A 57,671-nucleotide genomic window follows, 5' to 3' on the forward strand; every position below is an offset into this window, starting at 1 on the left:
TCCTATCATGGCGCTCCGTTCTTCGTTCGGACTTTTAATTCAAGTTCCCTTTTTTATCGCAGCATATTCGTATCTTTCGCATCTCGAATTGTTGCAAGGTACATCATTCCTGTTCATAAAAGATATGGGTACGCCCGATGCCCTGCTCAAACTCGGGGATACGAGTATAAACCTGCTTCCTATAGCGATGACTCTCATAAATTGCATCGCCGGTGCAGTTTATACCAAGGGATTTCCGTTTAAGGAAAAACTGCAGCTGTACGGTATGGCATTTTTATTTCTCATTTTGCTGTATAATTCTCCCTCCGGTCTCGTACTCTACTGGACTTTAAATAACATATTTTCGCTTTTAAAAAATATTTATTATAAAATAAAAAGCCCATATAAGATGCACATATTTTTATACCTATTGGCATTTTTTCTACTGTGTATTGCAGGCTTTATCAATTACAACCATAGAGGCTCTCTAAATCTGCGCATAGCGGTTTCGGCTGTTCTCTTAATCTGTGCCGCAGCCCTTTGCGCTTACACATTTTTTGCAAAACGCATAAAAATCGATTTGAGCGGTTTTATTTCAAAAAAAGAAGCTTTCGCGTTGTTTATCTCGTCGGCCGTTCTTTTAACCGTCGTTGCGGGTTTGCTATTACCGACAAATTTAATCGTATCTTCTCCTCAAGAATTTTCGTACATAGACCAATATTCGTCTCCGCTGTTTTTTATCGGCAATACGTTGACGCAAGTCATCGGCTTTTGTCTGTTTTGGCCGATCTGTTTGTATTTTTTATTCTCGGATAAAATAAAACGCGTATTCGCATGTATTTTCGTATGCGCTGCAGTAAGCGCGCTCATAAATGCGTTTATTTTTCCCGGCTCATACGGCTTCATTTCAACGGCGTTTATATTTGCCCAAGACGTCAAACACACAATTGTTCATTCTGCCGTAAACATATCCGTTTCGGCGCTTGCAGTCGCCGCAGCGTTCATCCTGTTGAAATTCCACAAATCGAAAATCGTTACGACACTTGCCGCTCTCGCTTCCATTTCGATATGTACTTTGTCTTTCATCAATACGACACGTATCGTTTCGGAATTCAAAACGCTTGCTTCATATAGAGATAAAGATCAAGCGGGAGGAGCAACAACGGTCGAGCCAATCTTTTCTCTCTCTCAAAAAGGAAAAAACGTCGTCGTGCTTATGCTTGACAGAGCTGTCAGCGTTCTTGTCCCGTATATTTTTGAAGATCATCCGGAATTGAAAACACAGTATTCGGGTTTTACGTTTTATCCCAATACGGTAACGTTCAACGGCTATACATCGCTCGGCTCTCCCCCCATTTTTGGCGGTTATGAAGCGACGCCTACCGCAATCAACGCTCGAAAGGAAATTACGCTGCTGCAAAAACGCAATGAAGCGCTTATGATGCTGCCGTGTATTTTTGATGCACACAGCTTTCATGTTACGGCGTCCGATTTGCCCTATGCGAACGGTAATTGGATTCCCGACATGAGTATCTTCGATCCATATCCCAACATCAAAACCTATGTTACCGACGGACACTACACCGATCTGTGGTGCAAAGAACACGACCTGCATCTGCCTGATGCAAGCGATGTGATAAAACGAAATATGCTGTGGTATTCGCTTTTAAAAACATCCCCGCTTTTTTTACGTGAAGCGATCTATAACAACGGTTCTTGGTGTGCGCTTACCAATACAAAATCGCTGAGAAAAACACTCGACGGTTATGCCGTTCTCGATTATCTGCCGCGTCTCGTTTCAATTGTCGGCGACGCAAGCGATAATGCGCTCATCATGGACAACAATACGACACATGAAGGTTCAATGCTGCAGGCACCTGATTACCGTCCTGTTCTCACTGTTACGAAATTCGGCAATGGAAAATATGCACGTAAAGTTGTGTATTCCATAAATATCGCCACGATAATGCGACTGGCGGATTGGTTTCAATACATGAAAGACAACGGTGTCTATGACAACACGCGCATCATCCTCATCTCCGATCACGGACCGGAAACAAACGTCGTAACGCATAATAATTTGCCGTTTCAGCAAGATCAGTTCAACGCGTTTCTCATGGTTAAAGATTTTAATGCGTCGGGCGAAATAAAAACCGACAATACTTTTATGTCAACCGCCGATGTCCCGTTTCTTGCGCTGGATAACCTCATCGCTAATCCCGTCAACCCGTTTACCGGCAATCCGATTACGACAGATGCAAAAAAAGAACCGCTGTATATCGCTATGTCGGGGATGCAGATTTCGGGAACTAACGCATATGAATTTTTGCTCGATCCGAAAAAAGATTACTATATCCATGACAACCTTTTCGAGCCGAAAAATTGGGTTCGCGCGGCGGAATGATAACCTGAATTATCCAAGTCTCGCACACAGTAACGTTCGGATGGATGAATTATACGATATGTACCGCTTATCATACGACAGCACGGCGTTTACCGCTTTTAAAAACGGCGATATTTTTTTGTTCGAATCGATCGCAATCGTTACAGCATCGTATAGGTACATGAAAAGGAAAGCTCGACGCCGTGTGCAAAAGAGGCGCTTATGTTTTTATTGTTAAAAATAAACATATATGAAGTCCTCCCTCCGAATTGAAAATGCTCATTGAGCGTATAACTTCCTTTCAGGGTAATGCAGTTCGTATACTGCACGATTCCCGTGAGGCTTTTTTTCCGTGCGATTTCTGCAGCTTCCGCCGCCGTAATTTCTCCGAACCGGAAGCGCATCAACGGATAATAATTGTAATACTTTTTTTCACTATATTCGATCTCGTTTCCGAAAAGGCCGAACGAGTTCGTGCCGTGCGCGACAAAGAGATATTCGAAATCCGCCGACCACTTGCCCGGCTGCACGTAACCCGCTCTCATCTGCGCTCCGATGCAGTCCGGACCGAAGGGAGTGCCTATCCATGAACAGATCGGTATCCTCGTATTGCTCTGCATATCGAGGCGGGAGCGGTACAGCGACCATTCGGCGCCCTGTTTGATATAGCAAAACGGCGTCGTATAGACGGCTTCCGTCGTCGCAATCCAATAGCCGCCCCCGCTTTCCGGGAAAGTCAACTCCACGCCGAGCTGCGCACCGAAACTGTCAGGCATCGCTCTTCCCGTATCATCGTTGAGTTCAAGCGGCGACTGTATTTCGTTTTGCGCATACAATCCGTATATGCGGACATTTTTACACGGTACGATATCGAAATCGATTCCCATATATGCACAGACATGCGCCTCACCGTAATAAAGCTCTTCTTCCGGGCTGATATATTCTCTCCATGCGCCGAACGAGTGCATAATCATAAGCGGATTTAGAAAACGGAATTCGAAAGGACGGGCGACGAGAGTTCCTTCGAGCACTCCCAGCCGTATCCATTTAAAAGGCACAGCTTCAATCCTGTGAATATACATGAATTTGTCTTTTGAAATTTCGGCGACATACATGCCGTACCTTATATGCGGCGAATAAAGATTAAGCTGAACATAAGCGTCGGTTTCAAACGTCGAATTGTAAATAACGCTGCCCGTCTGCGTTTTTCCGACGCGCATTCCTGCCCGCGCGATATTGACATTGACACCCCAGTTGTTAAAACACATGCCGATACTTCCGTATGCGCTGCGCGGCCAAAAGAACTCCACATCGCTTGAGCTGTACGGAAAATTGATAAAGTTTTCAGCTTTCGACATACCCCAAAAACTTTTGCCAACAAACGGATCGGCCGACAAAACGATATAATCGCCGAAAGAAAGCGCAAGCGGCAGCGTAATGAACGGATCGGCCCCATCGCTTCCGATAAACGACGATGCCGCTCCGTAGGGTTTCGGTCCCGAGTGTCCCGTATAATCGCTTGCAAATGTCCAGTCGATGTCTTTATTGCTTTTGTACATGAGAGCGGGTTTCGCAATGACATTGAAGTCGAAAGAGACTTCTCCCCATTTCAAAAGAAAAGCATCGCGCTTTAGAAAATCCCGCGCTTTTGCATAGAGTTTTTTTCCCGATGCCGAAAGAGCGTCTTCATCGACGGCATCCAAATACATTTTGATTTCCGCAGCCGAAAGGGGCGCGTTATCCGCGAGAGAGGTTTTTGCCGATTCGGCGTTCAGCATATACAGCGCGTCGTATATCCAATGATCCGACGGAAGGAGCTGTTGAGAACCGTGAATTTGTGCAAAACAAAAATGTGAAATCGACAGAAAAACACACAGTGTGCAGAATCTTTTCGCACGTATCATATCGTTATGATAATGATATTCGATCGGAATGTCGAGCTTTTATCCGAGCAAAGGGTTCATGCGTTCAGCACAAAACGGGGCATATTTTTCTGCACGATCCGTATACACGATTTTAAAAATAACGCTTTACGTACAGTTTCCAATCGCTTGCCGTTTGAAAGACGTCGGATCCTTTTTTGTAAAACCCGAATTTTTGATACAAAAAGAACGACAGGCCCGCATAATAATTTTTATACACGCAATGTTCGTAGGCTGCGTTTCCGTACCAAATGAGGTTGTATCCCGAAGAACCTTCGTGCGGCTCGGAACCGGGTATCGTGTAAAACGCGCTGAACGATCCTTCGAGAAAAAAAGTTCCCGCCCAAAGATTCGCCGCTTTAAATCCCGCCTTTGCGTTTCCGCCGATTCCCAAATCGTAGAGACGCTGTTCGCTTCCGTCGTATTTCGATTTTCGCTTGTTCGCTTTGAGATTAAAATAATAATCCGACGCGCCCAAGTACGTAGCTCCGATGCCGCTTTTCCACTCGATCGTCCACTTACGCGGCAAAGCGTATCTCTGACGAACCGAAAAACCGAGCGAATTGTTTTGATAATTCAAATCCGTCGCCATGATAAAATCGTATGAGAGGTCGAGGGCGAGCGACGTCGCAAGGGCATCGTTCGCTTCAAAAACCCACGAACGCAAAAAGCCGTCGGCAAATATTTTTATGCAGTAATAGCTTCCGTCAAAACTCGCATCGGTTGAAAGCGCAAACCGTTCGAAAGGCTTTTTTACGTCGCGCACATAAGGATTTCCGTACCGGATGTCAAAACCGATAGCGCCGGAGACGGCATTGCGGTAGCCTTTGTCTTTATGTGCGTTGTCGGAAAAGCCGAACGCGCTGTCGATGTGATCAGCCGACAAGCGAAGCGAAAACTCTTCGATCGTACCGACCTCTCTCGGCGCTTTTTCTCCGGTAAGGAGTCTGTTTAAAGCCGCCTGAGGACTTGCAATCCACGAAAGGTAGGGATACTTGTCATCGAGCGAAAGATAGATGCGGTGGAACATTTCGCCCAAAAAGCTTCCGCCGATCGGAGTATGGATGACGTCGTTGAACGAAGGCGGCTCGTTTTCCATCGTATATTCCCACATGAGCGAGCCGAATGCCGCAAAGGCAAGCGATTGCCAAAAATTAAAACCGTTCGCCCTGCCCGCCGCAAAATAAATCGATCCCTGATACGGATGCCCGATTTGATTTATTTCGAATTCGTCCTGATCCCACACCCACGGATGCACTATATTGCGGCCCATCGTTTCAAGAGAAATATCTGCAAACGGCGATTGCGTGATAATTCGATTGAACGTCGTTATGAAAATATTGAACGAAAAGACTTCGCCTGCGGCGATCGCGCCGTGCCGGAAATCAGCTTTGGTAAATTCCGCTTTCCCGAAATTGCGCTCGCTCTTTTTGCCGACATCGCCCTCATCCGCTTCTGTAAAAGAGGGTGCATCCTTTTCGGTAACATCGATCGCTTGGGTTTCAGCGGCTTCGCTCCCGTCCGCTTGCGCGTAAAGAGCCGTAGAAACGCATAATAAAATTACACAAGCCGACAATCGTATCGTTTTTTTCATAGAACCGCCTTTCCGTACAGCCGTACATTGTTTGAAATAAATTCGATATGCGGAGCATCTCCGTAGAGATTCCATTTATGATATATAAAATCCTGAGCGCCGATCGAAAAATTTTTCCAAAGCGAATGTTCGTAGCGTATGTCGGCGTACTGCACAAAGAGCGCTCCTCCGTATCCGCTTTTTCCGTCCGGCAATTTAAATAAAAAATCGCCGTTTACCGACGCTTGGAACCTACCGAATCTCCTGTTCTCAATCGCTATTCCGAAAGCGGCATAGGCACCGCTATAATAATCATAAGTCCGCTTCGAATCTTTTTTATAATTTGTCAATTTTTTCATATAATAATTATTTTCTGTCGCATTTATGATATCCCATCCGGCAAAGGCTTCCCATTTGAAAATCCACTTTTCATCTGCCGACGCTATGTATTGCCTGATCCCCGCGCCGCCTGCAGCGGTCGCATAGTGTATATCGGATGCAAAAATGACATTGTAGACCGCTTCAACGCCGAAAGTCGACTTCGCACGTCCTTCGGTCGGTATCGGAACGGAATACAAAAGCCCGTTCGCAAAAACCTTCAGACAGTATGAGTCGATAAATCCTGCAATCGAAAGATCGAGCGTAAACTGATCGAGGGGAGCTTCGGTTTTGTGAGCGTAAGGATCACCGTAGACGGCTTTTACGCCCGTCGCAAAAACGGGAATATCGATGCCGTCGGCATTGTTATACGTATCGGAAAATTTAATAAAATTCGAAAAAAGATCGACGCCGAAAAAAAGTTCGATCGATTCCACTCCGCCCGATACTTCGGGAGCTTTCATTCCCGTTACAAAGCGGTTGAACGCATCTTGGGGACTTATGAGCCACGTGAGCGGCTTGAGCCGTCCCTTAGTCGACAAAAAAAGACGGTGCAGCATCTCTCCGTAGAGCGCTCCCGCAAAGGGCGTTACGATCATATCGTTGATCGAAGGCAGGCTCGTTTCCATAAACAGTTCCCAAAAAAGAGAACCGGCTGCGGAAAACAAAAAACTTTGATAAAAATTAAAACCGTTCGCCCTGCCCGCATTGAAATAGAGAGAACCGGCATAAGGGTGCGCGAATTGATTGACGGCGAAAGTATTTTGATCGAACTCCCACTTGCCGCTTGAAAGATGCTTCCACATAAACGACGGATTCGTCTTTGCAAAATCCGCTTTGAGTACGATGCTGTCGAACGCGTTTACGGCGAAGTTTACGCCGAGCACTTCAGCAGATGCGATAAAAAAGCTGCGGATACCGGGTTTTGCAGCGGCAAGAGACTTTTCGGTTTCGATGTGTTCTTTGCCGTCTTCCGCACGGCACGGTAAAACGGCGATGCAAAAAAGCAGCAAAAGGATACGAGATAATTTTCCAAACACGGCAATAATTTAACATAAAAAATGCCGACTGTAAATGAACACGTATTTTATTGATTGAAACGGTAATCCGTGATAAAATAAGCTTTATACGCATAAAAAAGTTTTTTATGGGAGTAATTATGCAGACGGCTTTATTTTTATACATAGATCCGGGCACGGGTAGTATGCTCTTTTCGATCCTCATAGGAGCGGCTGCAACACTTTTTTTTCTCGGTAAAGCGGCTCTTTTAAAACTGAAATTGTTTTTTTCGGGAAACCGAGGCAAAGGAGCGCAATCCTCCGACGCATCGTATAAACAGTACGTCGTCTACTGCGAAGGAAAGCAATATTGGAATGTCTTTAAACCAGTCGCCGACGAATTCGAAAGACGACGGCTTCCCCTCGTCTACTATACATCGGCCGAAGATGATCCTGTTTTCGAACAGCAGTATCAATTTGTTAAAGCGGAATATATCGGCGATGGAAACGCAGCGTTCGCGCGGCTCAACCTTTTAAGCGCGGGCGTCGTTTTAATGACGACACCCGGTCTCAACGTGTATCAGCTCAAGCGCAGCAAAAACGTAGGTCACTATTCGCACGTCCTCCACATGCCGAACGACGCGACAACGTACCGCCTCTTCGGTCTCGACTACTTCGATTCCGTGCTGCTCACCGGCGATTATCAAAAAGCGGATATCCGTGCGCTCGAAGCTCAGCGCGGCATCGCAAAAAAAGAGCTCGTCACCGTAGGCTGTACCTATCTCGACGTGCTTGCGCAAAAAATCAAAGCGATTCCCGAAGAAAACAATCACGTCTTTACGGTGCTTGTCTCTCCGTCATGGGGAGATGTCGGCGTTTTGAAAAAATACGGCGAACGCCTCCTCGATCCGCTCGCCGCGACGGGTTGGCGTATTATCGTGCGTCCGCACCCGCAATCAAAAAAGTCTGAAGCCGATATGCTCGACCGCCTCGAAAAGCGATACAAAAACAGCAAAAACGTCGAATGGGATTACAACCGCGACAATATTTACGCGATGAAAAAATCGGATATAATGATTTCCGATTTTTCCGGAATCATATTCGATTATGCGTTTTTATGCGATAAACCGATTATGTACGTCAACGCCGATATCGATCTGCGCCCCTACGACGCGTACGATCTGCAAAAAGAACTGTGGCAGTTTGCGATGTTGAAAAAGATCGGCATCAAACTTGAAGAAGCGGATTTTCAGGGCATCAAAGCCGTCATTCAAAATGTGAGCGACAGCCCTTCTCTCGCTGCAGCACGCAGAGAAGCGAAAGAAGAGGCTTGGATGTACGAAGGCAAAGCCGGCGCGAATATCGCCGACTTTATGATCGAAACCGTAAACGCGTTCAAAGCCGCCGTATAAGTCGTCAGGTTGCGGCAATATTTCGTTACCGGTATACTTTTCACATTTGAATTTCAGTGCCGGTAATCTTTGGGAAGTTGTAATTTGATAAAAGAAAATATACAGCTGACAGAAGTTTTCAGAGGAGCGATATATTTATGAGTAAAACGGTATACCTCGGCATAACGGGCGATATCATCCATCCCGGTATCATCAATATCATCAATGAAGGGGCAAAGCGCGGAGAGCTTACTGTCGGATTGCTCACCGATTCGGCTATCGTCTCGCACAAGCGACTGCCTTATTTAACGTACGAGCAGCGCAAAGCGGTCGTCGAAAGCATCAAAGGCGTTTCGCGCGTCGTGCCGCAGGAAGCGTGGAGCTATGTACCGAATTTAATAAAATACAAACCGGACTATATAATTCACGGCGATGATTGGAAATCGAATTACTTAAGCAAAATACGAGACGAAGTGTTCGAAGCGATGAAAGCGTGGGGCGGCGAAGTGATCGAAATACCGTATACGCAAGGAATCAATTCGACCGCCCTCGTCGAAGGCGCAAAGACAATCGGAACGACGCCCGATATCCGCTTAAAAAGCCTCCGCCGCCTCATCGCCGCAAAGCCCGTCGTGCGCATCATGGAAGCGCATTCGGGTTTGAGCGGTCTCATCGTCGAAAACGCCGAAGTGACAAAAGACGACGGTATCCACCGCTTCGACGGCATGTGGTCGTCGAGCCTTACCGATTCGACGGATAAAGGCAAACCCGACATTGAAGCGGTCGATTTGACGACGCGGCTGCAGAGTCTCACCGACATACTCGAATGCACGACAAAGCCCATCATCTACGACGGAGACACGGGCGGCATCACGGAGCACTTCGTGTTTACGGTGCGCACACTCGAACGGAACGGCGTTTCGGCGGTCATCATCGAAGACAAAGTCGGTCTCAAAAAAAATTCGCTGTTCGGGACGGACGTAAAGCAAGAGCTCGCGACGGAAGAAGAGTTCTGCCATAAAATCAGCGAAGGAAAAAAAGCGCAGGTGACAAAAGATTTTATGATCATCGCGCGTATCGAAGAAATCATCGCAGGCCGCTCGGTCGACGAAGCGCTTGCAAAAGCCTTTGCAAGCGTTGCAGCCGGAGCCGACGGGATCATGATCCACAGCAAAGATAAATCGGGAGAAGACATTCGAACGTTTTGCGAAAAGTTTCGAAAAGAATACAAGAGCATTCCGCTCGTGCTCGTTCCGACAACGTACAATCAGTTTACCGAAACCGAACTCGTCTCATGGGGTGCAAATATCGTCATCTATGCGAACCACATGCTGCGGGCGGCTTACCCCGCGATGAAAAAATGCGCGGAGACGATTTTGCTTTCAGAGCGTTCCCTCGAAGCGAACGAACTGTGCATGCCGATCAAGCAGATACTCGAGCTCATCCCCGGAACAAAATAAGCTAAGGCGGTACCTATGATTCGACCGGAATATTTTTACGACCTTTTGCAAAAGCGCGGATCCGATTTTTTTACCGGAGTACCCGATTCGCTTTTAAAAAATTTTTGCGCCTATGTGACGGACACGGCTCCCGAAGACAAACACATCATTGCGGCAAACGAAGGCTGTGCGCTTGCGCTCGCGTCGGGCTATCACTTGGCGACGGGAAAGACGCCCGTCGTCTATATGCAGAACTCGGGACTCGGCAATGCGGTGAACCCGCTTTTATCCCTCGCGGACAGCGACGTCTATTCCGTACCGCTCGTCCTCCTCATCGGATGGAGGGGTATGCCGTCCGTCCACGACGAACCCCAACATATAAAACAGGGAAAAGTGACGCTCGCCCTGCTCGATGCCATGCGCATCCCCTACGTCGTCACGGCGGAAAGCGAAGATGAACTTAATAAGCAAATCGATTACTGTTACGCATGTACGGAAAAAGCGTCGGCGCCCTTTGCCTTTGTCGTAAAAAAAGATACGTTTGCGCCTTACGCGCTTAAAAATAAAACTTCTTCCGATGCGGAGATGACGCGGGAAGATACAATAGAGTGCATCGTGCTGCATTCTCCGAAAGATGCGGTCTTCGTTTCTACGACGGGCATGGCATCGCGCGAACTCTTCGAGCTCCGCATTAAACACGGTATGAGCGGCGCGAACGATTTTCTCACCGTCGGCAGCATGGGGCACGCGTCGCAAATCGCGCTTTCGATCGCCATGCAAAAAAAGGATAGGCTCGTCATCTGTCTCGACGGCGACGGAGCGGCTATCATGCAGATGGGCGGACTTGCGACGATCGGCGTGCGAAAGCCTGATAATATGATACACGTCGTCCTCAACAACGGCGCCCACGATTCGGTCGGAGGTCAACCGACGGTCGGTTTAAAGATCGATCTTCCCGGAATAGCAAAAGCCTGCGGCTACGCGCATACGTATTCGGTAAAGGATGCCGCTTCGCTCGAAGCCGCCCTCAAAAACGCGCTCTCCGAAAAAAAGACGGCGTTTATCGAAGTAAAGATACGAAAAGGTGCGAGAGCGGATTTGGGACGGCCGACAACATCGCCTCGGGAAAACAAAAAAGCGTTTATGGAAGTGCTGAGGAGGAATGTATGATCAAAGAAGCGGTTATCGTTGCGGGAGGATTGGGCTCGCGCTTCGGCGGACGGACGGAAGCGATGCCGAAAGGGTTTATAGAAATCGAAGGAGAGGCGATCGTCGAGCGTTCGGTGCGGAAACTCATCGCAAACGGCGTTGAACGCATCATCATCGGTACGGGACACTGCAGCGAATGGTACGACCGGCTCGCAAAAAAATACCCGTGCATCGTGACGGTACGGAACGACGATTACGCGAAGACGAGCAGTATGGGAACGCTTGAAGTGTGCGCGCCGCTCGTCACCGGAGATTTTTTTCTGCTCGAAAGCGATCTCATCTACGACGCCGTCGGATTAAAAGTGCTTGCAAACGATGCGCGTGAAAACGTCATTCTCGCATCAGGCCCGACGAACAGCAAAGATGAAGTTTACCTCGAAACCGACGAAAACGGCGTGCTCAAAAACGTGAGCAAAAACCGAAGCGAAATTTCCGTCGTCGCAGGCGAACTCGTCGGTATCACAAAACTCGGCAAAAAAACGCTCGATGAAATGACGGCGTACTACCGAAAAGATTTTCCGGCACATATAAAAATCGATTACGAACAGGTGCTTAAAGCCGTCGCACAGCAAACGCCGGTCTATGTGCGCACCGTGCAGTATTATGCGTGGACGGAGATCGACGACGAAGCGATGTTCACCCGCGCAATCGAAACGATATGGCCGCGCATCGCCGAAAACGAAGAGCTGCAAAATATCCGGCGCGAAGTGCTCTTGAACCCGGGGCCTTCGACGACGACCGACAGCGTAAAATACGCGCAAGTCGTAAGCGATATCTGCCCGCGCGAGAGCGAATTCGGAGAACTTATGGAGTGGTGCTCGAAAGAGCTCACGAGATTTGTCGCAAAAGAAGACTCGTACGCGACCGTCATGTTCGGCTGTTCCGGCACCGGAGCCGACGAAGCGATGATCTCTTCATGCGTGCCGCCGGAGGGCAAACTGCTCGTCGTCGACAACGGCTCTTACGGAGAGCGCCTTGCGAAGATAGCAAAGATATACGATATCGATATGACGGTGTTTAAAAGTTCGACGTATGAAGCCCTCGATGTGCAAAAACTCGAAAGCGCTTTTAAGTCGGAAAAATACGCAGCGCTCGCAATCGTCTATCACGAAACAACGACGGGATTGTTAAACCGACTCGATATCCTGTGCCCGCTCGCAAAAAAGTACGGTATGATCACCCTCGTCGATGCGGTAAGCGCATACGGCGGCATGCCGATGGATCTCGAAAAGCTCGGAATCGATTTTATGACGTGCACGTCGAACAAACACATTCAGGGTATGGCGGGCATCGGTTTTGTCGTCGCAAAAAAATCGGAACTCGAAAAGCAAAAAGACTGGCCGATGCGGAATTATTATTTAAACCTCTACGATCAATATCGCTATTTTCTCGAAACGAAGCAGACGCGCTTTACGCCTCCGGTACAGACTTTTTACGCACTGCGCCAAGCGATTATAGAAACAAAACAGGAAACGATCGAAAAGCGCTTCGAGCGCTATACTGCGTGCTGGAACATACTGACGAAAGCGCTCGAGGAAATCGGTTTAAAGATGCTCGTAAAGGCGGAATTGCAGTCGCATTTTATCACTGCGATCCTCATTCCCGAAACGAGCGAGTACAGTTTTACCGCCCTGCACGATCACGCAAAAAAATCAGGTTTTACGATCTATCCCGGAAAACTCGGAAACATCGATACGTTCCGTATCGCAAATATGGGCGACATACGGTCCGAAGAGATGGAGCGATTTACCGTCCTGCTGCGTGAATACATGCATTCCATAGGAGTTTGCTGACCGATGAAAATCGCCGTCGATGCGCGCATGCTCGGTTCGGGCGGAATCGGCACTTATATCGCATCTCTTTTGCCGTACTTTTTGGAAAAAAACGAATGCTTTATTTTCGGAGATGAAAGCGCGATCTCTCCGTTCGGAAACTACGCAAACGCGGAACTTGCCGAATGCCGCGTCAAAACCTTTTCGCTTACCGAGCGCTTTGCCTTTCCGCGCTCATTGTGCAAAAAAATCAATTCGTGCGACGCGTACTATACGCCCTACTGCAATATTCCGTCGGGCATTACAATTCCCGTTTTTTCGACAATCCACGACGTCGTCTTTCTCGACGTTCCCGGCCTTGCATCGAAAGCGGGGACAGCTGTGCGGAAATACTTTTATCAGCGCGCAGTCGACGCATCGCGCGCGGTCTTTACCGTTTCGGAATTTTCGGCAAGCCGCATCCGAGCGGCACTCGACTGTAAAAACCTGTCAATCGTCGTCACATACAGTGCGCTTCCCGCATGGCTCACTTCAAAACCCTCTCAGGTTGTACACAAAATCAGACAGTTACTCTTTGTCGGCAATATAAAAAAACACAAGGGGCTTTCCGTCTTGCTTGATGCACTGAAAAAAGCGCGGAAAAAAGGTTTCGATATGCCGCTCATCATCGCCGGAAATGCCGATAATTTTCGAACGCGCGACACGACTGTTGCCCGCGAAATCGCCTCGCTTCCCGAAGGTGCCGTCCGCTTTACGGGACGCATTTCGGATGCAGAACTTTCGGAACTGTATCGAACGTCGACACTGCTCGTTCAGCCTTCGCTCTACGAAGGCTTCGGACTCCCGCCGCTTGAAGCTCTGTCGCTCGGCACGAAAGCACTCATATCGGACATTCCGGTATTCAAAGAGATATACGAAGGTTTTCCCGTCGTCTTTTTTAAATCAGGCGATTCGGATGATTTGGCCGAAAAACTCATCGCGTGTGCAAACGATACCGCCCCGCTTCCGCCTTTTTCCGACCGCTATTCTTATAAAAAATCCGCCGACATCATATTGACCGCACTCGATTTTTACCGCACGTAGAGCGCACCGATGCGCATAACGCGGCGATTGTTTTTCCGTGCGCTATGCGATACAATCGAATCGTATGATTGATTATATTTCCGTTTTACTGTCACGATACCCTTCTCTTTCGGTATGCGAAAAAGATATTCGCCTCGCCTGCGAACTCATCAAAACCTGCTATGAAAACGGCGGAAAGCTCATCGTCGCCGGAAACGGCGGAAGCGCCGCCGACAGCGATCACATCTGCGGAGAATTATTAAAAAGTTTTGTAAAAAAACGCCGGTGCGAAAAATCGTTTATCGACGCGCTTAGCGCAATCGACGCCGAAACGGGAACATATCTTTCGGATAAACTCGAAGGCTCGCTTCCCGCAATTTCGCTCGCAAACCAAAGCGCCGCTATGACGGCAAGCTTAAACGACGTCGACGGCAACGCGCTCTTTGCGCAGCAGCTTAACGGCTACGGCAAAGCGGGCGACGTTTTTTTAGGTATTTCGACGAGCGGTAATGCAAAAAACGTCTTCTATGCGGCGGTCGTCGCAAAGGCGAAAGGGATGAAAACGGTCGCGCTTTCCGGCAAAACCGGCGGAAAACTCGCGCCCCTCGCCGACGCCGCAATCATCGTGCCGGAAAACGAAACGTATAAAATTCAGGAACTGCACTTGCCCATATATCACGCACTCTGCCTGCAGATCGAAGAGTATTTTTTTGCCGACTAGTTTTTTCATCGTTGCAGGAGATTTTTATGCATATAAAAAAAATTACCGCCGTGCTCGCCGCGGCAATTTGTGCCGCTTTGCTTTACGCCGCTTCCTCCGAACCGTACAATTACTACGAATCCGCCCCCGGCTATGCCGAGCCTTTCAATTCGAATGACGATGCATCTACTTTCCACCGAAATACTCCCATCGAAAGAGAATATCAAGGAAGCGATCCCGTCGAAGGTTATTGGATTGCGACAAACCAGCGCACGGGAGAAGCGCTGTGCGGCTGGCACATATTCGTAAAGGACGGCATATTGTACGGGGTCATACTCTCGGCAAAGGATGCGACGAATGAAAGCATCGCATTCCGCGCAAAAGGCCCCTACCCCGATTTTCCCGAAAAAGGCAAACTCGACAAAAAACCTATATTCGGTCCGACGTGGATTTACGGACTTAAAAACGCGGGAACGGGTCGATGGAAGAAAGGCTATATCATAAACCCCGACGACGGAAACTGTTTCCGCTGCAAAATCACATTTTGTAAAGCGGACGGCAAACGGTATAAGCGCGATTATATTAAAATGCGCGGATCGCTTCGAGGCGTCGGTATCGGCATAACACAGCTGTGGCCGGCGGCGACAAAGGCTGAAGCGTCGGGTATACGTTAGGAGAAAAAATATGAAAGTTGCGATCGTACATGACTGGCTTGTCGCTTACGGAGGCGCGGAATCTTTTGTCGAATTGCTTTTGAAAATATATCCCGATGCCGATATCTTTACGCTCGTATACGACAAACGCAAAATCGGAAATCATTTTCAAAATAATACAATTTTCACAAGCCCGCTTCAAAAGCTTCCGTTCGCGACGAAGCTGTACACCAAGCTTTTAAAGTTTATGCCGAAAGCTTTCGAGTCTTTCAATCTTTCGCCTTACGACCTCGTCATCTGCTCTTCTTCATCGTGCGCAAAAGGCGTCATCACTCCGCCGGACGTTCCTCATATCGCATATGTACACACACCGATGCGCTACGCGTGGGATCTCTTTTTCGATTATCGAAAGCGAAGCGGCCGCCTTACCCGCTTTTTTATGGACAAGTGGATGACCGAAATTCGAGAGTGGGATTATATTTCAAGTCAGCGTATCGATAAAATAATCGCCAATTCGAAATACATCTCGCGGCGAATCAAAAAATTTTGGAATTTGGATGCCGAAGTAATCTATTCGCCGGTAAATCTGAAAAGATTTACGCCGATAAAAAATCCTTCTCTCGATTATTACGTCGCCTTTTCGCGCCTCGTTCCGTATAAGCGAATCGATATCGCCGTAGACGCCTGCAAAGCGCTCGGAAAAAATCTTGTCGTTATCGGTTCGGGCTCGGAAGAAAAAAGTTTAAAAAATCGCGCAGCGAATGCAAAAAACATCACGTTCACCGGCAGGATAAGTGATGAAAAACTGTGCTCATACCTGCAAAACTGTAAAGCGCTCATCTTTTGCGCGGAAGAAGATTTCGGACTTGTACCGCTTGAAGCTCAGGCGTGCGGGAGACCGGTCATCGCCTACGGAAAAGGCGGCGCATGCGAAACGGTCGAAGACGGAAAAACCGGCGTCTTTTTTTCCGAACAGACGGCAAGCTCCGCACAAGAAGCGATCGAACGCTTTGAAGCGCTCGATAAAAAGGGTGTATTTAAAACCGAAAAAATTGTACAACACGCCGCATCCTTTTCAGAAGAACGCTTTATCCGCGAGTTCAAAGCGGCAGTTGAAAGCGTGCAAAAAACGCTGAAACAGCAAACGGTTCACAAATAACAGCGCACATGGGCGTATGTACAACGGGAATACTCATTGCGCAGCCCTTATTTCTATGTTACTATGATTCGCCATGAAATTATACAAATATATTTGTGCGGGACTTTTAGCTTCGATATCGGTATTTTCGATTTTTTCTCAGGAAGCGTTAAAGTCGACGGAAGAAGAGTACTATGATTTTTTAGCCTTGCAAGGTATTACAAAACGCCCGTATTTGAACTACAGAACATTGAGCGATTCGGATTGGACGTTTATTGATGACGGTACCGACACGGAAGAAAATGCAGTCGCGGATAAAAATGTCGATACGGCACATGTCTGGCAAAATAACTATCTCGGAAAACGGCGTTTTATAAACGGCAATAAAAAGCTCGCATGGAAAATCTACGGACCCGAATGGTACAACAGCTTTAACACCGCCGCCCCTTACGGACAAAACGACGGCGCCCTGTGGCAGGGCCGCGGCTATAACACGAGCTTGACCGGAGGAGCGCGCTTTGAAGCGTACGGAGTTGAGCTGACGCTGAAGCCGCAGCTCAGCTTTTCGCAAAACATGGCGTTTGATATGCTGCCTTCCGCTTATGTCAATGAATACGGGTATTTTTGGGGATATAATTATTTACATAATAACAGCGGTATTGATTGGCCGCAGCGTTTCGGCGATAAATCTTTTTTTACATTCGACTGGGGCGATACCGAAATCCGCTATACGTGGAAAAATTTGACGATAGGATTCGGAACACAAAACGTATGGCTCGGCCCGGCGTATTTAAATCCGGTTTTACATTCAAACAATGCTGCAAGCTATCCGAAACTGGATTTCGGTTTGCGCAGGACATCTATCTATATTCCGAAACGCGGCTGGTATTTGGGCGATGTCGAACTACGGATTTGGACGGGGTACTTAAGCGAATCGGAATATTTTGATAATAATTCCGCAAATGATCATAATATGATTCACGGATTTACTTTTGCCTATACCGTGCCGTATATCGGATTGACCTTATTTGCAAATCGTATTTGTCTGGCAAAATGGAAGCTTGAAAACATGCAATATGTTATCCCTCTTATAAGGAATACACATATTGCCGAACTTGACGCGGGTGAAGATCAAAAAATGTCTTTCGGTTTTGACTGGGTTTATCAGAAAGCGGGGATGGAGCTGTATGCGGAAATCGGCATCGATGATTTTCTCCAAGGCGGATTTATAAAAGGACTTTCGCGTTATCCCTTCGATTCGATGGTATCTACATTCGGCATCAAAAAAACCGTTAATTTACCTTTCGCTCCTCAATTCAAAGGCGAAATCATATTTGAATATTCCGATTTTGAAGAACCGAGAAATAAAATATCGGGTAAAGCTAAGTATGCGTTCAATATGCACCATCAAATCGAACAGGGTTTAACGAATAAAGGTCAACCGTTGGCATCACCTTTAGGTACCGGAGGAAATTCTCAAACATTAAAACTTATACTTTATTATCCGAAAGGTGTAAGTTCTTTGAAAATTTCCAGAAGCAACCCCGACGATACTTTTATGTACTGGCGTGTTGAAAATGAAAATCAATGGTATAAAGCAGATATCGAAATTGTGGGTTCCTCGACATATTTTATTACACCTGCATTGTCGGTTTTCGGAGCAGTGGGCTGGAATTGGAAAATCAATCCGTATTATAATACAAAAACAAATTCAAAAGATATTCATAATTTTATTTTACAAACAGGTTTGAAATTCAATATCTAAAGGATAGTACGTATGCAGCCGGAACAAAATAAAATCGTTTTCCTTTTACCGTGGCGTGACGAAGTTCCCGTCGGCGGCTATAAAGTGGCCTATGAATATGCAAACCGGTTTTACCGCGATGGCTGGAATGTAACGATTTGTTATCCTCACGTAAGAGGCAGTTTTAAGCAAGACATTAAAAATCCTTTTCTGCGGCTCAAAATGCGAGTCGGATTTTTTTACAGATTTTTTAAAAATCACTATAAGGCCGGGGAATGGTTTCCGCTGGAGAGCGGCATAAAAAAATTTTTTATTTTTGCGATTTCAGATTCTGCTTTGCGGGATTATAAAGACGCGAAAATTATTGCAACCGCCGTCGAGACGGCTATAGAATTGAATGCTGTGCGTTCCGTCCCGAATGCAAATAAATTCTACTTTATTCAAGATTTTGAAGCATGGAATGTTTCCGAAAATGCCGTCTATGTCTCTTACCGTTTTCCGATGAAAAAACTGACGATTGCACCGTGGCTTCGGGAGCGCGTCGAATCTGCCGGTGAAAAAGCGGAGCTCATTCCCAACGGTTTCGATTTTGATTATTTTACTTTATCAAAAACAGTAGAAAACCGCAGTCCTTATGAAATTGCAATGTTGTACCACAAAGATGAGCGGAAGCGCTGCGAAGACGCGATGAAGGCTTTGGAACTCATAAAGCGGCAAATACCGGAACTGCACGTTACGATGTTCGGTGTCCCCGAACCTCCTTCTGATTTACCCGATTGGTATACCTATCACCGACAGCCATCCAAAACGCTTCATAATGCCATTTATAACAATGCAGCAATTTTTGTTGCAGCAAGCAAGATGGAAGGATTCGGTTTGACTCTCGGAGAAGCAATGATATCCGGCTGTGCAATTGCGTGTACGAATAACGGTGGTTTTTCTTGTATGGCGATTCACAATAAAACCGCTCTCCTTTCACCCGTTTTTGATACGGAAGCGTTGGCAAAGAATATTTTACGCCTTATCAACGACAATGAGTTTCGCATAAAACTTGCCCGCGCGGGGAACGAATACATCAGGCAGTTCACATGGGAAAAAGCGTTTGAAAGTTTTAAGACTGCAGTTAATCGCTAGCTAAAAAAATAATTTTATTACAGGACCGGCAAGGATGGACGTTTCCATTATCATCGTAAATTACAATACCCGTGAAATCACAAAAAACTGTCTCAAGTCAGTATATGAAAAGACACGAGAGATAAACTTCGAACTAATTGTCTCAGACAACGGTTCCAAAGACGGCTCTCAGGATATGATCCGCACGGAATTCCCGCAAGCAATTTTAATAGAAAATAATGCAAATCTCGGCTTCGGAACGGCAAATAACCGCGCCCTTGCCGTCGCCAAAGGAAAATATGTTTTTTATTTGAACAGCGATACAATTTTATTAAACAATGCGGCAAAAATATTTTTCGATTATTGGGAAAATGCAGTTGACAAGGATACGATCGGCGCGCTCGGAGCAAACTTGCTCGATACACAGGGGCATATCATTCATTCCCACGGAGACTTTCCCGATATCGATTCCGTTATGAAAGACACGATAAAAGCCCTGTATGGGACGTCTAAGCTCACAGTACTCAATGTTTTATTTCGAAAGCAGATATCCTCGCATAATCAGAATTCTCCGGAAGAAAAAATACTTGGTGAAGTAGACAGTATAATCGGTGCGGATCTTTTCTTAAAAAACAATGAACATGCATATTTTGACGAGCGTTATTTTATGTACTGTGAAGAAACGGATCTTCAATACCGGCTTGCGCGGCAAGGAAAAAAGCGGCTTTTAATCGATGGCCCAAAAATCATTCATCTGAACGGCGCGTCATCAAAAAAAGAGATGCCGGATACTGTTCGTATATTTTCAACTTTTTCTTTTATCAATTATAATTTATCGCGGATATATTTTTTCAAAAAAAACAATATAAACCGTTTTAAAATTTTTATTATAAAAACGGCATTATTTTTCATCTGGTTGAATCCGCTCCTGTTCCCAAAAACAAAGCATTATATACCGAGACTCCTTAAGACATAGTTCTGACAAAATCCTAATTTTAGGATATACTTCCATATCAGCTAGGAAAGGAATCGGATGCGGTAAAAACGACCGGCAACTGACAGCGGATTAATCGATGAAGGCTTTTTTGAAAATATTTACAATCCTTACTCCCAAGCAGATGCGTATGTGCTTTATACTCATCTGCTTTATGTTTATAGGTGCGGCATTCGAAGCGGTCGGTATCGGCGCGCTCTATCCGCTTATAAACATCATCGGCCGGCCGGACTGGCTTGAAAATCACAAAAAAATATTCGATATCGTTTCGATCGTCGGAATAAGATCTCATCGGAACTTTATCATCTTTTGTGCAGGTGCGCTTATTATTTTCTATTGTGCAAAAAGCCTTGCGCTCATTATTCAGACAAAACTGCATCTTCGCTTTTCGCTTGAAAATCAAAAAGACTACACGGAGCGGCTCTACGCATATTATTTACGTAAACCCTACCTTTACCATGTAAACATCAATTCCGCCGTTTTGCAAAGAAACATAACGACCGGCGGACGGATCGTTTTCGCCGATATCCTCGTCTCCGCACTTTCGGTTATAACGGAATTGATAACGGTTTTTATCATTTGGATCATGCTGCTCGTAATGGATTGGGTCATCGCGATCTCTTCGCTGTGCGTTATTGCGCCGCTTATCGTTTTGATTTTAAAATATTTCAGAAAGCGCATTACCAAACAGGGCGAGATTCAAAATGCCTGTATAGCCGACTATACAAAATGGCTTTTACAGGGCTTGGGTTCCGTCAAAGAAACCAAAGTGATGCAAAACGAAAACTACTTTTGTAAAATGTTTTCCGCCGCCTATACGAAATATTCCGATACGGCGCGGGAATTTATGTTTATCGATAAGCTGCCGCGCATCATTGTCGAACTCACGGGTGTGTGCGGCATACTCCTGCTCGTTATCGTAAAAATCATGACGGGTGTCGAACCTCAGTCGATCGTACCCTCGCTCGGTGTTTTGGGACTCGCGGCGGTGCGTCTTATGCCGAGCGTCAACAGGATCATCAGTTTGTTCAACACGATCAAATTCAATATGCCGCTGTTCAACGAAATGTACGACGATTTGCTCGCGATCAAAAACGAAAAAGATAAAGACGAACAAAAGCGCTTGCATGCGGACGTAGAAAAAATGTCCTTTGATAAGGAAATCACCGTACGGGATCTGACGTTTTCCTATCCGAATACGAAAAAGACCGTCTTTAAAAATATTTCGTTTTCGATTCCCAAGGGAAGCTTCGTCGGAATCATCGGCGCGTCGGGCGCAGGGAAAACTACTTTTGTCGACATACTGCTCGGACTTCTGCCGCCTGAAAGCGGAGCGATCCTCGTCGACGGAAAAAATATTTACGACGATATTTCGTCATGGCTTTGCAATATCGCATACGTACCTCAGTCGATCTATTTGATCGACGGTTCGATACGCGAAAATATCGCGCTCGGTATTCCGGCGGACAAAGTTTCCGAAGAACGCATACGCAAGGTATTGAAAATGGCGGAACTTTCCGATTTTATCGAAACGCTGAGCGAAAAAGAAAACACGCGGGTCGGAGAACGCGGCGCGCTGCTGTCGGGCGGACAAAAGCAGCGCATCGGGATCGCACGGGCATTGTATGCAAATCCGTCGGTACTCGTTTTGGATGAAGCGACAAGCGCTCTCGACAACGAAACGGAAAAGAGCATAACGTCGACGATACTGAAATTGAAAGGCGAAATAACTATTATTTCCATAGCGCACAGACTTTCGACGCTTGAAAACTGCGATTTTAAAATCAAAATCGAAAGCGGTAAGGCTTTTCGCATGTGATTTTTATTCTATCCGAATGCACTTGATTCCGTCGTCGAAATATTTTTATAATATCGCACGGCTTACAATATAACCGATATTCGGAGCAACAACTATGGCAAAGATTGTAATCAACGGACTTTTCTACAGCGACAGACTGACCGGCATAGAACGGTTTGCGCATGAAATCACAAAACGCTTGGACGCGCTTTCCTCTCCGAACGAATTCACGCTCGTCCTCCCGCCTGCGGCATCGACGGATGTTCCCCGATTTAATAATCTGCGTACGGTTAGTCTTTTTAAAATCCCATTTTTTTCAATAAATAAAATCAAACTCTATCTCTATCTGCTTGCAAATCCTTCGGTTTGCCTCGACTACGGAAACAGAACACCGTTTTTGGGACACAATATCGTTTTTTTACATGACATCTACTGCCGTGTTTTTCCGGAAGATTTTCGTACGGCAAAAGACAAATATATCATGAAAAAGACATGTAAAATGTATGAGCGTATCGCAAAAAAAGCGCGCCTCATCTGTACCGTGTCGCACTTCAGCAAAAAGCAGATTATGGATTACTACGGCGTACCCGAAGAAAAAATTCGCGTCATCTACTCGGGATCGAATCACATGGATACGATACAAGCGGATGAAAGCGTCTTTAAAAGGATCGGAGGATTGAAAAACAAAGAATTTTATTTTACACTCGGAAGCCTTTCATTGAGAAAAAATCTGCAATGGATTATGAAACATGCGGAGCTTTATCCGAACGAACTTTTCGTCATATCGGGGACAATGCTCAAAAATGTCATTCCGCCCGAACTTGAAAAAATAAAATTATTAAAAAATATCATTCTCGCAGGCTATCTTTCAGACGGAGAAGTGAAAGCACTCATGAAAAAATGTAAAGCTTTCGTGTTCCCGTCCTATTTTGAAGGCTTCGGATTGCCGCCGCTCGAAGCGCTCGCATGCGGCGCGCCCGTCATCATTTCGAATGCCGCAAGCTTGCCTGAAATATACGGAAGCTGCGCGCACTATATCGATCCCTTTAAACCGGATGTTGATTTGGACGCGCTCCTTGCAGAACCCGTTTCATCCCCCGCTCCTCTTTTCGAAAAATATTCGCTCGACAATTCGGCAAAAAAATTATACGAGATTTTAAAAGAGATAGAGATGGAAAGGTAAATGCCCCTGACACAAATCCGCTTTATATGCAGTCCTGCGCGGACTTCAAAGCTTGCGTTTTACCGCCGCTGCGTTTGTCTCTCCCTCGCTTTTATCCGCAGCGGTTTTATCCGCACCGCTTTCGTCGGCAGCTCCGCTTTTATCCGCAGGAGCCGAGGTCTTATCCGCTGCGTTTCCTTCCGAAGCTTCGTCTTTTGTATCCGCAGAGCCGCCTTTCGAAGCTTTTTCATCGGCCGCCTTTTTCGAGTCGGTCAAGCGCTTTTCGTAATCGGCAAGGGATGCGCTTTCGGGAAATCGTTCTTTTAAGAGCGCGATCGCTTCTTCCGCACCGGCCGTATCTTTTTGAGAGAGCAAAACGGCAATGAAATTTACGAGTACCGTTTCATTTTTCGGATTTTCTTCGACGAGCGTTTTATATGCCGTCTTTGCGCCTGCGAGATCGCCCGACATCGCTTGTATGTACGCAAGCGACATCCGTATGCTCACGTTTTGTGCGTCCCGTTCAAGCAGCCGCTTGTAGATTTTTTCGGCTTCCTTCCAATTTTTCGACAGAGCGTACATCCTGCCCAATTTGTATACCGCAGTCCAATAGAGGCTTTCGTCCTGCATTGCACGCTTATAGTAAGGAGCGGCTTTATCGTATTTTTCGAGTTCGGCGTATGCGTCGGCGATTGCCATGTATTCGGCGGCAAGGGATGAGCGGGTGACGGTACCTTCTCCGGGGATCGGAAAATGCGCGCCCGTTTTACACGAAACGATCAACAACGCCGCTAAAAAAACAGCCGCTTTTCGCATCATCAACCCAACACTGTCTGTTCGATTTTGTACAGCTGCGAGCGGTACAAACCTGCGATATTGCTTCCGTAATCGGCGATGAGCTGCATGATATTGCGCGGCGAATCTTTTGCGTCCGTGCCGTTCAAGCGGTCGCCCGCATCTCCCAAGCCCGGCATAATGTATGCGGACGTATTGAGCGCGGGATCGAGCCACAGCGTATAGCACGTGCAGTTTTCGAGAGCGCGCGTAACGCGGATGCTGCCTTTGAGCGCGGAGATCGTGTTAAAAAAATGAATCGATTTCGGACGGACGCCCTGCCCCTGCAGATATTTTACGACGGTGACGAGAGAGCCGCCGGTCGCATTCATCGGGTCTGCGAAAATCAAATCCTTTCCGTCGAGCTCTTCGAGATTGAAAAAGGATTTTTTCAAATTCAAAACGTATTCCATATCCGCTTCCGATTTTTGATCGTTGCGGCTGATTTTAAAAAGCGCAAAGGGCGTTACGTAATCGTGCGACGAATACTCTTCGATCTCTTTCGATATGATCATGCTCGGAAGGAGCGCACCGCGGAGCATGACGCACATTACGGCGTTTTCGATTTTCGAATCGATATCGGGTATTTTGTGAACGGCGTAATTCTGCACCGGATAAGTTACGGGCGTTTTGACGATCATATAATTTTTTTTCGACGAATGAGCATCGGTATATGCCATACGAAACAGCATTTCATACGCGCGCTGGCTGTAATAGATAAATTCCTGATGGCTCGTATTTATATCGCGCAGTTTGGAAATGACGCGGGACGCTTCGGCATGCGCGCCCTCTTCGGTGACGAAAGAATAGACGCGTATATGCGGGTGGCCGGCGCAGATTTCCTGCATTTTGTGTCCCATCGCGTTGAATGCATCGATGATCTTTTGTTTGTTTACGGGATCGAACGACTTCATCGTTTCTTGGTACATTTTATCGAGATCATCCAAATCGATTTGATCCTGCCGCGTCAAGTATCCGTCGAGGTCTTCCGCTTTTAAGATAACTTCATCGCCTGCCATAGTTCCTCCGCGATTATTTAATATTTTTTTTACTGCCGCTCCGATTTTTCATTCGGCCGGTGCGGCGTATTTTTACAATACGAACAATTTATACAGCTGCCGCTTATTGATCCGAATACCCGATACCGTAATATTCGTCGGCGAATTTCTCGTAACTTGCGCATTTGTCAAACCGAATGCGAGAGCGAGCATCGCCTCTCCCGCGCGCACGACATTTTTATTATTAAAATCGAATTCGATCGACATGAGATACTGATCTTCATGCGCGCTGTCGCTTATCATAGCGCCTTTGACGTAATTGAGCTGCAGATTTAAATTCGTGCCCGTGAGGATAGTCAAAAAGGAAAGCGGATTCGGCGCGTAAAAACGTATTTCGCTTCCCGCCGCATCGAGCCAGTCGAAGACGGCGTCGCTCACATTGTGTGAAAGGCTCCCTCCGTATGCGTGAGCATCGAAAGAGGAAAGCATGGGCCTCACGTCGTTTGCAGCACATACGATAGACGGCGACGGAAAGGCAAGAGAAACGTCGGTCGACGCATAATAAATATACGGACGTATGCTTCCTACTGGTATGTGGGTTTCGATTTTCCACTGTGCGCTTTTCAGCAATAAGGCTCCTGCCGTCCGCCTCGGAATATTTCCGGAAACGGCGGCTTCGACCGAAAAATTCGTTTTCGTCCTCGTGAGCGCGGCGTAAATCGTGTCGATTCTTCCCGCAATGAGTTTTGCATCGCTTTCGGAAATATGCTCCGCGCTCGAACGTAAAATCCGCTCGACGAGTTCTCCATCCGTTTTTTTCGGGATCCGCATATAAAAAGCCGCGCCCCCCGAAAGCAAGTCCAGAGGATTGACTTCCGCTCCTTTCGGAAGCGACGCACAAGATCCCAAAATAACAAGAGTGAGAGAAGCAAAAACGACCGCACATACGGACGGCAATTTACGCCTTTTCAATTTGTACCTTCCACAGTTTATCTTCGGCTTCGACATCCTTTCCCGAAAGGGAGGCGAGCCAAGAGGATGAAACGGCGAGCGTTTCATTTTCGATAAAGGGGGCAAAGAGTTCGTACGCGGATTTGAGTTCCGCATCGCCTGAAAGCGAAAGACGGATCCGATCGATAACGGCAAAACCGCTTTCCTTTCTGAGATTTTGTATGCCGCGCACTAAATCACGCACCCAGCCTTCTTTTTTAAGTTCGTCGGTGATCTTCGTGTCCAAGCCCACCGTCAGCGTGCCGTCGTTGAGCACTTTCAAATCGTCTTTTTCGATGCGCTCGACGTTCACTTTCGTGCCGTCGAGATCGATGCTCTTCCCTTCGACTTCGATCGTCAATTTCGAACCGTCGAGGATCGTTTGAATGGCTTCGTGGTCGAGCGAAGCGATCTTTGCCGATGCCTCTTTCATGAGCGGACCGATTTCTTTTCCGAGCACGCGGAAATTCGCTTTCGCCCTGTATTCGACCAGTTCGTCTTCCCTTTCGTGAAAGATGATGCGCTTGACGTTGAGTTCTTCGCGGATCGAATCTTCCATTTCGGCGAGCACTTTTTTTTCTTCGGGATCCCGCGTTACGAGAGCCGCGCTTTCAAGCGGCTGGCGGTTTTTTATATTGAATTGATTTCTGAGCGCGTGTCCCATCGAAACGGCTTTTTGCACCGCTTCCATTTTAAACTCGAACGCTTCGTTCCGCAGCTTTTCGCTGTATGCCGGATAGTCTTCGAGGTGTACCGATTCTTTATCGCTTTTCGTGCGGAGATTTTGCCAAATCGTTTCGGTGATAAAGGGGATAAAGGGACACGCGGCGAGCGCAAAAGTTTTGAGCGCAATGTACAGAGCCGCGTACGCTTCCTTTTTGTCGCTGTCGTTTTCGCTTTTCCAAAAACGTCGGCGGCTTCTTCGGATATACCAATTGTTCAGTTCGTCGATAAAGTGCACGATGGGATCGATCGCGCCGGAAAGATCGTAGGAGTCGAGCGAAGCGCTTACGCTTTTGACGAGCTTTTGCGTGATCGAAAGGAGCCACGCATCGAGCGGATTTTGCGGAAGCGCTTCATCGAATTCACGGCCGTCGGGGGAAATGCCGTCGATATTCGCATACTGCACAAAAAAGCTGTAACTATTCCACAGCGGGATGACGATGCCTTTTAAAATATCGCGCACGCCGTCGTCCGAATAGCGAAGGTCGTCCGCTTTGACGACCGGAGAGTGCATGAGAAAGAGACGTATCGCGTCGGCGCCGAATTTTGAAATCGCTTCTTCGGGATCCGTGTAATTGCGGAGGCTCTTCGACATTTTTCGTCCGTCCGAAGCGAGCACGAGACCGCTTACGATACAGTTTTTAAATGCGGGTCGATCGAAGAGTTCGGCGGCGAGTACGGTGAGCGTATAAAACCAACCGCGCGTTTGATCGAGACCTTCCGAAATAAAATCCGCCGGAAAATGCTTTTCGAAATACTCTTTATTTTCAAACGGATAATGATTTTGCGCATAAGGCATGGAACCCGATTCGAACCAGCAGTCGAGCACTTCGGGAATGCGCTTCATTGTACCGCCGCAGCTTTTGCACGGGATCGTAATCTTGTCGACGAACTGTTTGTGCAAATCTTCGGGATAGACGCCCGAAAGCGCTTTGAGCTCTTCCCTGCTTCCGACGCAAATCGATTCTTTGCACGAATCGCATTTCCAAATCGGGATCGGATTGCCCCAAAAGCGGTTTCGGCTGATCGCCCAATCGCGCGCGCCCGAAAGCCATTTTCCGAACCGCCCGTCTTTGATATGCGCCGGCCGCCAATTGATTGCGGCATTCGCTTTGAGCAATACGTCGTGCTCTTCGGAAACTTTTACGAACCAGCTTCCGATGCTGCGGTAGATGAGCGGAGAAGCGCACCTCCAGCAATGCGGATAGGAGTGCACGATCGTATCCCGTTTGACGAGTTTTCCTTCGGCTTTCAAACGCGACATGATATCTTTGTCGCAGTCTTTTACGAAGCGGCCTTCGTAATCGGACACTTCATGCGTAAAGCGGCATTCGGCGTCGATCGGTTCGGCACAGGGAATACCCGTCCCCTGAAAAAGCTTGCTGTCATCTTCGCCGAAAGCCGGCGCCGTATGGACGATGCCCGTACCGTCTTCGGTCGAAACGAAATCTCCGTTGAATATCCTGAACGCGCCGGCCGATCCGTCGTCCATTACCGCGAAATGTTTAAAATACGGAAAAAGCGGTTCGTAGGTCGCACCTAAAAAATCGCTTCCCTTTCGGGTATAAACGATCGAATATTCTTTTTCGTCTTTATAATATGCGGAAAGCCTTGCCGCCGCGAGGATATAATAATCGCCTGAAGCCGTATCGCGCACTTTAACGTAATCGATATCCGGCCCCATCGCAAGACCTTCGTTCGAGGGAAGCGTCCACGGAGTCGTCGTCCACGCAAGAAAATACGTGTTTCCGCTTGCAAAATCCGCATCGTTTATGGCATCGGGAGCTTTCGTCGCCTTAAACCGCACCGTGATCGCAGGATCCTGCACGTCCTTATAGCCGAGGGCGAGTTCGTGATTCGAAAGAACCGTCGCGCAGCGCGGACAATACGGCAGGATATAGCTTCCTTCGTAGATGAGGTTTTTATCCCACAGCGCTTTGACGACCCACCAAATCGATTCCATATAGTCGGGCATCATCGTTTTATAATCGTTATCGAAATCGACCCAGCGTCCCATGCGCGTGATGATCCTCCGCCACTCGTCCGTATAACGCAGCACGCTCGCACGGCACGCATCGTTGAATTTTTCGACGCCGTAAGCTTCGATTTCGTGCTTGGAATTGATGCCGAGTTCTTTTTCAATTAAATTTTCGACGGGAAGCCCGTGACAGTCCCAGCCGAAGCGGCGTTCGACTTTTTTACCCTTCATCGTTTGATAGCGCGGAATAATATCTTTGATCGTCGAAGGAATAAAATGCCCGAAATGCGGCAAACCCGTCGCAAACGGAGGTCCGTCGTAAAATACGTATTCTTCGGCGCCTTCGCGCTGAGCAAGGGACTTTTTAAACGTATCGTTGTCCCGCCAAAACTTCAAAACCTCTTCTTCCTGCTTGGGAAAGTCCGCTTTCGGATTTACCGGTGTATACACAAACTGCCTCTATCAATATGAAATGAAAATTATTATATCGGGAAAAGGGAAAAATTGCTAGAGTTCGCATTGCATCACGTTAAATCTAACCGAAAAAAAAGCCGTTCCTCACGTAAAAATCTAACCCAAATCTGAGTCACAATAGAAGCCCGAAGGAAGGGCACCATGGGGTTAGATATGAAAACGAAAAAGAAATTGACCGAAGAAACGGCAAAACGCTACTGTACGGCAAACAAGAAGCGCAAGACGAAAATCATCGACGAGTTCACCGCAACCACCGGCTACAACCGAAAATACGCCATCCACATCCTCAAAAACAGCGCACGCATAAAAATAACACACTTCAACAACGTCGAAAGAAAGAGTGTACAGATCATCAAAAAGCCTCGTAAAAAGCGGCACTATGAAAAATACTACGGTCAAGATGTGCAGCGTGAAGTTATTCGACTGTGGCTATTTTCGATGTACCTGTGTGCAAAACGGCTCGTACCCTTTATCCGCGACAATATCGATTACCTTGCCCTCAAGTTCGGCTATACTGAACAACTGAAAACAAAACTTGCTCACATATCAAGCGCAACGGTCTCAAGGATACTCAAGCCGGAAATCCCCAAGCATTCCATCCGCGGTATTGCAACGACACGACCGGCAAAGAATCTCAATAAACTCATTCCGATCCGCACCTTCTTCGATTGGGACGAACGAAAACCGGGCTTTTTCGAAGCCGATACGGTCGCTCATTGCGGTACAACTACGGAAGGACAGTATATTTGTACCCTGACACTCACCGACGTTCATTCAGGATGGACGGAAAATCGTGCGCTTTTGAATAAAGCTCATCGGTGGGTCAAAGAAGCGACAGAGGACGTGAAAATACACTTACCCTTTGCTATGAAAGGCATTGACAGCGATAACGGACGTGAGTTCAAAAATATACAGCTTTTGCAGTGGTGTGAACTAAATCATATTACGTTCACCCGAAGCCGGTCGTACAAAAAAAATGACAACTGTTTTGTTGAACAGAAAAACGACAGCGTGGTAAGGCGTATTGTCGGCTACTATCGATTTGAGGGAGAAGCTGCCTGTGTTGTCTTAGCAGAACTGTATGAAAGTTATAATAAGCTCGTTAATTTCTTTTTTCCCTCGATGAAGATTATTGCAAAGCAACGAATAGACGCAAAGGTCATAAAGAAATATGATGCGGCTAAGACTCCCTACCGAAGGCTTATGGAAAGTAAGGAGGTAAGCAAGGCGGTAAAAGCTGAGCTTTTCAGGAGAAAGAACAGATTGGATTTACAACAGCTGCTTGACAAGACACAACTCTTGCAGCGTAAGCTTATCGCTATGGCGGTGCAACGGTCATAGCTACGGTTAGATTTTTACTTGAGGAACCGAAATCGTTTCGGTTAGATTTTTACGTGAGGAAATACGGAGTTCGTTCGCAGCTTTCCAAAAACTTCAGTTTTTGGAAAGTTTCCTTAATTTTGACTCTATGCGATGTTTAAAATTAAGTCATTACAATATAGGGACTTAATTTTAAAATCGATAGGCTGTCGAAAAAGTAACCGACTTTTGAGACAGCCCGCTCACTACCGCATTTTTGCTTTGCAAAAATGCGCACCCCTTTTGTAAAGATACGACACGGCATCCGTGCCGTGCATTGAAAGACGTTTCCCGCGCAACCACGAAGTGCGAAGTTCCCCGCGCAGGATTTTATGTGCGTCTCCTATGAGAGAAAAACGGCTCGGCCGTTTTTTAACTCTCGACTTTAGCGTCGCGATATTTCGGACAGCGCTTTTTATCCTCCCCCTATATACCGCAATCGTTTCTTTATACATCGCCCGAATCGATTATATTGTACGTCGGTTATCTGCGTAAACACAAATACCGCTCGGTTTTTCGACGGATCATCTTTGTCTGCAGTTTTTCATACCTGCCGATTGAAAATTAATATTTTTATGATATAATGGGAAAAAATTGGTAAAGTAAATACACTGATAAATATTACGGTTTAAAATGCAAGTTATATACACGTACGTCCCCGACGGCATACAGGATTAAGATATGAAAAAAATTTTTTTTATTTTTGCGGTTTTGATTTTTGCAAGCATATCTTCTTTTGCGGGAGAAAAAATAAAATGCGTAAAAGAAACGTATACCTATCCCGAATATAACGGCGGAGTTTATACAAATGAATTTTATTTTATAGAAAACTTTGTCATTCATCCTCTTAATTTTGCAGGCAGAAAATATATTTTGTTTTATAAAGATGAAGACGATGAGGATTATCATTCGTTCGGAGAATCTTACCCGAAATATCTCGGCGGCGGAATATTTTCGGGAGCAGTTTACGGAGTCGGAGATCCGCCTGAAAGGTTGAGTAAAAAAACCGAAGAAATTTTATATGACAAAAACGACTTTTATCGTATTTTGGCAAATGAGTTCTACAGATGGTATTTAAAGAAAGAAGCATTCAGCTCCGATTTTGATTGTTTGGAAGATTTTATCTGCGGTACCATGAAAGTATTTTCAAAAGAAGATTTACGTATTTTGCGGAATACGATCTACGCAAAATACGGCTACATTTTTAAATCGAAAGATTTAAATGATATTTTTTCAAAAACCGAATGGTATACGCCGAAAGAATATTTTAATGAAAGCTCCTTCAGCCGCTTGGATGATTGTTTTCTTGAAATCATTAAGCTTTTGGAAAAATGAATGTGATTTAGCAATATGCTTTTGATACGAACACAGAGGAGTTTTTATGCCCGTCATTCTCGTTTCACCGTTAATATTAATAATTGCGCTTTCAGCCGGAATTGTAGTCGTAACAAGACTTTTTAATCAACAACCCCGACGCGAGCGTCGGGGTATGTTGTTCTCATAAGGTGGTTGCAGTCGGCTTTAATACCCTTTCTTACGACGCAGAGCGTCGGGGTATTAAACCCTCCGTACGAATAAAAGAAGTGCATTTTCAAAGGATGAAAATGTAAATGAAACGGACGGAACGCTCATATCCGTTAATATACGTCGAATAAATTTTCTTGCATATATCAATGAATATGACTATACGTATACTGTCAACGGCAACCTTTATTCAGGTAACGATACGGAAGGTTTTTTCTTTGAACAAAAACGCAATTCGCTTCCGAACGAAAAGGTAAAAGTGGAATACATTAAAGCTCATCCTGAACGATCAAGGCTGAAATTTATTAATCATAAAAATGAAAGACTTCGCTTTATCCTCGCAGTTACGCTGTCCGTATTGCTCATAGTATTTCTTATACGATTTTAAAAAATATTTCTTCTTAGCTTAGTGTCGAAAAGCACAGCGCTATTTGATGAATATTTATCGACCTGCCGATGCGAAACGCCGCGCGCTGTATCCTCATAAGGAATCGCAGCCGGCTTTCATACCTTTCAATCGCATCCGCCGATGTACAAAACGCGCTATTCCGGTTATCATAGAACCATGCCGCGGAATTACGTTACGGAGGCAATCGTTTTTTCGGTAAAGCCCCTCGGAGAGCTTAACAGCTCGGTTTGTTTTTTGACAAAGGAGCGCGGCACGGTCTATGCGACGCTCTACGGAGGGGCAAAGAGCAAACTGCGCTCCCTGGTTTCCGTTTGGAACGCGGGTACGGCGTATTTTTACTGTAAAGAAGCGGACAATTTCGAACGCAACGTAAAGATATCGGATTTCGATGTAAAGCGCTATCATCTTTCGTTCCGCGAAAATCTCTACAAGTCCTACGCGGCCTCTCTCGCGGCGGAACTCATCATCAAAACGAAGTGTACCGGCAGTTTCGAATCGTGCTGGCATCTCGCTTCGGGATTTTTCGACGGACTTGAAATTGCGCAGGGAAGCCAGTGCGAACGGGGTCTCGTCCGCTTTTTATGGCGCTATATGGAACTGCTCGGTATTCAAAGCGACGCTTCCTCCTGTGCGTCGTGCGCTCGCAGTTTTGATGCTGGAAATTTGACGGGCGATGCGGTAGTATACAGTGCTGTTGAAAACGGTTTTTTCTGTCCTTCGTGCGCCGCACGGGAAGACAGCGCCAACCGTTTTATGCTTTCACTCGAAGCCGTACGCTACCTCGACGCGGTTTCGCGTTTAAGTCCGCACGAATCCCGCTCATTCGAAGTGTCGGACGGAGCGCTCGGTGAACTCAAACGGCTCGTCTTTTTTCTTTCGGAACAGGCGGCCGGTACAAAATTACAATCGCTTGCAACAGGGATGGGTATATTATGAAAGCAACGGATATCATTGTAAAAAAACGCGGTACCTTTGTCCGCGGCGAAAACGGAACGCAAAAGATCGCACAAAGCACCGCTCTCACACGCGAAGAGATCGAGTTTATGGTTTCAGGCTATGTCGCGGGGGCGATTCCCGATTATCAAATCGCTTCATGGCTTATGGCGATCTATTTTAACGGCATGACATTCGAAGAAACGGGTATGCTCACCGACGTCATGCTCCGCTCAGGCGATGTCATTGATTTGAAAGCGGCACGTCTTTCCGGTCCCTTTGTCGATAAACATTCGACCGGCGGCGTCGGAGACAAGATTTCGCTTCCGCTTGCGCCGATCGCGGCGTGCTGCGGCGTACAGGTTCCCATGATGAGCGGGCGCGCGCTCGGCTATACGGGCGGTACGCTCGACAAGCTCGAATCGATCGAAGGCTATCGTACCGACCTCACCCCGGAAACCTTTGCAAAACTCATCGAAAAGACCGGCTTTGCGATGACGGGGCAGACGAAAAAAATCGTCCCCGCCGACAGGCTTTTGTACGCGCTCCGAGATGTGACGGGAACCGTTGAATCGGTGTCTCTCATCACGTCGAGCATCTTATCGAAAAAGGTCGCCGAAGGAAGCGACACGCTCGTCTTCGACGTCAAGTGCGGTTCCGGCGCATTTATGAAATCGATGTACGATGCGGACTCTCTCGCTCTCTCGCTCGTAAAAACGGCGTCCGCCATGGGCAAAAAAGCGTCCGCTTTCATCACCGGCATGGACACGCCGCTCGGAAAAAAAGTCGGAAACTTTCTCGAAATCGAAGAGACGATCGAATGTCTCGAAGGGCGCGGGCCCGAAGACGTTATGGAAGAAACGTACACGCTTTGCAGTGAAATGCTTTTGCTTACAGGGAAAGCGAAAACGGAAGCGGACGCGCGTTCTCAATGCAAGCATGCAGTAGAATCGGGAGCTGCCCGCGAAAAGTTTTTACAAAACGTCGAAGACCAGGGCGGTAATCCTGCAAAGCTTCTTTCGGAAATCGGAAAGAGGCGGTCGCCTCATCACGCATCGCTCGAAGCTCAAGCAAGCGGCTTTCTCACGCTCGACGCTCTTTCAGTCGGTCTTGCGGGGATCGATTTGGGCGTCGGGCGGAACAAAACGAGCGATGCCGTATGCCCCGACGCGGGCTTTATCGTGCATGCGAAAACGGGAGACTTCGTGCACAAGGGGGATCGCATCCTCGACATATACGGAAAAGACGAAGCCTGTCTTCTAAGCGCTAAGCGCAAAATCGAAGAGGCTCTCGCCTACTCCGACACGGCTCCCGATAAAAAACCGCTTATCCTAAAAACGATACGGCAGTAAAAAAAAAGAAAGGATTGTAATTTTGAAAGAATGGCGTAAAAGAGAGATATCGAGGGAATCGGTAAAAGAATTGTGCGGCCTGTACGGAGTCGATGCGCTCACCGCTTCGATTATGGTGCGGCGCGGCATTACGCAGGCGAACGACATATTGTATTTTAAAGAAAGCGATCTGCGTTTTTTACACAACCCTTTTTTGTTTTCAAATATGGAAGATGCGGTCGACCGCATTACGAGTGCAAAAGAAGAAAGCGAAAAGATATTGATTTTCGGCGACCGCGATGTCGACGGCGTGAGCGCGACGGCCATCCTCTACACGTATTTGCAAAGGAGCGGCTATGACGTTTCGTGGCGGCTTCCCGTCGGAGACGACGCCTACGGTCTTTCGGTGCAGGCGGTCGACGACTTTGCAAAAGATTACGGCTCGCTCATCATAACGGTCGACTGCGGCATTTCAAACGCGGCCGAAATCGCGCACGCGAGAGAACTCGGCATCGACGTCATCGTCACCGATCACCACAATCCGCCCGAAACGCTTCCCGATGCCTGTGCGATTCTCGACCCGAAAGTAAAAGATTCGGGTTATCCCTTTGCCGATATTTCGGGAGCGGCGGTTTCGTACAAACTCGTCGAAGCGCTCCGCTTCAGCGAATCGGAATTGTATAAAGCGGAGATCGCCCTTTTGAACGTGAGACCCGCCGAAACGGAAGGCGTATACATCGACTGCGTAAAAGTGCGAAACCTCGTCCGCACGGCATCCCTTTCGGAGCACATAAGGGGCGAGAGCATATCGATAGCGCAAACGAAACTTCCCGAATTTCTGAAAGGCTCGCAGATTTTTACGTGGAACGAAGAAGCGGTAAAAAAGCAGCTTTCGGGCATATTCGGACGCGGCGTCGAATTCAATACGGCCGATCTCCGTCCCGAAGTTTCAAAACTCATCCCCTCTCTTTCGCGCATGAGCCTCCTTGCAGCGAAAGACGCTTCACGTATCGCAAAATACAGCTCGCAGCCGATAAGCGAAATCGACGGTTTTTACAATATATTCGTAAGCTTTGCCGAAAAAAAAATGGAAACGAAGCAAACGCTTGCCGACCGGCAAAACGATCTCGAACTCGTCGCCATCGCCGCGATCGCCGACATCATGCCGTTGAAAGACGAAAACAGGATACTCGTGCGGGCGGGACTGGATGCGATAAACGAAGGGAAGGTGCGGACGGGTCTTTCAGAATTGTTTTCGCGTCTTTCCATTGCGGGAAAAAAACTAAGCTCTTCCGACTTGTCGTGGACGGTCATCCCCGCTCTCAACGCAGCGGGCCGCATGGGGCAGTCGAACGCCGCCCTTGAAATGCTCATCTCGCCCGATGCCGACGTGCGTGAAAAGAGAGCCGAAGAGATCATCGAACTCAACGAAAAAAGAAAAGCCTTTGTCGGAGACGCGGCGAGTGTTACGGCGATCCAAGCGGAAGAAAGCTTTGAACGCTGCGGAAAAAAACTCTGCATCGTCATCGACGAACGGATAAATAAAGGCGTTACGGGCATACTCGCTTCGCGTCTCATGGCAAAATACAAAGTGCCTGCGATCGTCATCACCTTTATCGACGGAGATGTCGCGGTCGGTTCCATGCGAAGCTGCCGCGGCCTCAATGCGACGGACTTTCTCGCCTCGCTCGGCGACATCTTTATAAGCTACGGCGGGCACAACTGCGCGGCGGGCTTTTCGTTCCCGAGGGAAAAGCTTCCGCTTTTTACCGAAAAGCTTAAAAACGCGGTTTCGTGCATGGCTCTCGACTCCGAGTCGGATACGCTCGATGTGGATGCGGAACTTCCTGCAAATTACCTTTCGCCCGCAATCCTCTCGGTTGTCGACGCGTTCGAACCCTTCGGCGAAGGCAACCGCGAAATCGTTTTTTTATCGAAAGCGCTTCCCGTATTCGATGCAAGCCTCGTCGGCAAAAGCGAACGGCGTCATTTGAAAATTACGTTCGATTGCGGAAAATATAAATTTCCCGCGCTCTTTTGGGGCGAAGGAGAGCGGCTCGGACGCGACTTTAACAAGGGCGATGCGCTCGACGTTTTGTATTCGATGAACAGAAATACTTTCAACGGAGCGGTAACGCCGCAAATGATAATCACCGATTTCGTTCGGTCAGGAGAATACGGACATGCATAAACTTACTGCAGTTTTCAGAGGTTTCCTTAACAAATTTTTCTGTATCGCGATTTTTGCGTTTCTCTGCGCGTCGTATACATCAGCGGATACGGCTTCGTTTGAAGGAAGCGCGTGTACGCTCGGCGTGCAGTACAATTCCAAAGCCGAGCCGGGAGACGCAATCGTCGTCCGGATGACACTTCGGGGAAAAGATAGAAAGCGCGCAGTCAAAGACACGATCGCCCAAGCGGAACTCCATACCCAAACGAAAAAAATCGATTCGGCTCAATTTTTTTATATCAATCAAAAAGCGAAAAAACAAAACGTTCAGGAGCTTTTAGCCTGCGTACCGATTTCAATGTGGGTTTCAGAGGGGGCGTATACGATCAAAGTCATCTACAGCGCCTTCGGTGCCGAAGCGGAAGAATTCACTCTTCCGATCACCGTTATTAAAAAAGACTTTATCAGCGAAACGATAGCGCTCGATGCGAAAAACACGGGAATCAGAACGAATACGAGTCCCGAGCGCATTGCACAGATCGAAAAGCTGAACGCGCTTTTGGGGACGGTCATCCTTTCCGACGTCTACACGGTAAAGCCTTTCGTGCCCCCCGTCGCACCGGACACGAGGAGGACATCGCTCTTCGGCGACAGACGCATCTACCGCTATACGGACGGAAAATCTGCTACGTCCGCGCACTACGGCATCGACTACGGAGTTCCCGAAGGCACGAGTATCGCCGCCTGCGCTGACGGGAAAGTCGTCATGGCGGAAAACCGCATAACGACAGGCTTCTCTGTCGTCATCGCCCATGCGCCGGGCTTATACAGTCTCTATTACCACTTGAGCGCTTTAAACGTAAAAGAAGGACAGAACGTTAAGCAAGGAGAAGCGATCGGGCTTTCGGGCAAAACAGGGCTTGCGACCGGTCCTCATCTGCACTGGGAAGTGCGGCTCAATATGTGCGCCGTTTCTCCGGATTTTTTTACCGGCGATTACGCGTACACGAAACAGCAATAGTACCGTCAATACGCCGCTTCGATTTTCAGCGTTCCGTCCGTACCGACGATAATACTGTAATAGACGCCCGCCCTGCACTGCGCAAGATCCGCCGAATAGCTCTTCGAAAAACCCGCGGCAAAAACCGAAAAAGGTGTAAGAGCAAAACGGGCGAGCGTGTACAGATCATAACGGTCTTCGAAAGTTGAAGCCGAACCCAAAAGCATACACTGTGTATTTTCATTATAATAACGAAAAAGTTCGGTGCCGTGCCGACGGAAAAAAGGGGAAGAAGCGGATACGATTTCCCTGCCGTAGAGTTCACACGGAAAATAAAAACGCTTGCCCGAAAACTCCGCACTTTTAAAATCGACTGCAAGTGCGGAACCTCGCCATGAACGCTCAATCCTGGCGCATTCGTTACCGCTCGTGTCGAGAATCGAAACGGAAGCGCTCACGGTTTCCCCGTCGGATCCGACACTCGTTCCGTACAGTAAAATCCGCATGATTTCATAGCGCTCGATGCCGGGAAGTCTTTCGGCGGCGCCGAAACAGTTTGCAAAGCGGACGGCAAACACGATAAACAAAGCGAGGAGCGATGCAAAGACCGCATTGAAAATAAAATAGCCTGCCGTTCTTTCTCTCGCCATATCCGATTCGCCCTAGCCCTTCCTTAAAATGCGGCATTGCAGAAAATGTCAATTTTCGAAAATGCCGCAGTCGTGTGCGCTTGCGCACACGTATATCCGCGAGTTTTCAAAAGAAAACTCGAAGTTAAACGAAACGCGCTATTTCAGCGTTTCGTTTAACCGTTTACCATTTTAATAAATTCACTCTCATCGATAACGGGGATGCCGAATTTTGCGGCCTTTGCGTTTTTCGACGAACCGCTTTCTTTATCGTTTGTGACGAGATAAGATAAATCTTTTGTCACCGATGATTTGCAAATGCCGCCCCGCTCTTTGACAAGGCTCTCCGCATCGGCCCTCTTCATCGTCGAAAGCTCTCCGGTAAAACAAAAAGATTTTCCCGCAAAGACTCCGGCTTTTTGTTCGATGATCGCTATCGTCCCGGACGAAACGAGGGATCGCATTTCAAGCGCGTTTTCGGAAAGCCCTTCGACCGCAATTTTCGCCGTCTTTTCGGCAAAGCCGTATACGCCTGCTATGTTCGCTTCCGATGCCTGCAAAAGTTTTTCGAGCGTATCGAAGCCCGAGGCGACGAGTTTTTCCGCCATCGTCTCCCCTATCCCTTCGATATCGAATCCCGCGACAAAAGCCGAAAGGCTCATGCGCCTCCTGTTTTGGATCGACGCGACAACCTTCGCCGCTCCGAGCGATTCTTTTTCCGCAGCGATGCTTTCTTCGTTCAAAAAAAACGGTGTAAGCGCATCGACGGTAAGTGAATAGATATCGCTGATCGAAGAAAGCTTTCCCGCATTGAAAAGAGAAGTGACAAGCGTTTCTCCCAAATCGCGGATATCGACGATTTGTACCCATTTCAAAAGCTGATGCAGCACGCGCTTCGGACATGACTTGTTCGGACAAAAAAGGCGAGAGCCTTCATCGACGAGAGAAGTGCCGCAGGTTTCACAGGTTTTCGGAAAGACGACGGGAAAAGTCGCATTTTCGTTCGGAACGACGCTTTCGATTTTCGGGATGATTTCCCCCCGCTTTACGACGACGACCGATGAACCGACGGCAACGCCGAGCGCGCGCATCGTATCCGGGTTTGCAAGGCTTGCGCGCTGCACGGTCGTACCGGCGAGTTCCACGGGATCGAAAATCGCAACGGGAGTATAGGTTCCGCCGTTTTTACTCCATTCGATGCTGCGGACGACGGATACCGCTTCTTCGAGACTGAACTTGAACGCGATCTGCCGTTCGGGCCTCGCTCTCGCCGCATCGTCCCTGCGGATCGTCCGCTCTTTTACGACAAGACCGTCTATGTCGTAGTCGAGCGATTTTCTTTTTTCCATGACGCCCGCACGATATGCGACGACTTCATCGGCTGTTTTGCAGATTGCAAGAGGCACGACGGCAAAACCGCACGATGAAAGCCACTCGATTTTTTCCTCTTCATCCCGAAACGGAGCCTCGCTTTCGGCCGCCCACGCGTCGTATGCGATCATCTCCAAGTCTTCGCTTCCCGTACCGTCTTTCCGCTTCATGATGCCGTTCGCGGCATTCCGACAGTTCGCTTTATCGCCGTATTTCGCGCGATGAACGCCGTGCGTCATAATCACTTCGCCGCGCACGGCTCCGGTAAAATTTTCCGCGCCGCAAAGCTTCGGGAGAATGCCTTTCATCTTTTTTGCATTTGCCGTGATATCGTCTCCGATCGTACCGTCGCCCCGCGTTACGGCGCGTACGAGATTTCCTTTTTCGTATTGCAGTTCCAGAGAAGCGCCGTCGAGTTTGTATTCGACGAGGTATTCGCCGTAGTCGTGCTTTTGCGCCCAGCCTAAAAACTGTTCGGGATTTGCAACTTTTTCCTGACTTCCCATCGGCATGATGTGGCGGACTTTTTCGAAATTGCCCGAATCCTGCCCGATCTTTTTTAAGAGCGGATCGGACGGATTGAGAGATTTAAGCTCATCCCACAAGGCGTCGAACGCTTCATCGCTTATTTCGCCTTCGCCGTTATAATAGGATTTTTGATAGCGCCGTATCGATTTTCGGAGTTCCTCGATGCGCTTTTTTTGCTCCGTTTCCGCCGAGCGTTTTTGCGCTTCCGCCGTATCGGAAGCAAACAGTTCGTTCATACACCCTCATCGTCGTTTAAAAAAATAAAGTTCGCGAATTTCCCGAGCGGCGCGTATTCCGCGCACTTCGAATTTCGTTTCGGGCCGCCACGCCTGTTTTTCTGCAAAGCCCTCGTACGCATTCACCAAGCCCTCAGTTGCGGCAAGTTCGGAAAGCGCAAAATCCGCGTATTCGCTCCAATCCGTTGCCATATAAAAATAACCGCCTTCTATGAGCTTCGATGCGAAGAGATCGGTTCTCGGCCGCTGTACGAGACGCCTTTTGTGATGGCGCTTTTTCGGCCACGGATCGGGGAAAAATACGTGAAAAGCGGAAACCGAAGCGTCGGCAATCATATTCGAAAGCACGGCGGAGGCATCGCCTTCGATGATGCGGAGATTTTCCAAACCAAGCGATCGGATTTCGCCGAGCAGCTTTCCGATTCCGGGCTTATGCACTTCGATGCCGATATAATTTTTATCGGGATTGTTCGAAGCGATTTCCGCCGTCGCGCTTCCCATACCGAAGCCGATTTCGATCGTGACGGGGTTATCGTTTCCGAAAAGAGCCGTATAATCGATAAGCGATTCCCGGTACGGAACGCACCACTTCGCGCCAAGCTCCGCGTAATTGCGCTTTTGCCCGTCGGTCATGCGCGACGCCCTGACGACATAAGTTTTTACGTCGCGGAAAGAGCGCTTTTCTTCGAATATCTCCGCCTCGTTCAAAGCGCTCACTCCCCGTTCGCCGGCAAAATTTCAGAACGATCGATAAAGGGCATAAAGCACAGCACCGATTTGTCCGCGTTTAAAAAGCAAAGACGCATACGAAAAGCGTTTTCCATATCGTGCCATACGTCGTCGTCCGTTTTCCACTCGGCTTTACGCACATCGAAATAGATGAGAACGTCTTCCTTGTCGTAGACGGCTATCCGTTCCCGCACCGCTTTTCCGAGAGCAGCTTTCGCCTCAGCTGACCGCGTACGCGCAAGAGATGCGGGATAAAAAACGGAAAAAGAACTTTCCGCGTCATGACCGAGCGCATCCGTAAAAAAAACCGTGTACGCTCCCTGCGGGATCGACCGATCTCCGGATGAAACGAAATTCGTATAGCCCGCCCACTGCTTCGCATCCGAAGAAAAAATTTCGACGCCGGTCGCTTTCCATTCCCAGCCCGTCTCCTTCGATACGATGCGGATGCTTTCGGCTCTCCGCACATCGCTTCCCGCTTCGGTAAAAACCGCAAGGCGCATGCGCGGATAGGAATCGCCGTCCGCATAATCGAAAACTGAAACGGCCCTCACAGCTTTCACATCGGGTGCCGAAGACGAACAGGAAAAAAAAAGGAGCGAAACGACGAATGCGAAAAGCGGTACGGGCGATTTCATAGTTAAAAATTGAATATCAAATTGATAACGGTTAAATCGCTTGCCGTAAACTGACTCACAAGCGATTCGAATTTTACGCCGACCTTTTTACACGCGTCGTCGAGATAGGACAGGTAGTACAGTCCCAAGTCGATACCCTCCTGTCCTTCGGGAAGTTCGCGGTAAAAATCGATGAGCGACTTTTTACTCGTGTCCGCGGTTTTTTTCGCTTCGATCGTCTCTTTGATTTCCTGAAACGCATCGTCTTTATTGTACAGAGTAATCTGCAGTCTGCCCTGCCTGCCGATCGACGAAGCGCCTCCTCCGATCTTCCATGACAAAAACACGAGCTCTCGCTTTCTCTGCATTTCTTTAATAATTTTTTGGCGGATGACGGTATCGAGGATGAGCGAATCGATATTATCCACACCCCGATACATATTGCGCGCCTCTTTTCGGATGTTCAAACTTTCGCTGTTAAGCGCAAGCTCCATGATCATGACGGAAATATATTCGGCGACGCGCGATTTTTCCATATACGAGATGAGCTTATTGCGTATCGTAAGAAGTATTTCCGAAAAGCCTTCGTTTTTGCAGAACAGCGTAATGACATACCAATTCATGAGACCCAAACGATTTAAAAATTTTTCGCTCATCAAAAGGTTGATATTTTTTTCTTCGGCGGAGTAGCTTTTATTGTCCACAATACTCTGCCAAATCGGATCGAGAATCTGCTTACGCGTCTGAGCGATGATCGGGTCTTTATTTAAAAGCATGAGCTTGAGCTGACGATCGCTTATCGACGTTTCTTCATCGATGAGGTGTGCGGGATTTGCACGGTTATATTTTCTCACGCATGTGCACTTAATCAGCGCCGAGTACACTTCCCGATCGAATTGTTTGTAGAGCAGAGAGTATACGAGTATCTTCGACAGATCCATCACTTCCTGCCGCGCCGAAACGAATTCGGTCATCGATATTTCTATTTTGGAAATGTAATCGAGCAAAATCATGCGTTGAACGGACTGAGGAGAAAACTTGTTAAAGAAAAGACCGTATTCGTCGGCATTGTCGGCAAGTCTGAAACGCAACAGCTTTTTTTTCCGGCTTATAAAATAAGAAGCACCGTTTTCGGTCAATATGACTTTCAGCGGCAATCCGAACATGAATTTTTTTTCAGTCGTACCCATAATTTTTTCCAATAAAACATTTAAATATAGCCATATTATATACAATAGGACTTGCATTGTAAACACGTTATACAATACACTTGACGGCATGAAAACGAAGCGCTTGGCATTGTGCTTTTTTATCGGTATTTTCGCTTCCGCTGTTTTTGGAGCGGAAAACGTGCCTACGGGCCGCGAACTCTGCCGCGAAACGGCTTCGTTCCTTTCGTCTTTCGGTTTCAAAGCGCAAAGCGCACCGCTAGTATCCGGCGGTCAAAACGATTTTCCGTACAACGTTTATACCCGCATTTCCGCATCCGAAAAAAGTGCCGAACCGAACGAGCGCACTTCTCTCATCCTCGCTTTTACGATGGAAGACGCATACGCCCGCCGTGATTTTTTTGCACCGTTTTTACGCCGCTTAAAAGAACTGAAAAGCGACTCGGATATCATCCTGCTTTTTTCCTACGGCGACGAACGAATCGATCGAAGCACGGCGCAGATACGGGGTACCGACGTTTTCGCAAAAAACATCGAAACGCCGGACGATTATGCGGCCGTGTGTTTTAATTTCAGCTCAGGAGAAAAAACGGCAATCGAACCGGGCGGCGGCGGAACGGTTTCGCCCGATTGGCTCGTGCTGCGTCTCATCCGCGCGTGCGATGAAAACAATGAAACCTATACGCTTCGCGGCGGCGGCTTCAATTCGCTCTTCCGTCTCTCCCTCATCGAAAGCGATGAACGCACGGATTTTTTTCTTACACGCGAAATTCCGTGCGCGGCGGTTTCCCTTCCTTCCGCCGTCGAAAGAGCAAATGCGCTTTTGACGTCATTCGTTTTTTCATATACTGCGGCGGGAAGTGCAAGCTGGGACAGGCATTATATACTCCTTCCGACGAAGAGCGCCGTCGTCAATTTCGACGAACGATTTATCGTGCTGTGTTTTATGATTATTTCATTCGTAAGCCTTTTTATCCTGTGCGAATTTTCGTTTATCGCCGACAAAAAAAACAGAAAAAAAATACGGCGCGACGTACTGCGCTTGTGGTACATACTCCCGCTTACCGCTCTTATCGCGTCTCTTTCTCTCGAAGCAAGTCAAATGCCCGCCCATTTTTTGGCGGCGGTATTCGGCATCGGAACGCTCGTGCAGTTTATCTTAAAAATTACCGCGGCTTTTATCATAGTAACATCGCTGTATCTCTTTCAAATACGGCAGCAAGGCATACTGAAAAAACAAGCCTACGCATATATTCTCACGCTCGCTTCCGTCGTCAATATTTTTATCTTTGCCGCCGTCGATATATCGCTTTTTTTCCTGTTTACGGCGGAATATATCATCGTCTATCTGTCGCGCCCGCTCAAGCGTACGGGTTTTCTCATAGCGCTTTTTTTTATAATGGGACTGCCCTTTTTACCCTACGCTGTGCAGATAATCAATTTCGGACGGACGAACGCATTCCGCACGGTCGCATACAGTCCGTTTTCGGTAAACGTGCTCCTCGCCTTTGTTTTCCTTCCGTTTTTAATACAGTGGTTCCGCATTATAGCGCGCATGAACGAAAGATGGAAAAACGTATCGCTCAGCACTTTCGGCATGCGCATGCGCAATACCGTCCTCTCCCTCGCGGCTATTGCAATAATCGCGGCATTGATTTTTGCGGCGATCACCTTTATTTCAAATCGCTTTGAAAGCGGAAGAGAAAAACGGTCCTCAATTTCCGAAAACATACGGACGGACGATTCGAAGGATATTTCGTGCAGCGTAAGCGACAGAACTTTTTTCGGCGACACATCGCGCCGCCTCGTCGTACGGCTCGGGAAAAACGCAGTTTTGTGTTCCGTCTCGCTTACAGGCGAATCGAAAAATCCCGTACTCTACTCCGATTCCGAATACGCATCCGATACGGGCACAAACACCGATACCTTTGCGATCCCGCCGTACCCGCCCGAAACGCTCGTCTTTGTATATACCGCCGACACTTCGGTTTCGACGACGGTAAAAGTGAGTGCGCTCTACGAAGCAGGCGAAAAAAACACGTACGTTAAAAGCACGTACACTTTCGACATTCCTTCTCAAAAAAGCGGCGGCTTTTTATGACAAAGCGCTTTCTCCACGTCGACATCGACGCCTTTTTCGCTTCAGTCGAACAGCTCGACAATCCCGCGCTCCGCGGAAAACCCGTAATCGTCGGAGGGCTGCCCGGCGAGCGGCGCGCCGTCGTTTCGACTGCATCCTACGAAGCGCGCGTATACGGCGTCCATTCGGCTATGCCCGTCGCAGAAGCGTACCGGCTCTGCCCTTCGGGCATCTACCTGCACGGAAGACATGAGCGCTATCACGAAGTTTCCGCGCGGATCATGGATATATTCCGCGAATATTCTCCCGACGTCGATCAGATTTCGATCGATGAAGCTTTTATCGATTTGACGGGTACCGAACTCCTTTTCGGAGATCCCGAACAAACAGCGCTCCGATTAAAAAAAGAAGTACGCGATACGACGGGACTCACCGTGTCGATAGGACTTGCAAGCACGAAATACATCGCAAAGCTCGCATCCGAAATGTCGAAGCCCGACGGATTTTTTGAAGTCAAACCGGGAGACGAGGAACGTTTTATGCTTTCGTTGCCGCTAAAAAAAATATGGGGCATCGGACACAAAACGCTTTCGCGCATCAATCAGGCGGGCATCTTTACCGCGCGCGATCTTCGGAAAAAAAGCGAAGAACTGCTTTGCGTACTGTTCGGAAAAGCCGCAGGCAATTTTTTATACAACGTCGTGCGCGGAAGAGAACCCGGCACTTTTATGAGAGACGCTTCTTCCCATTCGCTGAGTTCCGAAAAAACTTTCGCATACGACCTCACCGACACATACGCGATAAAAACCGCAATCATGGAACTCTCGCACACCGTCATGTTCCGTATGCGGCGCGAAGGCTATACGAGCAAAACCGTTTTTGTAAAAATACGCTACGAAGATTTTACAACCGTTTCCGCCCGAGAAACTTCAACGTCAAAGATAACGTCGATCGACGACCTCTACGCACGCGCATGCGCTCTGTTTGAAAAAAAATACGAATCGGGACGCGGCATACGCCTCATCGGCATCGGAGCCGATCACATAAGCGGCGCATCGGAGCCGCACCAGGAAGAACTCTTCGATTTCGGAGAAAAGAAAAAAGAAACAGTCGAAAATGCTATCCTCGATTTGGCAAAAAAACACCCCGACGTCAAAGTGCATAAAGCGCGCCTCCTCGCAGGAGAAAAAACGACACGTGCGGAAACACTGAAAGGGCAAAAATAATTATACGGGCGAATGACAGGAAACGATTGAACATTATGAAAAAGAAAAAGATAATAATTTTTTATATATCCGCGTTTTTTATTTTATTCGCAGGCTGTTTTTTACTTGAATATATCATATCGAACGAAAAGCCGAGCCCTATATATCTCATACGTGAAGGTTTTTTCGAATACATTACCGTTTTTCCGTTGGCTGCCTTTTTTCCGAAAATCACAACGGCATTACTGTTTTTTAAGGACACTATTATACTCGTGTTGATAGGATTATGTATTCTTACGGGAATTGCCGCACCCGTATTTTTATCTTTGAAAAAGAACAAGCTTTTTCCGTACAATATCGTGTTTATCCTATCCTTCGCCGCGTACTTTTTTGTCGGGCTCTTATGCTTCGGATTGAGGTACGGGGAATTGTGAGTGCCGTAAATTATACAGAAGAAAGAATTTGCTTTTTTTCCTCTTGTGTAAATTGCTCTAAATACTCTTCCTTAAAAACATAAATAACCTTACCGTTTATTAATTTTGGAAATTTTAAACGCCCGGATTTATATTCAGCCCACAAAGTTTGTGAATTAACAGAATAACCTTTTAAAATAAAAAGTTTTAGCAACCGTTTGAATATTTTTATTTCCGAAATCGGCAACAGAAACAATGCCATCGTATAAACAATTACAGGTTTTTTATTTTTAAGAAGTTCCACAAACAAATCTAATCTCTTGGAATAAATCAGTTCACAAATTTTTTTTATGGAAAAATCGAAAGCTTTATTTGCTTTTTCAATATTTCCGCAAGAATCGACCTCTGTTCGGTAAAATTCCATCTTTTTAATAATAATATCAACATCGTTATTTGACAAATTCAATTTTAGCTTCTCCCTTTTTAGCAAACTCCGTTAATTTTTGTAATCCGATTTTCCATTGGTTATATCTTTTGCGATAGAAATTTTATAATAAGTAAAACATCAATATTCATACATATTCAATACAGCCAAAAAACGTCATTCGTAAATGCAATCATCAGTTTTTATTCCAATTATAAAATAATTTTGTCGGATCACTCATAAATGATAAATTATATAAACGCGAATCCTGCACGGCATCGGTATACGGTTCGGTGATAATAAGGTATAGCAACTGACTTTTATCAGAAAAGACCTTGCTTTTATATGTATAATAAACGAGGACAATATCCCCGTCCTCCGATGCTCCGTGTTCTATAATGTAAATATCGAAGGTTTTGCTGTCAATTTCATTCTTTGCACACAAAAGGAGATTTGCGCATTCCGTTCGTATCTTTTCAATAAGCGCAAATCGTCTTTCAAATTCATCGACAGACAACGGTTTGATCGTTACGGCATTTGTTCCTGCCGTCAAAAACAAATGCAATCCCGCAAATACGATACATACTGCGACTGTTTTTTTCATTCATCTTTCTCATTCGGATAAATCATCCGTAATTTTTTATTTTTTACCGAGACAAGACATACTTCAATAATGCTTATAGCATCTGAAGAATCGATCTGCCATTTTACGCGCAGCATAGTATTGCCGTCTTTGATTTTATAATAATAGGTACCGTACTCTTTACTCCCCGTCTCTTTTTTTCTTATAAATATTTTTGTCTTGGAATAGCGATTTAACGTAATCACCAACGAATCTTCATCATAATCATTTTTAACGATGGGGATATCGTTGAACATTACCGCTTTGACAATTTCTGCCTGCCTATATATGTCGGCGGGATCCGGAAAAAGATCGGGAATAAAGTGCTTGCATAAAAGAAATATTACATTAATCACGGCAATAATCGTAAAAAGATAATATATATTTACACAGGTTTTATCTTTAGTCGGCGTTTTCATATCGTTGCTTTCCCTGCGCTACATCACGCACGTCGTTCCCATTCGTATAATTAATAATTTGTATATTACCGGTAAAGCGCTTTTTACCCTAATCTTTTGTTGTAAACTCAAAAGATTCTTAAAACATACGCTAAAATAATAAAAACAACAAAAAAAATCAAACCTATAAAACTGCAGAGCAACAGTCTATCCGTTTTAAGTTTTGTCTTAAATTCACAACTCCTACTATTCCCTTTAAGCAGTTCAAGAATTTTGTCAATTGCGGTAGATGAGATAAATGCCAATAGAAGGAACACCATATCCTTCCAGGTTTTAATACGGATATTCATTATACCAACCTTTTTTTTATTCATCGTTCGCCATCCGGCAGATATGCTCTCGATAAACCGTTTTGCAAAGTATAAATATTATCAAAACGTGAAGGATATTCAAGCCCCAGTCTTTTGCATTCCGAAATAAATTCATCATGATTAAAATTCTCGCCTTGTTTTGTTTTGCGATCATAAATAAAACCGACTGCATGTTCGGATTCATATCCGTCAAAACCGTAAATATACTCATCCGTAATTACCCATTCAAAAACACCGTCCGCAAGCATTTTGCTTTTTTCGTCCGCCAAATAATATTTTTTTTGAAAGAGATGTTTTTTTATCCGGCACTCGTTCGTAATTTTATATCCCCAAAACGCTCTGCTCTCGTACGGCAAATACGGCAGAATAATAAAAGGCATAGCAACAAAAAACAATATCTTTTTTTTCTTTTTGATCGCCGCAACGACGAATAAAATAAAAGGTACCGCGAGCGGTATAATAATAACGAGATGAATTATTAAAAACGCAAGAACATATCCCAAAGTACCGGCACTCCTTCATGCGGTCTTTTTGCAATTCGGGATTTTATCCGAATCGCTTTTCAATTTTTCTTTGCAATAATGTCGCCGATTTTCGGCAATTCGATTTTCTCATCCGGGACAAACCTCGCTTAGTGATAATCCGTTGTCCTTTTCAGCTTCCCCTGTGCGAAATCAACTTACCATTCGCTTAACCTGCATTAAAGCCTGTCTTTATCGTCAAGTTGATGCGGGAGTTAGACAAATTCTTTTAAAATAATTCGTCCGTCCTCAGTTTTTATTTTTCTTGGAAAATTCCTATAATTTAGTTCAAACAGCTCTATTCCTTTGAATTTATTATTTTTATCAACTAAAATTTGCTTTATCTGAACAACACATGCATTATATTCTTCATAATTTTCGGAATCAAAATCTTCATCGTTATCGCTATCAAAAAAATTCTCTACCTTTACAGAAAAGATCAAATCATCGCTATAAAAAAATATAAAATCATTTTTTTTAGTATTTGATATTTCTGAAAATAATACGGCCATATTACTTTTTTCTTTTTCTGTAAAATACATAAGTCAACCCTCTTCTTTTCAAAAATTTCTATAGATGTACGCGCTCTACCACGGTGATGCAGAAGTAGCCGGCAACATAATTATCACAGCCCCGCCTCATTGTTCATTATCAATCAGCGCATTACCGATTACAAATTATTTTATCGCACGTGTCGCAATGAACGACGGGATGTGCAGTTCGTGCAGGCGGCCTTCGCCGTTAGTGTCTTCGTATATATCGGTGAGCGTAAAGCCTGCGCAAAGCTGTCCGCCGATTTGTTCGCTTACTGTATGAGAAAATTGCCAACCGCTGTCCGATTCTTCAAGCTGTTTGCGGTGCGCTTCGTAAATGAGCGGATTAAACGGAAGAGCGTTGATAATCTTTTCTTCTTTTTGATCGACAATATAGTTTATGCCGATATCCAGACCGCACAGTAACACGCCGCCTTTTTTAAGCACGCGGAAACATTCGGCAAATACCGGCTCGACCTTTTCGATATAGCAGTTGCTCACCGGATGAAAAATAATATCGAAAGATGAATCGGCGAAGGGCAGCGGTTTTGACATATCCGCGCGCACGATATTTATGCGATAGCCTTCGCGTTCGGCAACAATGCGTTCCGATTCAAGCTGTTTTTCCGAATAGTCAAGCACTGTGCATTCCGCTCCGGCGGCGGTAAAAATCGGCATTTGCTGACCGCCTCCCGACGCAAGCCCCAAAAGCTTTTTGCCTTTTAAATCACCGAACCATTCGCGCGGGACCGGTTTTGTCGGTGTCAATACTACAGACCATTGTCCGTTTTGCGCCTGCACAAATGTTTGATGATCGACGGGCTTACCCCATTCCCAGCCTTCCGCAATCCATCGGTCGATGACCGCCGCATTTGCGTCTTGATACGTTTTCATGATTACCTCTCATAAAACCCGCAATTACCGAACCTGTTCAAAAGAAGCACCGTTCCAGCGATACTCGGTTTGCGAAACGGTTTCGCTTTCCGTTTCATACTTATCGTTCTCTTTTCCGTCTTTCGTTATCTTGATAATGATATTCTTTCGACCTTTTTCCGAAGCGCTCCATTTTTGATTATACACATCGTAGGCTTTATTCGGAAAAATGAGTTTCGTTTTTTTGTAGTAATACCCCTCCCAAAAAGAGCCGGCTGAGATTATCGGTGAAAATGTATTATCTTCATTGAAAAAATAAAAATCGCATATACAACTGCGGCCCGATCCGTATCCGAAAAAGTTTGAAAACAGTATAACGGGATTTTTTATAGGAAGTTCAAGATCGGCAATAACGGCAATATCTCTCGGTCTATACGGATGTCCTTTTTCTTTCGGTATAAAACTGAGACCTTTCAGTTCCGAAACGGTGCCGCCTTGTATCAGCAAAAACGTATCGTTTGTAAATATATATTCATCAAAATCCTCCGCACCATACGGAATGCGGTAAAACGCTTGGTATGTTATGTAATCGGTTTTTCCGTCCGCATTTATATCGCCTGCGGCATATTTTGACGTAAGCCAGCGTCCGCACATAAAGCCCGTGCCTTTACCGCATGTAATTTTATACCAATACGATAAGGCGCCTTCGGCGAGCAAAGGCGGCGCATCGCATTTTTCTATAACGGATACAATATCGCCTGCATTCAGCTGAAAAAGCTTTGCATATCCGCTTCCCGCTCCTGAGCGGACATTTACCGCATTACCCGTAACGATACATCGCGTATCTTTATACGTAAACCCCTGATAATACAAATCGGTGTCGGTATTTTGTGCATACACGCACATACATACAGCGCACATAAGGGCGAATAAAACGGTCTTTTTCATCGGTCTTGCTTCCTCCGAAAAATATTTATACTTTAAGTACGTATACGTGCAAGATTACCGAAAAACCGGCAGCGGCGATCGTAAGCCGCACGCTCTTACTCGAGCGGTGCGAAGTATCCGCTCTCGTCCCTGCCGCTCCGGTTCATAAGATAGGTTTCGGCTTCAATCGGCAAAAACGCGCGCCCCATATCGGTGTTGAGTGAAGACATATACGAAAGCTGATAGCGTCCGACGGGAAGATTCCGCAAATCGTCGATGACGGGGGCAAGTCCTTCCTGTCTGAAAACGTAATAGGATTTGCCTTTCGTGTTTTCTTCGAGGTAAGCGATTTCGGGATCGACGGCACCCTGCGTAAGGAGGACGGGTGAAAACGCGATCGAATTATTATTGAAATATGCGGTAAGTTCGGAAAGTCCGTACTTTCTAAAAGCGTTTTGCGTCACTCCTCCCGCGCTTAAAAATACGACGGCGCGTTTTGCTTCCGCATTTATGAGATCGTTTGCGGCAAGACGCAGCGCGAGGTCGAGGGGCACTTCGACCGACACGGGCGTTTTCAAAACGTTTATGCCGAATTTTTCGGCCGCGCGCGGAGAACCTTTATATTCCGTCGCGGGAACGGCGCCTGCACAGACGATGCGGAGAGTCCCCTCGCCTTTCATCGCAGATGCAAGAGAGCGCACGGCGCTTTCGATTTGCGCTCCGTAAGCCGCGCTTTCTTTCGACCGGTCGATGATGATCGTAATATCTTCGATTTTATTATTCGACGCGGCGCCGATAAGTTTTTGCTGCAAAACGGGACGCTTTCCTTCCGTCAAGAAAAAGTTTTCTTCGCCGAGACCGACGACGCTTTCGCGGCGGCGGTTTTCGACGGAGAGTTCGACGACGACAAGGGGAAATTTATCGGCATTGACGCGTTCGATCTGTACGAAAAGTCCGCCGATAAGCTCCTGCATTTTCGTCATCACATACACTTCGTTCGATTTCATATCGGTGACGAGGACGTTGCCGTTCGCATCGGGCACCGCGCTCGTCAGGCGAGACGGAGCGTTTCCCGTTTTCGCGCTTTCGTATGTCGCTCCCGTTTCGAGGTCGACCGAAATCACTTTGTTCGAATCGCAGACGACGAGAAAGTCGTTCCACGCTTTCATCGATTCGGGAAAGCGGAAAGTTTTTTCCCTCACCAGCGTGCGGATGAAGTTGCCTGCAGTATCGAATTGATAGATGCCGCCGGTCACGTTGTCGGCGACGTAGATGCTGCCCGAAACGGATGCGATGCCGGTAGGTCCCTGAAAGCCCGCAAAGCCGTTTTGCGCCCTTCCGAAATAAAAGAGCGCGTTTCCGTCTTTATCGAATACGTCGACGCGGCTGTTTCCGTAGTCGGTCACGTAGATGTTTCCGTTTTCATCTTCGGCAAGATATTGCGGGCCGACGCATTGACCGACGCCGCGTCCCTTCGAGCCGATATATTTAATAAATTTTCCGTCGGGGTTCAAAAGCGAAAGCCTGTCGCCCGCGCTTTCGCTGACAAGCATATTGCCGTTTTGAAGCGCAATCACGTCGAGCGGCCGATCGAATCCGTTGATCGGTCCTTCGGCGCGGCGCACGACGGTGCCGTTGACGTTTATCTTCAAGAGTTCGTTGGAACCGTAAGCGACGACCCACAGCGTGCCGTCGGCAAGCGGAAGAGAGGAAACGGGTTCGCTGAACACGAGGACATCTCCGTTCATGCCGGGAAAGCTTCCCGCTTCCGTATAGCGCGCGTCTTTTCCGTAGGCATCGCCCGTCACGCGCCGCTCGCTGACAACTTCGATCCTGTTTTGCATGAGGATGCCGCCCCAGCCGTTTTCGTAGGCTCTCTTCCACGATGCGAGCGCTTCGCCTTCAAGACCGCTTCGGTAATAAGCTTTGCCGAGCCAGTCGAGAATCAAATTGTCGTCGCTCTTGTATGAAAGGGAACGTTCGAACTGCAAAATCGCTTCGTTGAACGCGCCTCGATAATAAGCCTGTACGCCGCGCCGGAACTCTTCGGCCGCAAAGCCTTCATCGGCCGTGCGCATTCTCCCGGGAGCGGAAAGCCCTGCCGTATCCTGTGCGAAAAGAGATGCGGCGAACAGCAGCAACAAAAGGAGCGCTCTTTGTACCGATCGGAAAGCATTTTTACGTATCGATTTTTTTGCCGAATGAACGGAATGCGGTGCATGGGAAAAAATATTTTTCATCGGTCGTCCTTAAAAGCCTCAAGCTGCGCGACGTGTTCTTTGATGACGGCGTTCGAACCGTCGAGCTTTAGCGCTTCCGTAAGATATTTTGAAGCTTCTTCCATGAGGCCGAGTTTGAAATACACCCACCCCAGCGAATCGAGGCATGCGGCGGATTTCGGTTCGGATGCGGCCGCTTTTTTGCAATATGACAGAGCCTTTGTCAAATCGGTATTTTCGCACGCGAGCACGTATCCCATGCCGTTCAGCGACGTGAGATTTTCGGGATCGGTTTCAAGCGATTTTTCGTAGTATTCGAGACATTTTTTGACGTCGTTTTGCTCCCACGCGATAAAGGCGATAGCCGCATAGACGGATGCGTTGCGGTAGCCCGTTTCGAGTAGTTTATTAAGCTCGAATTCGGCAAGACGCCTGCGGCCGGAAAGCGCGTAGATGACGGCGAGGAGAAAGCGGCACTGCAGAACGCGCTCGAGTTCCGTACCCGACGTAACCACCTGTTCCAAATACAAAAGCGCGTCGTCGTAGCGTTCGAGCTTCGCATAGCACAGCCCTATGTAATACGCAAGCTCTATACCGTCGATGCCCGTATCCTGAGGAAGCGCGAGAAAAAATGCGAGAGAGTCAGCATATTTTTTTTGCTTATACAGCAGTATGCCCTGCCGCAATACATCGGGAGTTTCGGATGTTTTTTTTGCTTCTTTTGCCATAGCCCCACCGTCGCATTATTTTACACCGAAAACGAAATGCCGTCCACTCCTTTCGCAGCGCGCACTTCGGCATAAATGCGCGAGACGGCGACAAAACCTTTTTCGCATACCGCATTGTCGCTTGCATCTCCGCCGTGCGTAACGATGTCCCCTCCGCAAAAAAAGCTGTAGCGGTCGCCGTCGGGTCCTTCAAGCACGTGAACGGCATCCCTGTATTCGCGAAACGATATTTCATCGGCAAAGGAAGCGCCGCCGTAGCGCTCGAGAGACAAACCGTTGACGTTTACAAAAATGCACAGACCGTCGGGAGTGCCGTCTCCGTTTGCCGTATGAGTAAGCGAAATGAGAGAAGAAAGATTGGAAGAAGCAAAGCGCGCCATCGCATCGTAACGCCAAAGGCCGTCCGAAGAGCGCACGCTGAAAGCGATCCCGGGCACTCCGTAAAGCACCGCCTGTCTCGCTGCAGCCGCAGTCCCCGAATAGAGAATATCCGTTCCGATATTTGCTCCGCGGTTGATCCCTGAAAGCACGGCGTCCACACCGCTTCCGATGATGCCGCTTTTGAGTGCGGCGATGACGCAGTCGGCGGGCATACCCGAACACGAATAGATACGCTGTCCGTGCTCTTTTATCCGAAGCGGCTTATCCATCGTAATGCGGTTCGAAGCGGCCGAGCGGTTTCTGTCGGGCGCAAATATCCACACTTCGTGTCCCGCACCGGACAAGTGCCTTGCAAGCGTTTTTATACCGTCGGCGGAAAATCCGTCGTCGTTTGTTAAAAGCAATTTCACCGTAAAATCCTATATTCGCCTTTACTTTACGATGTGCGCACCGTCGGCAGGCTGCACGCGGTACGAAGACGGATGAAAACCGAATATCCTTTCGTATTCGGAAAGCTTCGTTTGAAACGCTTTTTCGTCTTCTTTTCTGATAAGCGTATACAGGCAGCGCCCGAAACCCTTTCCCGTAATGCGTCCGCACGTAACGGGATTTCGAAGCTGTTCGAGATTCGGCTCGAGTTCGCCGACGCGTTTTAATATCCAGTCGATTTCCGGACACGAAATTTCGAACAAGTCGCGCATGCTTTCGTGGCTGTGGTTTACCGCGCGCGCAAAGGTTCCGAAATCGTTTTTGACCAAAGCTTCCCGCGCATCGATGACATCGTTGTGTTCGCGCATGATGCACAAAAGCTTACGCCTCGTATCTTCGTTTACCGCCGAAAGCGTTTCGTTTATTTCGGTAACATTGTTTTCGTACTGCCAGCCGCCGTATACGCCCTTCTTCCGTTCGCGGAGATCGCCGAGCAAAAGCGCGTTTTCCGATTCGTGAATCGTATTTTCATCCCATACGGACACTCGCGGCACTCTCGCGTCGGTAAGGAGAACGAGAGAGTCGTCGAAGGGAAAATCGACGTAATCGTAGGAGGCACGCGCGTGATCGGTGATGAGCAGCTTTCCCGCTTTCGAATAGAGGGCGGCAAAATTGTCGGCGTTGTAGTTGCCCGTTTTTAAAAACGATTTATTACCGCGCGCAATCGCCTGCAGTACTTCTTCGTCGCTGATACCGAGCGAAAAGAGTTCGCGAAATGCGAGGGCGCTTGCGGCTTTGATCGCCGTCGTAATGCCGAAACCGGCGGACGGGAGGATATCGCTGTACACGGTGATGTTCATGCCGCCGAGCGTACATCCGCCTGAAAGGAATCCCGAAATGACGGCTTTAATCGCATTTGCCCAGCGGTCTTCGCGTCTGAACTTCAGCGATGAAAGATTCGCCCTTTTCCGCTCGTTCATCTGCGAAAAGTAAAATTTCAGTACGGAATCGTCGCGCTTTGAAACGGAAACGTAAACCGGAAGGTTTACCGCCATGGAAAGCGTTTTGTCGCGAAAAAACCACGAATGTTCTCCGATGAGATGAAAACGTCCGGGAGCGACGGCCGTCACTTTCGGATAAACTTCATATTCTTGTTTGTGGGTACCTCTCACCTGTTTCATACGGCAGTCCGAATCCTTAAAACGCCGCTTGTACTCGGCGGCGTTATATATTATACTGTTTTCCATTGTATACCAATGAGTAACTTTTTACAAGTTTTCCGCGTACTTTTTTCGGCGATTCTCGTATCAGCATCCATTCCGAACGAGTTTTTTTTACTCGGATGCCCTTATATCGCCCTCGTTTCGCTCATTCCGCTCTATATCGCACTCGCCGAATGCGCCTCCTACCGGAGCGCGTTTCTGCTCGGCGCCCTGCATACCTTTTCCGTCCACCTGCTTTCAAGTTTTTGGCTTGCATTTTTTAAAGATTTTGCGATTTTTACGCTCGGTGCATCGGCACTGGGAACCGGCCTCATCGGCGGTATTTTAGGGCGCATGCTTTACGTACCCTACGCACGGTACGGCGGAGGGAAAAGTCTTTGCAAAGAGACGGAAGCGGCCTGTTGGAAAAAGCGTCTTGAAGAAGGGGCCGGACGCACGGCATACGGCATTCCGTTCCGCGTCTTTTGGTTTTCGTGTACATACACGCTCTACGAATGGTATAAAGCGTCGGGAACGGGCTTTCTCGCATATCCGTGGGGGACGCTTTCGTCGAGCGCATTTCCGTGGCGGCTTTTTATGCAAATCGCCGATCTCACAGGCGCGTACGGTGTTTCGTTTTTGTTTGCGCTGTGCTCGGCAGTCTGCGCGGAAGGTCTTTTGCTGCTCAAGCGTGCGCCGAATCTTATCGCACCTCGCGCTTCTCTTTCGGCGCTCAAGCGTACGGCGGGCGTATGCGTCGCCCTCTTTGCGCTTTCGTTCTTATACGGAGCTTTTCAATACGCAAAACCGCGCAAACCCGAAAAAACGCTCAACGCCGTTTTAGTGCAGCAAAACAGCAATCCGTGGAACGAATCTTCAGATGAAGCGTCGATCATTGCATCGGAAAAACTCAGCGAAGAAAAAATCGACGCATT

45 protein-coding genes (2 of these 45 running past the window's edge) are annotated in these 57,671 nt (G+C 47.3%); 23 read left to right on the forward strand and 22 right to left on the reverse strand.

Annotation, left to right across the window (positions count from 1 at the left end; translation table 11 throughout):
* A protein-coding gene (locus H9I35_RS01925; RefSeq protein ID WP_187419971.1) for a YidC/Oxa1 family membrane protein insertase crosses the window boundary here: on the forward strand, positions 1–2,383 show its 3' portion. The gene continues 290 nt to the left of window position 1, outside the view; only the last 2,383 of its 2,673 coding nucleotides appear in the window; its start codon lies beyond the left edge, outside the window; it ends in the stop codon at positions 2,381–2,383.
* A gap of 140 nt (positions 2,384–2,523) precedes the next feature.
* Here the strand turns inward: H9I35_RS01925 and H9I35_RS01930 are convergent, their stop codons facing one another.
* The 3 genes from H9I35_RS01930 to H9I35_RS01940 form a co-directional block, all read right to left on the reverse strand.
* Positions 2,524–4,266: a hypothetical protein gene (locus H9I35_RS01930; RefSeq protein WP_187419972.1), complete on the reverse strand. Its 1,743-nt coding sequence runs from the start codon at positions 4,264–4,266 to the stop codon at positions 2,524–2,526.
* A 112-nt stretch (positions 4,267–4,378) separates the two neighbouring features.
* Positions 4,379–5,878, reverse strand: a complete 1,500-nt coding sequence (locus H9I35_RS01935; protein WP_187419973.1) for a DUF3943 domain-containing protein — start codon at positions 5,876–5,878, stop codon at positions 4,379–4,381.
* The gene (locus H9I35_RS01940; protein ID WP_187419974.1) at positions 5,875–7,275 is read right to left on the reverse strand and encodes a DUF3943 domain-containing protein; all 1,401 of its coding nucleotides are present in this window, start codon (positions 7,273–7,275) and stop codon (positions 5,875–5,877) included. Before H9I35_RS01940 ends, H9I35_RS01935 begins: the two co-directional genes overlap by 4 nt.
* 107 nt (positions 7,276–7,382) lie before the next feature.
* Between H9I35_RS01940 and H9I35_RS01945 the strand changes: the two genes are divergently transcribed.
* The 13 genes from H9I35_RS01945 to H9I35_RS02005 all read left to right on the forward strand — a co-directional run bounded on the left by H9I35_RS01945 (position 7,383) and on the right by H9I35_RS02005 (position 23,429).
* Entirely contained in the window at positions 7,383–8,645 is a 1,263-nt protein-coding gene (locus H9I35_RS01945) for a CDP-glycerol glycerophosphotransferase family protein (RefSeq protein WP_187419975.1), read from the forward strand.
* Positions 8,646–8,782: 137 nt separating this feature from the next.
* A complete protein-coding gene (aepX, locus tag H9I35_RS01950) occupies positions 8,783–10,084 on the forward strand; it encodes a phosphoenolpyruvate mutase (protein WP_187419976.1) in 1,302 nt (433 codons plus the stop codon).
* Between the two features lie 15 nt (positions 10,085–10,099).
* Entirely contained in the window at positions 10,100–11,233 is a 1,134-nt protein-coding gene (gene aepY, locus H9I35_RS01955) for a phosphonopyruvate decarboxylase (RefSeq protein WP_187419977.1), read from the forward strand.
* Complete coding sequence (locus H9I35_RS01960; protein WP_187419978.1) at positions 11,230–13,065, forward strand: 2-aminoethylphosphonate aminotransferase; 1,836 nt, start codon at positions 11,230–11,232, stop codon at positions 13,063–13,065. Before aepY ends, H9I35_RS01960 begins: the two co-directional genes overlap by 4 nt.
* Before the next feature lie 3 nt (positions 13,066–13,068).
* A complete protein-coding gene (locus H9I35_RS01965) occupies positions 13,069–14,127 on the forward strand; it encodes a glycosyltransferase family 4 protein (RefSeq protein ID WP_187419979.1) in 1,059 nt (352 codons plus the stop codon).
* A 64-nt stretch (positions 14,128–14,191) separates the two neighbouring features.
* Positions 14,192–14,827, forward strand: coding sequence for a D-sedoheptulose-7-phosphate isomerase (locus tag H9I35_RS01970; RefSeq protein ID WP_187419980.1), 636 nt, complete (start codon positions 14,192–14,194; stop codon positions 14,825–14,827).
* A 26-nt stretch (positions 14,828–14,853) separates the two neighbouring features.
* Complete coding sequence (locus H9I35_RS01975; protein ID WP_187419981.1) at positions 14,854–15,480, forward strand: DUF2147 domain-containing protein; 627 nt, start codon at positions 14,854–14,856, stop codon at positions 15,478–15,480.
* 10 nt (positions 15,481–15,490) lie between these two features.
* A complete protein-coding gene (locus H9I35_RS01980) occupies positions 15,491–16,618 on the forward strand; it encodes a glycosyltransferase (RefSeq protein ID WP_187419982.1) in 1,128 nt (375 codons plus the stop codon).
* Between the two features lie 553 nt (positions 16,619–17,171).
* Positions 17,172–18,362, forward strand: a complete 1,191-nt coding sequence (locus tag H9I35_RS01985; RefSeq protein ID WP_252722694.1) for a capsule assembly Wzi family protein — start codon at positions 17,172–17,174, stop codon at positions 18,360–18,362.
* A 12-nt stretch (positions 18,363–18,374) separates the two neighbouring features.
* Entirely contained in the window at positions 18,375–19,475 is a 1,101-nt protein-coding gene (locus H9I35_RS01990) for a glycosyltransferase family 4 protein (RefSeq protein WP_187419984.1), read from the forward strand.
* A gap of 34 nt (positions 19,476–19,509) precedes the next feature.
* The gene (locus H9I35_RS01995) at positions 19,510–20,430 is read left to right on the forward strand and encodes a glycosyltransferase family 2 protein (protein WP_187419985.1); all 921 of its coding nucleotides are present in this window, start codon (positions 19,510–19,512) and stop codon (positions 20,428–20,430) included.
* Between the two features lie 109 nt (positions 20,431–20,539).
* On the forward strand, positions 20,540–22,267 hold the full coding sequence (locus tag H9I35_RS02000) for an ABC transporter ATP-binding protein (protein WP_252722695.1): 1,728 nt from the start codon (positions 20,540–20,542) through the stop codon (positions 22,265–22,267).
* Between the two features lie 94 nt (positions 22,268–22,361).
* Positions 22,362–23,429 carry a glycosyltransferase family 4 protein gene (locus H9I35_RS02005; protein WP_187419987.1) on the forward strand — a complete coding sequence of 356 codons (1,068 nt, stop codon included), beginning with the start codon at positions 22,362–22,364 and terminating at the stop codon, positions 23,427–23,429.
* 45 nt (positions 23,430–23,474) lie between these two features.
* On the opposite strand, the gene H9I35_RS02010 is transcribed toward H9I35_RS02005, so the two are convergent.
* The 4 genes from H9I35_RS02010 to ileS all read right to left on the reverse strand — a co-directional run bounded on the left by H9I35_RS02010 (position 23,475) and on the right by ileS (position 29,381).
* On the reverse strand, positions 23,475–24,227 hold the full coding sequence (locus tag H9I35_RS02010; RefSeq protein WP_187419988.1) for a tetratricopeptide repeat protein: 753 nt from the start codon (positions 24,225–24,227) through the stop codon (positions 23,475–23,477).
* On the reverse strand, positions 24,227–25,261 hold the full coding sequence (locus H9I35_RS02015) for a uracil phosphoribosyltransferase (RefSeq protein WP_187419989.1): 1,035 nt from the start codon (positions 25,259–25,261) through the stop codon (positions 24,227–24,229). Before H9I35_RS02015 ends, H9I35_RS02010 begins: the two co-directional genes overlap by 1 nt.
* A gap of 72 nt (positions 25,262–25,333) precedes the next feature.
* Positions 25,334–26,212, reverse strand: coding sequence for a hypothetical protein (locus H9I35_RS02020; RefSeq protein WP_187419990.1), 879 nt, complete (start codon positions 26,210–26,212; stop codon positions 25,334–25,336).
* A complete protein-coding gene (ileS, locus tag H9I35_RS02025; protein ID WP_187419991.1) occupies positions 26,199–29,381 on the reverse strand; it encodes an isoleucine--tRNA ligase in 3,183 nt (1,060 codons plus the stop codon). Before ileS ends, H9I35_RS02020 begins: the two co-directional genes overlap by 14 nt.
* Before the next feature lie 165 nt (positions 29,382–29,546).
* Between ileS and H9I35_RS02030 the strand changes: the two genes are divergently transcribed.
* The 6 genes from H9I35_RS02030 to H9I35_RS02055 all read left to right on the forward strand — a co-directional run bounded on the left by H9I35_RS02030 (position 29,547) and on the right by H9I35_RS02055 (position 38,152).
* Entirely contained in the window at positions 29,547–30,746 is a 1,200-nt protein-coding gene (locus tag H9I35_RS02030) for an integrase catalytic domain-containing protein (protein WP_187418950.1), read from the forward strand.
* 699 nt (positions 30,747–31,445) lie between these two features.
* Entirely contained in the window at positions 31,446–32,099 is a 654-nt protein-coding gene (locus H9I35_RS02035) for a YARHG domain-containing protein (RefSeq protein ID WP_187419992.1), read from the forward strand.
* 754 nt (positions 32,100–32,853) lie between these two features.
* Positions 32,854–33,633, forward strand: coding sequence for a DNA repair protein RecO (locus tag H9I35_RS02040; RefSeq protein WP_187419993.1), 780 nt, complete (start codon positions 32,854–32,856; stop codon positions 33,631–33,633).
* Positions 33,630–34,982, forward strand: a complete 1,353-nt coding sequence (locus H9I35_RS02045) for a thymidine phosphorylase (RefSeq protein WP_187419994.1) — start codon at positions 33,630–33,632, stop codon at positions 34,980–34,982. The genes H9I35_RS02040 and H9I35_RS02045 overlap by 4 nt, the downstream gene beginning before the upstream one ends.
* A 22-nt stretch (positions 34,983–35,004) precedes the next feature.
* Entirely contained in the window at positions 35,005–37,152 is a 2,148-nt protein-coding gene (gene recJ, locus H9I35_RS02050) for a single-stranded-DNA-specific exonuclease RecJ (protein WP_187419995.1), read from the forward strand.
* Entirely contained in the window at positions 37,145–38,152 is a 1,008-nt protein-coding gene (locus tag H9I35_RS02055) for a M23 family metallopeptidase (RefSeq protein WP_187419996.1), read from the forward strand. The genes recJ and H9I35_RS02055 overlap by 8 nt, the downstream gene beginning before the upstream one ends.
* A 5-nt stretch (positions 38,153–38,157) precedes the next feature.
* On the opposite strand, the gene H9I35_RS02060 is transcribed toward H9I35_RS02055, so the two are convergent.
* The 5 genes from H9I35_RS02060 to H9I35_RS02080 all read right to left on the reverse strand — a co-directional run bounded on the left by H9I35_RS02060 (position 38,158) and on the right by H9I35_RS02080 (position 43,431).
* A complete protein-coding gene (locus H9I35_RS02060; RefSeq protein WP_187419997.1) occupies positions 38,158–38,781 on the reverse strand; it encodes a hypothetical protein in 624 nt (207 codons plus the stop codon).
* A gap of 155 nt (positions 38,782–38,936) precedes the next feature.
* On the reverse strand, positions 38,937–40,895 hold the full coding sequence (gene ligA / locus H9I35_RS02065; protein ID WP_187419998.1) for an NAD-dependent DNA ligase LigA: 1,959 nt from the start codon (positions 40,893–40,895) through the stop codon (positions 38,937–38,939).
* Between the two features lie 6 nt (positions 40,896–40,901).
* Complete coding sequence (trmB, locus tag H9I35_RS02070; protein ID WP_252722743.1) at positions 40,902–41,528, reverse strand: tRNA (guanosine(46)-N7)-methyltransferase TrmB; 627 nt, start codon at positions 41,526–41,528, stop codon at positions 40,902–40,904.
* Between the two features lie 80 nt (positions 41,529–41,608).
* A complete protein-coding gene (locus H9I35_RS02075) occupies positions 41,609–42,262 on the reverse strand; it encodes a hypothetical protein (RefSeq protein ID WP_187419999.1) in 654 nt (217 codons plus the stop codon).
* Between the two features lie 2 nt (positions 42,263–42,264).
* Positions 42,265–43,431 (reverse strand): DUF8084 family protein, encoded by a 1,167-nt coding sequence (locus tag H9I35_RS02080; RefSeq protein WP_187420000.1) that lies wholly within the window; start codon positions 43,429–43,431, stop codon positions 42,265–42,267.
* Between the two features lie 88 nt (positions 43,432–43,519).
* Here H9I35_RS02080 and H9I35_RS02085 point away from each other — a divergent pair, with 88 nt between their 5' ends.
* Together H9I35_RS02085 and dinB are read left to right on the forward strand one after the other, a co-directional pair.
* A complete protein-coding gene (locus tag H9I35_RS02085) occupies positions 43,520–45,511 on the forward strand; it encodes a hypothetical protein (RefSeq protein WP_187420001.1) in 1,992 nt (663 codons plus the stop codon).
* Positions 45,508–46,716: a DNA polymerase IV gene (gene dinB, locus H9I35_RS02090; RefSeq protein WP_187420002.1), complete on the forward strand. Its 1,209-nt coding sequence runs from the start codon at positions 45,508–45,510 to the stop codon at positions 46,714–46,716. Before H9I35_RS02085 ends, dinB begins: the two co-directional genes overlap by 4 nt.
* Positions 46,717–47,139: 423 nt before the next feature.
* Here the strand turns inward: dinB and H9I35_RS02095 are convergent, their stop codons facing one another.
* The 10 genes from H9I35_RS02095 to H9I35_RS02140 form a co-directional block, all read right to left on the reverse strand.
* Complete coding sequence (locus H9I35_RS02095; protein ID WP_187420003.1) at positions 47,140–47,532, reverse strand: hypothetical protein; 393 nt, start codon at positions 47,530–47,532, stop codon at positions 47,140–47,142.
* A 600-nt stretch (positions 47,533–48,132) separates the two neighbouring features.
* A complete protein-coding gene (locus H9I35_RS02100) occupies positions 48,133–48,573 on the reverse strand; it encodes a hypothetical protein (RefSeq protein ID WP_187420004.1) in 441 nt (146 codons plus the stop codon).
* Positions 48,574–48,922: 349 nt separating this feature from the next.
* On the reverse strand, positions 48,923–49,303 hold the full coding sequence (locus tag H9I35_RS02105) for a hypothetical protein (protein WP_187420005.1): 381 nt from the start codon (positions 49,301–49,303) through the stop codon (positions 48,923–48,925).
* Between the two features lie 356 nt (positions 49,304–49,659).
* The gene (locus H9I35_RS02110) at positions 49,660–49,986 is read right to left on the reverse strand and encodes a hypothetical protein (RefSeq protein WP_187420006.1); all 327 of its coding nucleotides are present in this window, start codon (positions 49,984–49,986) and stop codon (positions 49,660–49,662) included.
* A 135-nt stretch (positions 49,987–50,121) separates the two neighbouring features.
* On the reverse strand, positions 50,122–50,871 hold the full coding sequence (locus tag H9I35_RS02115) for a class I SAM-dependent methyltransferase (protein ID WP_187420007.1): 750 nt from the start codon (positions 50,869–50,871) through the stop codon (positions 50,122–50,124).
* Between the two features lie 24 nt (positions 50,872–50,895).
* A complete protein-coding gene (locus tag H9I35_RS02120) occupies positions 50,896–51,798 on the reverse strand; it encodes an SH3 domain-containing protein (RefSeq protein WP_187420008.1) in 903 nt (300 codons plus the stop codon).
* A 95-nt stretch (positions 51,799–51,893) separates the two neighbouring features.
* Positions 51,894–54,017, reverse strand: coding sequence for a hypothetical protein (locus H9I35_RS02125; RefSeq protein WP_187420009.1), 2,124 nt, complete (start codon positions 54,015–54,017; stop codon positions 51,894–51,896).
* Positions 54,014–54,724 (reverse strand): tetratricopeptide repeat protein, encoded by a 711-nt coding sequence (locus tag H9I35_RS02130; RefSeq protein WP_187420010.1) that lies wholly within the window; start codon positions 54,722–54,724, stop codon positions 54,014–54,016. The genes H9I35_RS02125 and H9I35_RS02130 overlap by 4 nt, the downstream gene beginning before the upstream one ends.
* Positions 54,725–54,744: 20 nt before the next feature.
* Positions 54,745–55,515: a 5'/3'-nucleotidase SurE gene (surE, locus tag H9I35_RS02135; protein ID WP_187420011.1), complete on the reverse strand. Its 771-nt coding sequence runs from the start codon at positions 55,513–55,515 to the stop codon at positions 54,745–54,747.
* Positions 55,516–55,536: 21 nt separating this feature from the next.
* A complete protein-coding gene (locus H9I35_RS02140; protein WP_252722696.1) occupies positions 55,537–56,715 on the reverse strand; it encodes a galactokinase in 1,179 nt (392 codons plus the stop codon).
* A 75-nt stretch (positions 56,716–56,790) separates the two neighbouring features.
* On the opposite strand from H9I35_RS02140, the gene lnt reads away from it, so the two are divergent.
* A protein-coding gene (gene lnt, locus H9I35_RS02145) for an apolipoprotein N-acyltransferase (protein ID WP_187420013.1) crosses the window boundary here: on the forward strand, positions 56,791–57,671 show its beginning. 907 nt of this gene lie beyond the right edge of the window; the window shows 881 of its 1,788 coding nt (coding positions 1–881); its start codon is at positions 56,791–56,793; its stop codon lies off the right edge, out of view.

The sequence above is a fragment of the Treponema sp. Marseille-Q4132 genome (genome assembly GCF_014334835.1).
Classification (GTDB): domain Bacteria; phylum Spirochaetota; class Spirochaetia; order Treponematales; family Treponemataceae; genus Treponema_D; species Treponema_D paredis.

Bases quoted from the DNA above. Each gene is read 5' to 3' on its own strand.
- H9I35_RS01960 (WP_187419978.1), top strand. From the start codon at position 11,230: ATGATCAAAGAAGCGGTTATCGTTGCGGGAGGATTGGGCTCGCGCTTC.
- H9I35_RS02125 (WP_187420009.1), bottom strand. From the start codon at position 54,017: ATGAAAAATATTTTTTCCCATGCACCGCATTCCGTTCATTCGGCAAAA.
- H9I35_RS02045 (WP_187419994.1), top strand. From the start codon at position 33,630: ATGAAAGCAACGGATATCATTGTAAAAAAACGCGGTACCTTTGTCCGC.
- H9I35_RS02005 (WP_187419987.1), top strand. From the start codon at position 22,362: ATGGCAAAGATTGTAATCAACGGACTTTTCTACAGCGACAGACTGACC.
- H9I35_RS01990 (WP_187419984.1), top strand. From the start codon at position 18,375: ATGCAGCCGGAACAAAATAAAATCGTTTTCCTTTTACCGTGGCGTGAC.
- H9I35_RS01945 (WP_187419975.1), top strand. From the start codon at position 7,383: ATGGGAGTAATTATGCAGACGGCTTTATTTTTATACATAGATCCGGGC.
- H9I35_RS02015 (WP_187419989.1), bottom strand. From the start codon at position 25,261: ATGGCAGGCGATGAAGTTATCTTAAAAGCGGAAGACCTCGACGGATAC.
- aepX (WP_187419976.1), top strand. From the start codon at position 8,783: ATGAGTAAAACGGTATACCTCGGCATAACGGGCGATATCATCCATCCC.
- H9I35_RS02110 (WP_187420006.1), bottom strand. From the start codon at position 49,986: ATGTATTTTACAGAAAAAGAAAAAAGTAATATGGCCGTATTATTTTCA.
- H9I35_RS02075 (WP_187419999.1), bottom strand. From the start codon at position 42,262: ATGAAATCGCCCGTACCGCTTTTCGCATTCGTCGTTTCGCTCCTTTTT.
- H9I35_RS02030 (WP_187418950.1), top strand. From the start codon at position 29,547: ATGGGGTTAGATATGAAAACGAAAAAGAAATTGACCGAAGAAACGGCA.
- H9I35_RS01930 (WP_187419972.1), bottom strand. From the start codon at position 4,266: ATGATACGTGCGAAAAGATTCTGCACACTGTGTGTTTTTCTGTCGATT.
- H9I35_RS02130 (WP_187420010.1), bottom strand. From the start codon at position 54,724: ATGGCAAAAGAAGCAAAAAAAACATCCGAAACTCCCGATGTATTGCGG.
- H9I35_RS01965 (WP_187419979.1), top strand. From the start codon at position 13,069: ATGAAAATCGCCGTCGATGCGCGCATGCTCGGTTCGGGCGGAATCGGC.
- H9I35_RS02010 (WP_187419988.1), bottom strand. From the start codon at position 24,227: ATGATGCGAAAAGCGGCTGTTTTTTTAGCGGCGTTGTTGATCGTTTCG.
- trmB (WP_252722743.1), bottom strand. From the start codon at position 41,528: ATGACCGACGGGCAAAAGCGCAATTACGCGGAGCTTGGCGCGAAGTGG.
- H9I35_RS01985 (WP_252722694.1), top strand. From the start codon at position 17,172: ATGGCGTTTGATATGCTGCCTTCCGCTTATGTCAATGAATACGGGTAT.
- H9I35_RS02105 (WP_187420005.1), bottom strand. From the start codon at position 49,303: ATGCCTTTTATTATTCTGCCGTATTTGCCGTACGAGAGCAGAGCGTTT.
- H9I35_RS02080 (WP_187420000.1), bottom strand. From the start codon at position 43,431: ATGGGTACGACTGAAAAAAAATTCATGTTCGGATTGCCGCTGAAAGTC.
- H9I35_RS02035 (WP_187419992.1), top strand. From the start codon at position 31,446: ATGAAAAAAATTTTTTTTATTTTTGCGGTTTTGATTTTTGCAAGCATA.
- H9I35_RS01970 (WP_187419980.1), top strand. From the start codon at position 14,192: ATGATTGATTATATTTCCGTTTTACTGTCACGATACCCTTCTCTTTCG.
- H9I35_RS01975 (WP_187419981.1), top strand. From the start codon at position 14,854: ATGCATATAAAAAAAATTACCGCCGTGCTCGCCGCGGCAATTTGTGCC.
- H9I35_RS02120 (WP_187420008.1), bottom strand. From the start codon at position 51,798: ATGAAAAAGACCGTTTTATTCGCCCTTATGTGCGCTGTATGTATGTGC.
- aepY (WP_187419977.1), top strand. From the start codon at position 10,100: ATGATTCGACCGGAATATTTTTACGACCTTTTGCAAAAGCGCGGATCC.
- H9I35_RS02040 (WP_187419993.1), top strand. From the start codon at position 32,854: ATGCCGCGGAATTACGTTACGGAGGCAATCGTTTTTTCGGTAAAGCCC.
- H9I35_RS02055 (WP_187419996.1), top strand. From the start codon at position 37,145: ATGCATAAACTTACTGCAGTTTTCAGAGGTTTCCTTAACAAATTTTTC.
- H9I35_RS01995 (WP_187419985.1), top strand. From the start codon at position 19,510: ATGGACGTTTCCATTATCATCGTAAATTACAATACCCGTGAAATCACA.
- dinB (WP_187420002.1), top strand. From the start codon at position 45,508: ATGACAAAGCGCTTTCTCCACGTCGACATCGACGCCTTTTTCGCTTCA.
- H9I35_RS02115 (WP_187420007.1), bottom strand. From the start codon at position 50,871: ATGAAAACGTATCAAGACGCAAATGCGGCGGTCATCGACCGATGGATT.
- H9I35_RS01935 (WP_187419973.1), bottom strand. From the start codon at position 5,878: ATGAAAAAAACGATACGATTGTCGGCTTGTGTAATTTTATTATGCGTT.
- ligA (WP_187419998.1), bottom strand. From the start codon at position 40,895: ATGAACGAACTGTTTGCTTCCGATACGGCGGAAGCGCAAAAACGCTCG.
- H9I35_RS02085 (WP_187420001.1), top strand. From the start codon at position 43,520: ATGAAAACGAAGCGCTTGGCATTGTGCTTTTTTATCGGTATTTTCGCT.
- H9I35_RS01980 (WP_187419982.1), top strand. From the start codon at position 15,491: ATGAAAGTTGCGATCGTACATGACTGGCTTGTCGCTTACGGAGGCGCG.
- H9I35_RS02140 (WP_252722696.1), bottom strand. From the start codon at position 56,715: ATGAAACAGGTGAGAGGTACCCACAAACAAGAATATGAAGTTTATCCG.
- H9I35_RS02100 (WP_187420004.1), bottom strand. From the start codon at position 48,573: ATGAAAACGCCGACTAAAGATAAAACCTGTGTAAATATATATTATCTT.
- H9I35_RS02095 (WP_187420003.1), bottom strand. From the start codon at position 47,532: ATGGAATTTTACCGAACAGAGGTCGATTCTTGCGGAAATATTGAAAAA.
- H9I35_RS02060 (WP_187419997.1), bottom strand. From the start codon at position 38,781: ATGGCGAGAGAAAGAACGGCAGGCTATTTTATTTTCAATGCGGTCTTT.